Source organism: Cryobacterium sp. TmT2-59, from assembly GCF_004403545.1.
Lineage (GTDB): Bacteria > Actinomycetota > Actinomycetes > Actinomycetales > Microbacteriaceae > Cryobacterium > Cryobacterium shii.
In genome coordinates this window covers 1-47,710 of sequence record NZ_SOGM01000001.1, presented here as the reverse complement: position 1 = coordinate 47,710, position 47,710 = coordinate 1, and the positions used below count along the sequence as shown (strand labels likewise).

The 47,710-nt window shown below is 62.3% G+C and carries 37 protein-coding genes; 17 read left to right on the top strand and 20 right to left on the bottom strand.

Translation table 11 applies throughout. The annotated features are described in order from the left end of the window. Positions 1 to 173: 173 nt before the first annotated feature. From E3T24_RS00190 to E3T24_RS00150, 9 genes are all read right to left on the bottom strand, one after another. Entirely contained in the window at positions 174 to 713 is a 540-nt protein-coding gene (locus E3T24_RS00190; protein WP_166789137.1) for a hypothetical protein, read from the bottom strand. A gap of 14 nt (positions 714 to 727) precedes the next feature. Continuing rightward, positions 728 to 1,567, bottom strand: coding sequence for a hypothetical protein (locus E3T24_RS00185; protein ID WP_134434131.1), 840 nt, complete (start codon positions 1,565 to 1,567; stop codon positions 728 to 730). A gap of 305 nt (positions 1,568 to 1,872) precedes the next feature. Further along, on the bottom strand, positions 1,873 to 3,684 hold the full coding sequence (locus E3T24_RS00180) for a TraM recognition domain-containing protein (protein WP_134434130.1): 1,812 nt from the start codon (positions 3,682 to 3,684) through the stop codon (positions 1,873 to 1,875). A 27-nt stretch (positions 3,685 to 3,711) separates the two neighbouring features. After that, on the bottom strand, positions 3,712 to 4,671 hold the full coding sequence (dprA, locus tag E3T24_RS00175) for a DNA-processing protein DprA (RefSeq protein ID WP_241978573.1): 960 nt from the start codon (positions 4,669 to 4,671) through the stop codon (positions 3,712 to 3,714). Between the two features lie 89 nt (positions 4,672 to 4,760). Next, positions 4,761 to 6,305, bottom strand: coding sequence for an ATP-binding protein (locus E3T24_RS00170; protein WP_241978572.1), 1,545 nt, complete (start codon positions 6,303 to 6,305; stop codon positions 4,761 to 4,763). Continuing rightward, positions 6,248 to 6,688 (bottom strand): hypothetical protein, encoded by a 441-nt coding sequence (locus tag E3T24_RS00165; protein ID WP_134434127.1) that lies wholly within the window; start codon positions 6,686 to 6,688, stop codon positions 6,248 to 6,250. Before E3T24_RS00165 ends, E3T24_RS00170 begins: the two co-directional genes overlap by 58 nt. Before the next feature lie 44 nt (positions 6,689 to 6,732). Then, entirely contained in the window at positions 6,733 to 8,196 is a 1,464-nt protein-coding gene (locus tag E3T24_RS00160; protein WP_134434126.1) for an SCO6880 family protein, read from the bottom strand. A 23-nt stretch (positions 8,197 to 8,219) separates the two neighbouring features. Then, complete coding sequence (locus tag E3T24_RS00155; RefSeq protein ID WP_134434125.1) at positions 8,220 to 9,548, bottom strand: conjugal transfer protein TrbL; 1,329 nt, start codon at positions 9,546 to 9,548, stop codon at positions 8,220 to 8,222. Positions 9,549 to 9,578: 30 nt separating this feature from the next. Then, positions 9,579 to 9,848: a DUF6112 family protein gene (locus E3T24_RS00150; protein WP_134406187.1), complete on the bottom strand. Its 270-nt coding sequence runs from the start codon at positions 9,846 to 9,848 to the stop codon at positions 9,579 to 9,581. Between the two features lie 298 nt (positions 9,849 to 10,146). Here E3T24_RS00150 and E3T24_RS00145 point away from each other — a divergent pair, with 298 nt between their 5' ends. Further along, entirely contained in the window at positions 10,147 to 12,552 is a 2,406-nt protein-coding gene (locus E3T24_RS00145; RefSeq protein ID WP_134434124.1) for a hypothetical protein, read from the top strand. A 137-nt stretch (positions 12,553 to 12,689) separates the two neighbouring features. Here E3T24_RS00145 and E3T24_RS00140 read toward each other — a convergent pair whose 3' ends face one another. The 8 genes from E3T24_RS00140 to E3T24_RS00105 all read right to left on the bottom strand — a co-directional run bounded on the left by E3T24_RS00140 (position 12,690) and on the right by E3T24_RS00105 (position 19,249). Further along, positions 12,690 to 12,956 (bottom strand): DUF6112 family protein, encoded by a 267-nt coding sequence (locus E3T24_RS00140; protein WP_134434123.1) that lies wholly within the window; start codon positions 12,954 to 12,956, stop codon positions 12,690 to 12,692. Position 12,957: 1 nt separating this feature from the next. Beyond that, positions 12,958 to 14,130 carry a M23 family metallopeptidase gene (locus tag E3T24_RS00135; protein ID WP_134434122.1) on the bottom strand — a complete coding sequence of 391 codons (1,173 nt, stop codon included), beginning with the start codon at positions 14,128 to 14,130 and terminating at the stop codon, positions 12,958 to 12,960. A gap of 9 nt (positions 14,131 to 14,139) precedes the next feature. Then, complete coding sequence (locus tag E3T24_RS00130) at positions 14,140 to 14,793, bottom strand: hypothetical protein (RefSeq protein ID WP_134434121.1); 654 nt, start codon at positions 14,791 to 14,793, stop codon at positions 14,140 to 14,142. A 33-nt stretch (positions 14,794 to 14,826) separates the two neighbouring features. Continuing rightward, positions 14,827 to 15,906, bottom strand: coding sequence for a ParB N-terminal domain-containing protein (locus E3T24_RS00125; protein WP_134434120.1), 1,080 nt, complete (start codon positions 15,904 to 15,906; stop codon positions 14,827 to 14,829). Next, positions 15,903 to 16,733, bottom strand: a complete 831-nt coding sequence (locus tag E3T24_RS00120) for a hypothetical protein (protein ID WP_134434119.1) — start codon at positions 16,731 to 16,733, stop codon at positions 15,903 to 15,905. Before E3T24_RS00120 ends, E3T24_RS00125 begins: the two co-directional genes overlap by 4 nt. Before the next feature lie 57 nt (positions 16,734 to 16,790). Continuing rightward, positions 16,791 to 17,189: a hypothetical protein gene (locus tag E3T24_RS00115; protein ID WP_134434118.1), complete on the bottom strand. Its 399-nt coding sequence runs from the start codon at positions 17,187 to 17,189 to the stop codon at positions 16,791 to 16,793. Between the two features lie 93 nt (positions 17,190 to 17,282). Continuing rightward, positions 17,283 to 18,191, bottom strand: coding sequence for a bifunctional DNA primase/polymerase (locus E3T24_RS00110; protein ID WP_134434117.1), 909 nt, complete (start codon positions 18,189 to 18,191; stop codon positions 17,283 to 17,285). Beyond that, positions 18,191 to 19,249, bottom strand: coding sequence for an ArdC-like ssDNA-binding domain-containing protein (locus E3T24_RS00105; RefSeq protein ID WP_134434116.1), 1,059 nt, complete (start codon positions 19,247 to 19,249; stop codon positions 18,191 to 18,193). The genes E3T24_RS00110 and E3T24_RS00105 overlap by 1 nt, the downstream gene beginning before the upstream one ends. Before the next feature lie 260 nt (positions 19,250 to 19,509). On the opposite strand from E3T24_RS00105, the gene E3T24_RS00100 reads away from it, so the two are divergent. The 13 genes from E3T24_RS00100 to E3T24_RS00035 all read left to right on the top strand — a co-directional run bounded on the left by E3T24_RS00100 (position 19,510) and on the right by E3T24_RS00035 (position 39,140). Then, positions 19,510 to 19,980: a hypothetical protein gene (locus E3T24_RS00100; RefSeq protein ID WP_134434115.1), complete on the top strand. Its 471-nt coding sequence runs from the start codon at positions 19,510 to 19,512 to the stop codon at positions 19,978 to 19,980. 19 nt (positions 19,981 to 19,999) lie between these two features. Then, positions 20,000 to 20,464 (top strand): hypothetical protein, encoded by a 465-nt coding sequence (locus E3T24_RS00095; protein WP_134434114.1) that lies wholly within the window; start codon positions 20,000 to 20,002, stop codon positions 20,462 to 20,464. Beyond that, on the top strand, positions 20,461 to 21,477 hold the full coding sequence (locus tag E3T24_RS00090; RefSeq protein ID WP_134434113.1) for a DUF6545 domain-containing protein: 1,017 nt from the start codon (positions 20,461 to 20,463) through the stop codon (positions 21,475 to 21,477). The genes E3T24_RS00095 and E3T24_RS00090 overlap by 4 nt, the downstream gene beginning before the upstream one ends. 14 nt (positions 21,478 to 21,491) lie before the next feature. Beyond that, the gene (locus E3T24_RS00085; RefSeq protein WP_241978571.1) at positions 21,492 to 22,622 is read left to right on the top strand and encodes an alpha/beta hydrolase; all 1,131 of its coding nucleotides are present in this window, start codon (positions 21,492 to 21,494) and stop codon (positions 22,620 to 22,622) included. A gap of 496 nt (positions 22,623 to 23,118) precedes the next feature. Beyond that, positions 23,119 to 26,391 carry a helicase-related protein gene (locus tag E3T24_RS00075; protein WP_134434112.1) on the top strand — a complete coding sequence of 1,091 codons (3,273 nt, stop codon included), beginning with the start codon at positions 23,119 to 23,121 and terminating at the stop codon, positions 26,389 to 26,391. Continuing rightward, positions 26,384 to 27,049, top strand: a complete 666-nt coding sequence (locus E3T24_RS00070; protein WP_134434111.1) for a DUF4391 domain-containing protein — start codon at positions 26,384 to 26,386, stop codon at positions 27,047 to 27,049. The genes E3T24_RS00075 and E3T24_RS00070 overlap by 8 nt, the downstream gene beginning before the upstream one ends. Positions 27,050 to 27,067: 18 nt before the next feature. Then, a complete protein-coding gene (locus tag E3T24_RS00065) occupies positions 27,068 to 28,918 on the top strand; it encodes a site-specific DNA-methyltransferase (protein WP_241978570.1) in 1,851 nt (616 codons plus the stop codon). A gap of 5 nt (positions 28,919 to 28,923) precedes the next feature. After that, on the top strand, positions 28,924 to 32,040 hold the full coding sequence (locus E3T24_RS00060) for a DEAD/DEAH box helicase family protein (RefSeq protein ID WP_134434109.1): 3,117 nt from the start codon (positions 28,924 to 28,926) through the stop codon (positions 32,038 to 32,040). 8 nt (positions 32,041 to 32,048) lie between these two features. After that, positions 32,049 to 33,317 (top strand): hypothetical protein, encoded by a 1,269-nt coding sequence (locus E3T24_RS00055; protein WP_134434108.1) that lies wholly within the window; start codon positions 32,049 to 32,051, stop codon positions 33,315 to 33,317. Positions 33,318 to 33,408: 91 nt separating this feature from the next. After that, positions 33,409 to 36,957, top strand: a complete 3,549-nt coding sequence (gene mobF / locus E3T24_RS00050) for a MobF family relaxase (RefSeq protein ID WP_134434134.1) — start codon at positions 33,409 to 33,411, stop codon at positions 36,955 to 36,957. A gap of 114 nt (positions 36,958 to 37,071) precedes the next feature. Beyond that, on the top strand, positions 37,072 to 37,464 hold the full coding sequence (locus tag E3T24_RS00045) for a sulfate permease (RefSeq protein ID WP_134434107.1): 393 nt from the start codon (positions 37,072 to 37,074) through the stop codon (positions 37,462 to 37,464). A gap of 123 nt (positions 37,465 to 37,587) precedes the next feature. Then, positions 37,588 to 37,854 carry a hypothetical protein gene (locus tag E3T24_RS00040; RefSeq protein WP_134434106.1) on the top strand — a complete coding sequence of 89 codons (267 nt, stop codon included), beginning with the start codon at positions 37,588 to 37,590 and terminating at the stop codon, positions 37,852 to 37,854. An 8-nt stretch (positions 37,855 to 37,862) separates the two neighbouring features. Beyond that, a complete protein-coding gene (locus E3T24_RS00035) occupies positions 37,863 to 39,140 on the top strand; it encodes a hypothetical protein (protein WP_134434105.1) in 1,278 nt (425 codons plus the stop codon). A gap of 42 nt (positions 39,141 to 39,182) precedes the next feature. On the opposite strand, the gene E3T24_RS00030 is transcribed toward E3T24_RS00035, so the two are convergent. Both E3T24_RS00030 and E3T24_RS00025 read right to left on the bottom strand, forming a co-directional pair. Then, the gene (locus E3T24_RS00030; protein ID WP_134434104.1) at positions 39,183 to 40,100 is read right to left on the bottom strand and encodes a hypothetical protein; all 918 of its coding nucleotides are present in this window, start codon (positions 40,098 to 40,100) and stop codon (positions 39,183 to 39,185) included. Positions 40,101 to 40,201: 101 nt separating this feature from the next. Further along, a complete protein-coding gene (locus tag E3T24_RS00025) occupies positions 40,202 to 40,639 on the bottom strand; it encodes a GIY-YIG nuclease family protein (protein ID WP_134434103.1) in 438 nt (145 codons plus the stop codon). 491 nt (positions 40,640 to 41,130) lie between these two features. Here E3T24_RS00025 and E3T24_RS00020 point away from each other — a divergent pair, with 491 nt between their 5' ends. After that, on the top strand, positions 41,131 to 41,748 hold the full coding sequence (locus tag E3T24_RS00020; protein WP_198419660.1) for an SLATT domain-containing protein: 618 nt from the start codon (positions 41,131 to 41,133) through the stop codon (positions 41,746 to 41,748). Next, the gene (locus E3T24_RS00015) at positions 41,732 to 43,027 is read left to right on the top strand and encodes a hypothetical protein (RefSeq protein WP_198419659.1); all 1,296 of its coding nucleotides are present in this window, start codon (positions 41,732 to 41,734) and stop codon (positions 43,025 to 43,027) included. Before E3T24_RS00020 ends, E3T24_RS00015 begins: the two co-directional genes overlap by 17 nt. 10 nt (positions 43,028 to 43,037) lie before the next feature. Here the strand turns inward: E3T24_RS00015 and dnaE are convergent, their stop codons facing one another. Continuing rightward, complete coding sequence (gene dnaE / locus E3T24_RS00010; RefSeq protein ID WP_166789136.1) at positions 43,038 to 46,358, bottom strand: DNA polymerase III subunit alpha; 3,321 nt, start codon at positions 46,356 to 46,358, stop codon at positions 43,038 to 43,040. A 604-nt stretch (positions 46,359 to 46,962) separates the two neighbouring features. Between dnaE and E3T24_RS00005 the strand changes: the two genes are divergently transcribed. Then, positions 46,963 to 47,610, top strand: coding sequence for an MFS transporter (locus E3T24_RS00005; RefSeq protein WP_198419658.1), 648 nt, complete (start codon positions 46,963 to 46,965; stop codon positions 47,608 to 47,610). Positions 47,611 to 47,710: the final 100 nt, after the last annotated feature.

Below are 47,710 nucleotides of genomic sequence, written 5' to 3'. Positions count from 1 at the left end.
GCGATCAAAGATGGGCTGGGCATGGTGGATCGGTTCCTGGTTCTCGCCCTACGTCATGCGGCGGACTTGCTGTTAGCTGCTGGCCTCACCCAACCCTGACACGTAGGGTTGAGGCGGGGCAACTGGTTTGCCTACTGTGCGAATTGAAATACTGGGGTCGACTGAGCCGCTGCCTATTCGTGCCACGGCAGCTCTGCTAAGGACTTCTTGTTGAACTCTCTCATGATGGCAATGTCATCTATCCGCACGACCTCGATTATGCTCCGCAGAAGCCAAATCAGACGCACACTTGAATGCACGATGAAGAGGATCGCTAGCTCAAACAGCCACGGTGCAATGAATAGGAGGGCGGTTGGAACGAGGATCGACGCAAGCAACGAGAGTCCCGTGGCACTAAGACCAGAAGAACTCGTCGAGGCCCAATTGGCAGCAAGACTCTTGCCTCCGCTGATTCGCAGTTGGCGGAATCTGATTGAAGTCGCCGATAAGCCGAACACAACAACAACTCCAGCGAAACCAGCAACGATTGCCGCGCCGCCCAGGAGTCCTAGATATATCGATGCTTGCAGCCCGCGGTCAGCGTCGAGAAAGTCTTTCCAGACGTTGGGGACCTTACCCAGTCCAGTCGTGACCGCGTGAATAGTCACCAGTAGGGCACACACGGCATTGATCGCCCAAGGGTTGTCTACGACATTCATCCTGCGACCACTCATTGCTGGACCCTTCCCTAGAGCTTCTCTCTGAACCTACGGATGGCCTCCGACATCGCGCTCAGTATGACAGCGGGTAGCGGTTCCTCATCCTCGGAGTCGCCAATCTCCTCTGTCAGGGTGACACGGTCGAGAGTGAAGTCGATGCTGTCCTTCGCGAGGTGCCCACCCGGCTCGCCAACCAAGAGAGTCGCTTTGGCAGTCTTAAAAGCACCGGACTCAACGAGATCTCTGACACCTTCCGCAAGTGCTTCAGCGCCGGCTTCGTCTGGAATGCTATTCCCGTAGCTGACGATCATTTCAACGGACACACCGCCGGCTCCAAGATTCTGTACGCTCTGCATAGCCCGCCCCACCTCGCTTGTCGCGGGGCCGTTATGGAGGGCGTCCGGATCCACCTTCAGATGAATACGGGTCGCTCCCTGGGCCCGTGCCAGCCGCTCAAGCTGGTCGTGGCGGGCATACGGGCGGAGTTCCAGACGGTCGTCAGTGCCCACGAAGCCAGCTGCGTGGTTGAGCCACTCAGTGATTGCAGAGAAGGTGGGTCCGCTCGACGATCGGAGGACTGCTAAATAGTTAGTTCCACTGATTGGCAACAGATATGCGGGTTCAATCAGTGCTCCGATGACGCCGGTCGACGCCAGCGATGCGTGGACACCGTGGCTATCCCTGATGTCCGGCCAATCCGAACCGGGGCGCAGCTTGCCGATGTAGAGGTAGGACAACGCGGGTGATCTCTCCGCCCTCACTTCCCCCTCGTACTTCCGAGTTCGAATCTCTGTGCGTCGTATGTCTTCGTCGAGACCTGCGAGGTGGATGAATAGAGACTCCCAGAATCCGGCCTCGTATTCCTTCACGTTGTTCTTCTGATCCAGAACAATTGCGTCAAAGAAGTAAATTGTGCGTTGCTTGCCGTGCGACAAATGGTCCCCCCGAGTTGTGAGTTCAGTTTTGCATACGCCGACAGTCGCCCTAGTAGAAATGCCCGTTGATCAATACTTTGTCCCGCGTACGTGGGGTGCCGTGGATCGTAATTGGACCCCGGCGTACCGGCGGCACGCAGGTACATGGTGTCACCAGTTGGGACTGTGGCCAGCTCAGAGTCGGTCACCGTGCCGGTGAATGTCAGGTGGCGGGTAAAAGTGTCAAGAGTGCTCTGCCATCACTCGGTCTGGCTGACCGGGTGGTCCGCAGGCCGGTGATGAGTCGGCGCGCGCATCAACGCTTCGATGTCCGCCCGCTCCTCTCGCAGCTCCTTGGCGTCGGGGCGTGCGGTCCACATCCTCAGGCTGGCGACGACGGGCGGTGCAGCTCGGAGCATGATCAGGCCCGTGCCGAACGGGAGAGTGCGGATCGTGTCCGGCGGCATAATCGCGACGCGGCGGATCGAGCGTTGTGCTGAGCGTGAACCGCGATCGCCGATCGTCGTCGAGTCTGTCGACTCGTCGCGGTCGCCGATGAGCGTCGAGAGGTCCTGCAGATCTCGAGAATTGGATGCTCCGCCAAGCACGATCTTGACGATCGATGAGTCCCAAATGGTGCCGGCTGCGTTGTCGCTCCACTTCGTGCGTGCCTGCGCGAGTGACTGCAGCACCGGCATGGTTGTGATGCCGGTGCCTCCGCCCTCCGCCATCAGGGTAGGGAGGGAGGGGAGTGGCGCGAGGTTACCGATCTCGTCGAGGGCGAGCAGCAGGGGCGGGTCGAGTCTCGCACCCGCGCTTCGTGCGGCGATGCGGCGGGCGGTCTCGACGAGGTCCTCGACGAGCGCTGATACGAGTGCGGCGGAGTTGTTCGAGCCTGCGCCGGTTGCCAGAAGGTACAGAGTCCCGTTGCTCCGCAAGAATCCTTCCGGGTCGAACTCCTCGCCCTCGCTCGGTGAGACGGCATCCAGTACTCGGGGGTCAGCCAATGCACCCAACGAGAGGGAGACTCCCTGCCAGATGGAGTCGCGGGTCCTGGGATCGGCCTCGAGCATGGCTTGCAGGGAGTCGCCCCAGCCGGTCGCCGCTGCTGGGGTGCTCAGCAGGATGGAGACCGCATCGTGGGCTGCCGCAGGGTCGAGGGTCCAGCGGAAGAGCTCGGCTGGCGAGCACCCGTCGAGCGCCGCCGCATGGAGGAGGGATTGAAGGGCCGTGCGGGTCTTGGCCTCCCAAAACCCGCCACCATCTACGCCGCCTGCGGCCAGTCCGGTTCCGGCTGCCAGCCCCGCCGCGCGGATCATCGCCGTGAGCGGGTCCTCGCAGCCGCGGATCGGCGACCAACGAAGTCCCACCGGAATGCCCGGCGCAAGCTGCTGGGGATCGAACACCGCCACGGGCCCCAGTCGTTGCCGTGCGCGCAGCGTGGTGGTGAGGTTATCGGGGCGTGTGGAGGTGGTCACGACGGGGCCGGGCGCGTCGAGGATGGCGTTGATCACGATGTGCGCCCCCTTTCCCGAGCGCGGCGGGCCGATAACCAGGATCGAGTCCTCGACGCTCGCCCAGACAGTGGTGTTACGGGATCGGCCGATTCGATAACCGACCTCACTGGGGGCGGCGCTCGTGAGGGAAGGACGAAGGTGCGCCGCTCGCTTCAGGAGCGCCTGGTGCGATGCGGCTCGGGTTACTTCGGCGCGGGTTGCGATGCCGGGGATCCGGTGCGGGTCGACTTTGACTGCGCGGCCCGTGCCCCTGAACATCCGCCACAACCAGATGACCGCAGCCACTGCGAGACCGAGCAGCACGATCGACGTGAGCCAGTACGCGAACGGGTTCAGGCCTGGTGCTTGCAGGGCCGCCGACGGGTTGCCTGGGTTGAGGAGCACGGCGAGTCCGGCTTCGGGCCCGCCGGCTGGTTGGGCCCTTCTCGTCGCCCACGCTGCGACAGCACCCGAGGCGCGGAGCAGTAGGGCAAACGCGGACACACCGATCAGGATCCCGATGCCGAGGTTGGCCAGCTCGTCGCCGAGCGTGGCCTGCGATCGTGGCGTGCTCATCGATTCTTTCCGTTCCGGGGAGATCGGTTAGAACCGGAGATCCGGACCAGTCCGGCTGAACCGTCGCGTGGGCGAGTACGCGAACGTCCGGTCACCTGAGAAGCCGGCCGTGGAGTCCAGCAGGTCTGTGACATCCTGCGCGTCGATGACGAGGCTTGCGATTCCCTCCTGGACCAGCCGGTGGCATCCTGCGCTTGCCGGGCTCGTCACCGGTCCAGGAACGGCGCCGACCGGCCGACCAAGTGAGTGAGCCTGCCCGGCGACGTTCAGCGAGCCGGATCGATGTCCCGCCTCAACGATGACCGTTGCGGCAGAGAGGGCCGCCAGAATCCGGTTCCGTTGGAGGAAACGCCACCGAGTGGGGGTGGAGCCGGGCGGCAGCTCGCTCACGAGCAGTCCGCCGCTCTGTTCAATGCGCTCGAAGAGTTGCTCGTGGCCGACCGGGTAGCCCCGGTCGAGCCCTCCGGCGAGCACGGCGACCGTAGAACCGGGATGGGTGGCGGTGGCTGCTCGATGTGCTGATCCGTCGATGCCGTAGGCGCCTCCGGACAGGATTACGCGGCCCTGCGAGGCGAGGTCGGAGGCGAGTTCGGTCGCCACTTGGCTGCCATAGGCCGTCGCGGCTCGAGCGCCGACGATAGCGACTCGACCGGGGAGAGGAACCGAGAGTCGACTTGGGTCGCCCTTGAGCCAGAGCGCGATCGGGGCACTCGTGCTGAGCTGTTGCAGTTCGCCGGGCCAGTCGATGTCCTCCGGTGTCAGCAGTCTCAACTTGTGGCGCTCCATATCGGCCTGGATCCGTTCGATTTGACCAGGGTTGATTCGCGGGGCCAAACGTCGTCGCCACAGCTCACCCTCAGCGGGGTCGACGCCGTTCGGAAGTCGAACGCCTGAGGTGATGAGTCTCACTGTCTCCGCTGCGCCGAGCCTTGAGACCAATGTTCCCGTGATGAGGTCGCCCGGCTCGGACAGTGCCGCGAGGGTCATCCTCGCTTCTCGCTCTTCAATCATGCTCTCGGCCATTACAAGGCCTCCTCGCTCTGAATAAATGGTGCGCTCGGGGTCACGCATCTCGGTTACTGACCTGAGGTCATTCGGGCGGTCGTGTCGAAAGTCTCGAGCTCATCGGGGTGCAGCTGGTGCTGCACAACGAAGCTGCGATCCTTGATTCGCCAGAGGCCCTGTCCAGTGCCCAGTGCGGGGAGTAACTTCTGCTCGGTTCGGCTGAGCCCGAGTGCGCTTGCCGTGGATCCGAGCTGGTCCGGTTCCTGGCGGTAGACGATGCGAGTCTCCGCGTTCGCCAGCAGTGACGACGCGAGCGCGCGCATCGCGGATCCCGAGTCGCCGACGTTGTCGAGGTCGCTGAGCTTGTGGAAGACGAGCATGTTCGCAATACCGAAGTGCCGGGCCAGACGCCACTGGGCATCCATTCGTCGCAAGAGGGCCGGATACGCCATGAGCCGCCATGCCTCGTCGTAGATGACCCACCGCTGGCCGCCGGCCGGGTCGGCGAGCGCGGACTCCATCCATGCAGATGAGCAGGTCATCAGCACGGAGATAAGCGTGGAGTTCTCGGCCACGCGGGACAGATCGAGGGAGACCATGGGCAGGGAGGGGTCGAAGCGCACAGTGGACGGTCCGTCGAAGAGTCCGGCGAGGTCCCCGGCAACCAGGCGACGCAGCGCATGGCCGACGAGGCGTCCATCCTCCGCAAGCCGGCCCTCGTCGTCCTCGGGGTTCGGGGCGAGGATGCGATCCACCACCATCGGCAGGATCGGCACTTCTGCGCTCCGAACGGTATCCGCCAGTGCGAGGTCGATGGCCGCGTGCTCGAGCGGACTGAGGGTTCTATCAAGCACGGTCTCGGCGAGTGCGCCGATCAGGTCACGGCGCCGCGAGGCCAGCTGTGCCGACCACTCGGCATCCGATGCGGATGCCGCCCGGTGCCCCTCATCGAGCGGATTCAATCGGTTGCGTAGGCCATGGCCAAGGATGATTGCCTTGCCGCCGACGGCCTCGGCGACGGCGGTGTGCTCGCCCTTCGGGTCCCCAGGAACGTAGACGCGTCGGCCGAAGGGGAGTGAGCGTGTGTAGAGCGACTTCGCCAGCGAGGACTTGCCGGAGCCGACGATGCCGGCGAGGACGATGTTCGGAGCGGTGATCATCCCACGTTGGTAGAGCACCCAGGGGTCGTAGACGAAGGAGCCACCCGAATAGAGGTCCTGCCCGACGAAGACGCCAGCCGATCCGAGTCCGGCCTCAGCGAGAAATGGGTAGTGGCCGGAGAGCGTCGCGGAGGTGTCCTGGTGCTTGGGAAGCCGTAGGCGTCCGGGCATCCGCAGTTGTGCGGAACCCGAATCACCGGCGGCGGAAAGGTAGGCCCCCGATCGTGCCTCGTCGCGCTCGGCGAGCCATCGCGTGCGCGCCTCGAGATGCTTCGCCTTCTGAGCATCCGCTTCGATCTTCGCGGCAGCTCGCCGGCGAGCTCGACGGTCGCGGTGCACCTCGCCGTGCGGCTCGACCAGCGTCGTCGTGTGTAGCCGCTCATTCACCCCCGCATTGTTCACAATGCCACCCTGTGCCCTACGCGACTTGCTGACCGGTCGCGTGAGGCGACCCATGGGTCGGCAACGTCCGGATGCGCTCGAGCAGTCTGTATGGCTGACGCCCTGGACGCCGGGACGAGTTCTGATTCTGAATCGGCCGGATGCTGACGCAACAGCGATACGTAACCGAACGTCGTGCTGTACGTCAATGCGTAGGTCGAGCCGTCGCTCTCGATGGTTCTGTCGGTCGATCCAGCCGGGATGCCGTCGTAGACGTACCCGTTTTCGAGCGCGGCATCGGTTGTCTCCTCGCCGTAGTCCCATTGCTGCAGGTACTCGATTGCCACGGCAGCTCCGTTGCGGTCGATCATGCCGAGCACCTCATCGGCTTCGGCTCCCTGCAGGAACGTGACGCTGATCCATCGGGAGGCTGGTGTGTTCGGGTGTGTGTAGAACATGTCGGCTCCAATCGGGGATGCTTTGAAGGACAGGTGCGCACTGCTCACACGCTGCGACGCAGGGGCAGAGCCGCAGCGGTAAAGGCCTGGGCTTGCTGGCCAACAAGCCGTCGCGTTTCGCACGAGCTCTGGATGGCGGCTTGCTCAATCGACGCCACAGCGGCATCAAGCTCGTCGACGGTAGGCGCGGTCACGCACACGAGACCGGTCGCGCGCAGAACGCCGTGACCGGCCGTGAGGTCTGCCTCCTGATGCATCAGGTCCTCGTACTCCGCCGTAGCGCCGGCATCCTCTATCTGACCGATACGCCTGCGCTGGTGGGCGTCGCTGATGAGCTCGGTCTTCTTCTTGCGGAGGTCGCGCGCTGCCTGATCCGCGCGGACGGGCAGGTAGTGCAGAGATACGGTTCGAAGGATGCCGTTGGTGAAGACGAGAGGCAGCAGGAAGCCGGGGAATACCTGTGATCTGGGCCATTCGCTGATCCACAGCACCGCGTGGAAGGCTCTGTCGGTGCGGAGACGATCCCAGCTCTCGGCGACGGAGACCGGGCCGGCGGTGTCAAGTGCGCGGCCGATGTCGGGATGGCGTTCCAGGTCGACGCCGACGGCGGGGTCGTAAGCAGTCCGCAGGGTCATCGCGAGCTCGTCAGCGGTCAACCAACCGCCGACAGTGAGGTCCGCTGCTCGAAGAGCCTGGGTCAGGGCTGTCATTTCCTGGCGGAGCACCGTCGCCGCGCCGCGCATCCCACCGCCCTGCGTGCGGATTTGACGGGAAGCCGCAGTGAGGTCGAGGGAAAGCGCGATCGTCGTCGCGTGGCGTTCACCGGCAGGCCCGGCACGTTCGATGAGATCCCGGTAAGTGGATGCGGCCCAGCTGTCGTCGTTGATGCCGTGCCGCTCCCACCAATCGGCCAGGCCGGTGCCGGAATCAGGCAGGGTGCGCTCCGACACCTGCAGCCGCGCGATTCGCCCCGACTTGCACGCGCCGGCTAGCACCCGCCCCCACCCCGCCACTCTCCGATGCTGCTCGCCAGGGTCCAGCAGCGCGAATGCCGGGTGCGACACCGCCACGACCGCGGTAAGGGTCTTCGCATGCGGGTCGTGAATCATGACCGCCCCTGACTCGGGATCATTCCACTCGCGCAGCGCGGCCGCGTCGCCCGGAAGCGACAGGGTCCCGATCGGACGCGGGCGCACGATTTGGCGCCGATAGGTCAGCTGCTCATGGGCAGAACGCCATACCCACCGACTGACTATCGGCACCCATTCGACGATCTTTCGGCCGCCAATCGGAATACTGGCAATCACTACCGCGAAGCCCCAAATAGGGCTCGTCCACGCAACGCCGGCGGCGCCCGCCGTGTAGAGCGCGGTGACGATGGTGAGCGTCCCGATTGACAGGGCAACGAGTTGCGGAATTGAGAGACCGAGAAGGATGCCCCGCTTGGTCAGTCGTGAGAACTGCACCGGCGCGAGTTGGTACTCGGCGCGGTCCTTGTCGGTGTCCATGACTACACGTCCTTCTTTGCTGATCAGAGTGTTGGGGAGGCAGAGTCCGGTGCCGACGCGGGCGGCCTTGGTCGCGGTGGCCTGGGTGCCGGGGGAGAGGCGCTCGGCAGGGCCGACTCACCGGTGGACTGCATGTGAGCGTCTGCCGTTTGCCCGATCGCACTACCGACCTTCGGGCCAGCCTTAGCGGCGGCCGTGGCGACGGTCGCGCTCGCCGCGACACCCGCGGTGGCGACCCCTGCTCCTGCGCCCGCGCCGGCGGAGCCGCCCTCGGCAGATGTGCCCACGTTCGAGGCTGACGTGGGGCCAGGTCCACCGCCGGTCGGTGCGGTCTTCGGTGCCAGACCGCCTTGCGCCGTTGGCCCACTCCCGCCGTCGCCGCTCGGCCCAAGAATCTTCTTGGCGCCTTCCGCCATCGGTGTGTTCGGTACCGGGACGGGCCGGTTCATGGCCGACTTCGCCTCCTGCTCGGTCGACATGGCGTGATGAATATCGAGCCCAACAAAGCTCAGGAACTTGTACGTGATGTACGGAGCGAATGCGGCGATGAACATCAATACGATCCCCGCGATCGGATCGCTGACGGATGCCAGATCCGCGTCGATCGGTGCCGCGACCTGCGCGACCGCTACCAGAAAGATCACGACGAGCACTAGCTTCGACAGGATAAGGGCGATCACGAACGCAACCCATTTCGTGAACCAGCCCTTGGCGGCATCCCAGGTCGCGCCCGCCAGCGCTATCGGTCCAAAGACGATCGCCACTAGCAAGAGTGCCTTGCGGATCAGGAGCGAGAACCAGACGATCGCCGCGGCGCTGATCGCGAGTGCGGACAGGAAGATCGTCACGATCGCTCCGACGCCGGGGGCGCCGACGTTGAGTGCGGCGAGTCCCGCAGGTAGAAGAGCGATGCGGTTGCCCATGCCCTCCATCGTGTTGCCGCTCGCGTGGACGATCCCGATCGTCAACTGATCGGTGATCTCCAGGAGCAGTCCTGTGATGGTGATGATCACGAACGATCCGAGCACCGACTTGGCGGCACCGATCGCGGCTCGGGAAAGCGCCGTTGGGTCGCGGTGAACGAGCCCGGTGAGGAGTTGCAGGCAGAAGAACACCAGGGTGACGAAGACAGCAACGCCAAAGAGCACGTTGTAGACGTCGATGTATGCCGGATCGGTGAGGTCTACGAGTGTGGTCGTATCGAAGGCTGCCCAGACGGATTCGAAGAGCCAGGCAGCGGCGGCGCCCATCGTGTTCGCGAGCCACTCAAACGGCGCCGCGACCAGCGACGCGGCGCCTTCCCCGGCGGTGTCGCAGACCTCCGCGATCACCGGCACATCGCACACGCTCATCGGAGGACCCCGCTCACTTAGGAATCGGGGTCAGACGGCTTGGCCGACGTTCCAGAAAAAGTTGACCAGGGTGACTGACGCACCGGCGATGATCGCGGCGCCACACGATACGAGCACGCCGAGCTTGCCTCGGGATGCAAGGTGCGGGTTGGAGGAGTTGGCTCCGAAGCCCCAAACAATCGCCGAGATGATCAAGGCGAGCACGCTCAGGATGAGGCCGACGGTCATCACCGCACCGACGATGATTCGTAACTGTTCGATGCCGGGAAGCCCCGTGCCGTTCGGATTGATGTCGATCACAGTTGGCTCCCTCGGTCGTTTGATGCGTACGACAGACAGGAGCGCACGACATCCCCCGTGTACGCAGCTCGTCGAGTGCGGTTCGGCGGGCCTGGGGCGCCTGGGGCGAATCTCGATGGCATTAGCGGGGTGATCGCTGGTTAGTGGATTGAGTTGAGTCCGCAAGACCATTCAACTTGGCCATCTGGTCGCATATCTCATGCAAATTATGTCGCTGAGGCTGCGGACTGTTGGGCCGAGGCGAATCGCGGACGATTTGGACCGGGATGATTCACCGCTCTCAGGTACCGTTCAGATTATGGAAAACTTTGACCAAGCGTTTCTTGCGATGACGGCCTTGGTGCCGATAATTGAGCAGGCACGCACCGATGATTCAAACGAAGCCGATACGCGGTTCAGGATCATAAACACGCTGATCACGGATGTACTTCAGTGGCCAAGCTCCGCCGTTCAGAATGAACTGCACACGGAGAGCGGCTATATGGATTACTGCGTTGGAAGCGCGGGAGCCCAATTCGTCCTAGAAGCAAAAAGAGTCGGTGTCAACTTTGAATTACCGCATGGTGCGACATCCGCCGTGGTGTCTATCCCCGCACTCGTCTCCGGCTCAGCTGCCGGACGGAATTTGCAGAAAGCTCTCGAGCAGGCCTCCCGCTATGCCCAGGAAAGGGGCGTCCCAATTGCGTGCGCCTTCAACGGGTACCAGTTGGTCGTGTTCTTCGCTTCTCGAACTGATGGCTTGGCTCCATTGCAAGGACGAGCGCTGGTTTTTTCGAGCGTCGGAGCGCTCCTGGATGATCTCCTTGTACTTTGGAACAACCTGTCCCCGGACGGTGTTGCCAACCGAGTGCTGCACCAAACACTGCAATCTTCGGTGCCTTTTCCTCCCGACCCTTTGGCGTTCAGGCTCAATGATTACCCTGGCAGCCAACGCAGAAATGATCTTCAGACCGGACTCCAGATTCTTAGCGACCTCTTTCTAGGCGATTTGGAAGATCTTGAAGGTTTGCAAGAGGACTTCCTCCGCGAGTGCTACGCGGCGAGCGGGGCTCTCTCGCAATATGCCGAAGTTAGCAGGCAAATTTTGTCTACCCGGTATGAGTTATTGTCTGAGGCTGGTAGCGCCTCCGTTCATGAAGCCAGTGGTCGAAAAGGCGTGACGGCAGGGTTCACTGCCGATGTGATGCAGGCGGCGCTATCCAACAGGCCGGTCATTCTTCTCGGAGACGTTGGTTCCGGCAAGAGCACCTTCATCGAACGCCTCATTCACGTTGATGCCAAGGAAGTGCTCGGGGAGAGCATTAGCCTCTATGTCGATTTTGGAGCTTCCTCGACTCTGAAATCGCTTTCGGAACATGTCTTGGACGCTTGCGTCAATCAGCTCCGCGACAAGTACGAGACCAACGTTATGGGCTTGAAATTCGCGGAAAGAGCACTCAAGGATGAGCTTCGTCTGTTCGAGGAGTCCCCGGAGGGCTATCTCAAAGACATCGACAACGTGGCTTATCAGAAGGCGCGTATTCAGTTCCTACAGCGGGAGCTTGGAGATAGATCCAACTACCTACGCAAAGCCTTTGAATGGATTCGATCATCATGGCGCCGCCAGGTGGTCATATTCCTGGACAACGTTGACCAGCGCAGCAGCCAGGACCAGAACGAGGTCTTCCTCATTGCGAATGAACTCGCTCGCACCTGGCCTGCGACTGTTTTCGTCGCACTCCGTCCGGAGACTTTCTATACGTCGGAGAGAGAGGGGGCTATTTCCGGCTATCACCCGCGGGTTTTCACGATTTCGCCTCCGCGTACCGATGTGATGCTGCGGCTCCGCATCGATTTTGCTCTGAAGCAATTGCGCGATTCTGGGCGTCTGAATTCCTTTCCAGCGGGGATTCAAGTGGACAGCGAGACATTGGAGCTTTTTCTTGAGACGCTCTCCGACAACCTCAAAGCAAATGACCCGTTCGTCCGTTTGGTTGACAATTTGGCTGGGGGCAACATGCGCCTGGCTCTTCAATTCGTCACGGACTTCGTTGGCAGCGGCCACATCAACACCCAGAAAATCATAGAAGTGCAAAGGCGTTCTGGTCGGTACACCATTCCTGACCACGAGTTCCTACGGTCCATTATGTTCGGGGACAACAGGTACTACGACCCGGACTCATCACCGGTTCCGAATCTGTTCCGCCTTACCCGCCGGGACCCCAAGGAACATTTCGTTTTGCCTCTTTGTCTCGCACACATTCAGAAGGCTGGCGACCTTGATACCGAACACGGTTATGTTCCGGCAAGCGAGATTTACCGCTACTTACAGTCCCTAGGGTACGAGGCGCTAGAGGTCGCGGACTGCCTCGACTATGCTCTCCGCTTCCGACTCTTGGACTCGACTCGAAAGTACGGCAAAGCGGCGCCCGACGAAGTATTTCGCATCACGACCGTGGGCGCCTATAGCTACAAAACTCTCATCGACAAGTTCACCTACTTGGACGCCGTCTCGGTTGACATCTCGATCTTGGACGACGCCGTCCGGGTCAGTGTGCGCGATGCCTATGACCTTCGTCAAAGGGTTGACCGAGCTGAGATAATCCTTTCCTACCTAGATGAACAATGGGCATACGTCCCTAACAGTCCTGATTGGAACTGGGAATTCGCGTCAAGAGCTCTGAGGGCGGATATTTCCAAGGTGAGGAATCGCCTAACGTCGTGAATCTTCAAAATGTCCTGTATCGCCAGGAATAGCGGCCTTCTCGCGCCATCTCCTGCTCGCACTCCGGAGCAAGTAAGACAGAACACGGGGCAGCCGTAGAGGTCCCTTCGATTTCCCGGCGACCGGGAATCTGGCCGTCATAGCGTTGAGCCGACGTCGAGCAGGAAGTTGACCCAGGCGACGCCGCCACCCGCAAGGGCCGCTGCGCCGCATGCTACAAACAGTCCGACACGGGCCCGGGTGGCGGTCTGGAAATTCCCGTTCGCCGAGGCGAGAGCCCAGGTGACCCCGCTGATGATCATCATGAGCACAGCCATGATGAGCACGAATGTCAGCAGCGCGCCGACGATACTCTGCAATTCCGCAGCGCCGCCGACGGCGCCGAAGTCGGGGAAGATGTCCATCTCATTGCGCCTTTCCTGGTCTGCATCCGGCCGTGGCGACCTCTGCACCGGCAAGGCCGGTAGCGCGGTGCTTGTTGAGCCACTCCACAGCATTGACGGGTGTCTGGCCGGCCCCGCCCGGACGGATCTCGAGGTGAAGGTGCGGGCCGGTTGACTTGCCCGCGGAACCGACGTCTCCGATGTGTTGGCCCGCAGCCACGCTGTCGCCTGTCGCGACGTGGATGCCGTCGTCGTACATGTGGGCGTAGTACGAGGTGATGCGCTCGCCGTCAATCGTGTGGTCGATGGTGATCAGGCCGCCGTATGTGCCCCGCTGCCCGGCAAAGCTGACGATACCGTCGGCCGCCGCGAGGATCGGTGTGCCCGCAGGCGCCGCGAGGTCGCTGCCCGAGTGGAACGCCCGGGCGCCGCTGTAAGGATCGGTCCGCCACCCAAAGCTGTCCGTACTCGTATATGAGCCGGCGGGAAGCGGGAACACGACGCTCGCAGTTTCGGGCACGATCGGTGGGGCACCGGCAGGGCTCGCAGATTGCGCCCGAGTCAGCGCGGTGATAATCGACTCGGCGACGGGCCGAAAGTTTTGGTAGCGGTCCGGATAGGCGCTGACTTCGACGGCTTGCGCGGCCGCGCCCGGGTCGAGCAGTTGCCAGCCAGCGATGTCCAACAGCCCGCGTGGTGATCCTGCATTGGGGCCCGAGGGGCCGCCGAAGAACGCCCGTGCCTGATGTGCTGGGTCCATGAGCTCGGCGACCGTACCCCAACCCGATACCGGGCGCATCTGGAAAAGGCCCAGGGAATCGTGATCGGAGCCGACCCCGTCGTTCGGAAAGTCTGCGGACTCCGGATACGCGCCGGTGTTGGCGAGCATGCGAAGCGTCGACTCCGTGAGCGCGGCCATTATTGCGATGAGCACTCCATCGCGACCGACGCCGGCCGTCTGCGATCCGATAGTGATGATCGTTGCAGCGTGGGTCAGCTGCCGCGAGTTCAGGGTGAGCGAGCGGCCATCCCGAGTCTGGGCGGTGAGTGAGTCGGGGACGCTGCTCACGGCGAGCGATCCCGATACCGATCCGCACGAGATCGCAGCAGGATTCATAAGCGCGGCCACGCCGACCAAGCCGGCCAGCGGGCTGGCGAGCACAGCGACGAGGAGGAGCCCGATGACCTTCTTCATCGCACGGTCTCACTCCAGGGGTCGGTCGAGTTGGGAGAGCCGAAGAAGCCTGCACGACTCCTGGCCAGGGCACACCACGAAGAGAGTGAACGCCACCCTCCGCTCCGTGCGAATGACCTCCGTGTCCCACGTGCCCGCTCGATGGCGGGATCCCACTACCGTGAATGCCGCGGCACCCCGTGGAATCTGCCCCGATGCCGCTTGTTCCAGCGCGGTCGACCACGCATCTGGAACCACTATGGACTCGCGCTCGAACCACTGCCGAGTTCCGTACGCGCTGATCTGCCCCCACATCTCGGTGCTGGGAAGGTAGCCGCGAACATCCGACGCCACTGCGGCTGCTTCATCCGCATCGGCGACGTCGACCAGCACCTGCACCCACTCTGAGAGGTCACCTTCATGACGCGTGTCCCACGTGAACAGGGCAGCCGCGACGCTGCTGGCAAACAGCTCCGCGTTGGTGGTCACAAGAACCGGCCGCGGTTGATCGGGGAGCGATGTCGACGTCGATGATACGGATGCTTCAGGTGCCCGCCGCTCCGGCTGACTCGCATTCACCGGTCCGCGCAGCAGCCCGTACACGCCGATGGTGACGAGCAAGGCCAGGGCGATGCCGCTGCATACGATCGCGAGGACCAGACGGTGCCGGTGAATGAACTGCATTGGGACTCCTCAGGGTCAGCGTGATGAGGTCCGTCACCTGGAACTGGTAGCCGAGACCTGCGCCACACTGACGGAGTCGTCACGCAGCGAGCGCAGCCGCTCAGCGAAAGCAATTGTGCCGGCGAGGGTCTCTTCGACCTGTTCCCACTGCTCGTCGGTGAGTTCGGAAGCGATTTCGGCGTAGTCGTAGCGAAGCCACCACTCGCGCAGATCATTCCAGAGGTAGACGAACGAACGGGCGGGCAGCTTCGTAGTCGGGGAGCTCGCCGATCTGGCGTTCTTGGCCCGAGTAGCTGTCTTGGCGCGGGCGAGCGCTTCTTGAGCCAGCCGCTCGAGCTCGGTCTCCGTTGTTGTTCGCTGGGCGGCGTGAACCCGTGCAGCACCCACCAACGACGCTTGACGGATGCCCTCGGGCTGAGTGGTATCTGCAGCCATCCGCTCGAGTTCGGAGACGGCGAGCTGAGTACTCATTCGGCGATGGGCAGCCGTGACCGAGCCTCCACCGTGGATCAAATCAAGCTCGACGCTCGCACGGCTGCGGAGCGTCTCGTCGAGACTCTCGTCGGCCGCGATCTGCTGCAGGACACCGATCTTCTCGAGCGTCGTGTACGAGCGTCGCCCGGTGACCAGAAGCGCCGCCTGGGCGCGGGAATAGCCATCGAGAGACGTCAACGGTGCTGCCACGGTGGCAGCACCGGCTGACCTCGACTTTTCCTGCGCCGAGCCGAATCGTGATGCTTCTTGTCGGCGCTGCGCGTCCTCGGCCAAAAGCATCTTCACTTCTCGATACAACGTGGCCGCGTCGGTCGGGCTCAGCGACTCGTGGAGCGCGTTGTCGTCCTGCTCCGCGAGTAGCTGGGTAAGTCTGTCCGAGATGCCGGAACGAACCCAGACATTGAGCTTGCGAACCCCGAGCTGCCGAAGCGCGGCCAGGCGACGCGCGCCGCAGACCAGAGTGCCGTCGGGTGTCACCGTGATCGGCTGCAGGAGACCCTGCTTTTCGATCGATGCTGCGAGCGCGTCGATGTCGCCGAGGTCGGTGCGATGCCGCGATCCGATTCGGATGGAGTCGATCGACCGCTCCAGCTCGATGTGCCCCGGGGTGCTGGTCATACCCGCACTCCCGGGGCGTTTGCGACGATGTCTGAGACCAGGTCATCATCGCGGAGGAGGGCGCGAAGTGGCTCTCCAATGAGCAAACGAAGCAGGATGCCTCGGCCGGCCGCGGTGTGCGCCTGAAGCGGGTTGCCGCATCCCAAGAGCGCTCGGATCATCGCCATCCAAGCCTGCTGTGGAACGTCGAGGAGCGCGCGGGCTGCGTAGTCTCGCCGCAGAGTCTCGTAGGCGGAGGCGCGCGATGGCGCATCCGCAAGCCGACCGCAGATGTACTCAACGCCATCCCGAGCGCGGTCTGACGGCCAGTCGAGCAGGGTGAACAACAGAATCGCGTCCTCGACCGCGGACTGCACCTCGTCCAGCGGCGGCGTATAGGTCTGTTCGTCGACCGGATTGGTGCTGAACGCTGGGTGATAGTCCGGCAGGGGGTGCTCGCGATCACTGAAGCGTTCGGCGTCGTGGAAGCTCGAGACTTTAGGTCGGCGCGCCTGGTGTACCGAGCACAGGAGCCCCTGGGCGCGTTCCTCCGCGATGCAGGTCACTTGCACTGCTCGGGTGACGATGGCCCACGGGTCGTCGGCGCGCAGGGTCGACGGCGCCCGCATCGCATCGTACGCGGCTGCGGCCGCCTCCCACGGATCCAGATGGTGCTTGCGTGCCAGGCCCGCGTACCGCTTGGCAGCGAACTGCATGAGTTCGGATGCCTCCGGGTCCGTGCGCCAGCTGGCGCCGCCATCTGCTTGAAGTCTGGCGAGAACCTTTCGCAGGCCCTCAGAGTCACGGAATGCCGTCGAACCTTTATCCCGGTGTGCGGTCCATTTCATCACGGCACCTCCCCTCGGATTGGTGTGTGTTGCCGTGCTCAACAGGATGTTCATGGGTCACCGCCGTCCGAGCCCGTACCGGGAGAACGGGGGATGCTTGGGCAATGTCCCGAATTCGGAGAGGGGAGGTAGTCGGTCGGCGCGTTCACTTATCGCGCGACGAGTGGTGGCAGGTGTCCGCCGCACCCGCCTCGCGAGCTCGGCCTCGAAATCAATGCCGCGGCCGGCGATACGCCCGGTGCCGGTGCTCAGCAGATCCGAGGCGCGAACCCAGACGATGCCGGGATGGGAGGCCGGATTCTCCGGCAGGAAGCCCGTTCGGAGACCCGAGGTGCTGCCTCCTGGCGTCACTGCGCTCGGCGACGTCTCGGTGCGCACCGGATGCGGCGGGTGCATCTCCCCGCTGGCATCGACGCTTCCTGCACGTCGTGACTCTTCGAAGTTGTCTTCATCCATCGCTTTCTCACTCCCTCACGTCGGTTGTCTGAACAGCAGGAGTGACGAAGCGTTCCTGAAACCAGTTCCAGCCGTTTGACGGATGTTTCTTCACTACAGGCAAGGCGCGTCACCTCGTCTGCTTCCAGAAAGTGTCCGGTCGTACTCGTGCGTTCTCGGACTGCCGGTTGGGACTCCGGATGGCCCCGCAGCGGCCCGTCGGCTCGCGGAGCTGATCGTCGCGGTGATCTCGTGCTCTGGTAGACCGGCGGTTTGAGCGGCCGGTGCTAACACCGCTTCGACGGCCGCGGGGGTGAACCCCGCTTCGGTAAGTCGGCAGGCCGCCCAGAACAGCCCACTGTTCCGCTCGCCCTCCTGCAGCTTGCTCACCCATTGCGCGAATCGGCTCGGCTCGGGCGACGCGGCTTCCGCCGGTCGCGACGCGGCTTGAGCCGCCCGCGGGTCGATGAATCTGCGAAGGGCGCCGGCGTCGACCGGCCTGGCGCCCACACCGGACAGCGAGTCAAGGCGGTAGCTGACTCGCCCGTTTCGCGTCACCAGGATCGAGGGAGGCACGACGACATAACCGCCGGTCCCACGGAAGTCGATATGCGCGGTTGCAGCCTGCCAGCAGCGCTGGGGTCGGGTCGCGAGCGCAGGGAAGTAGACGTGCATTCCCTGGGACGGAGTGCGCACCCGGGCTATCTCACCGTCAATGAGTCCAGCGGTGCTGGCACGCGCGAAAGCGGTGAAGCCTGAGGCAGCATCCGTTACGTCGATGTCGATTACGTCGATGCCCGAACTGCTGCCCGTCGGCATCCCGATGTTCGCACGAGGCCATCGAACCCACCAAGCGCCTACCTGGTTGATGTCGCAGCTTGCGTCGTGGAAGCCCGCTGGGGTGAGAGGGTGCTTGCCGGCCACCGCGCAAGGGAAGACCGCAATGCCAGCTCGGGCGAAGGCGAGCGCGGCGGCCGGCAACGGTAGCCGGTTCGTGGCGAGGAGCACCTCGGTGATGCCCATCAGAGGCTCCGGGCGGAGAGTCGCCCCGCAGGCAGGTCGGGTGGGGCCGTCACGGCGGCGGTGAGGTTTGGGGTCGGTTTCGACCGATTGAACGCCAGAGAATCACCCGGTTCAATCTGGTCTGTCTGAAGTTGGTCGAGGATTACCATGGCCGTCCGACGCGCGCGTTCGCCCGTCTCCTGGACGACCTCTATTGCCGTTTTGTCCGCCACCGAGCTCGCCCAGGAGGACACGTACGGAATCGTGTAGTCGCTCGTATCCATCCCGTGTGCCGCGCCGATCATCAGTGCGACCGACTCGGCTTCGACCTCGCGGATCCCTCGATGCGACAGCGTTTCGTCGTCAGGTGCGTGCATGTGGATGTGTGCGAGTTCGTGCGCCAGAGTCTTCACGCGGGCCGCGGCATCCATATCGGCTCGCACCGAGACCGTTCGGCCCCCGAAATCTGTCCGTCCGTTCGCTCCGCCAAGCGCGGCGGCATTCGGTGCGGGCGAGAGGGTAAAGCCTGCGTCCTGGACGACTACAGCGAGCCCGTCCCAGAGACCTCTGGGCGCCTCGCCGCGGAGCAGAATCGGGGCGGGACGTTCAGGGATCGGCGACCCATCGGTCTGCGAGACATCCCACACGTATGCCGGCCGCACGCCGACCATCCGCTGGCGCACAACTTCACCGGAGCGAGGCCGCTCATTTCGGTTGAGCCTCCGCCACGATCCAGCGTCAGCGGGGGAGGCGGTTGCGAAGCGGGCCGTTAGAGGCGCGAGGATCATGTAGCCCTTTTGACCGGCCACTACGTGCCGCCCGAGCTCCTGCCACTGCTTGAATCCGGCGACGTAGCTTGGGAGCGCATTCTGGATGAGCCCGCGTTCGTACGCGGCGGCATGCTGTGCCCGGATCAGGAGCGCGTTGTTGAAGGACCGTGTTCGGAAGTGGGCGGCGAACTCGAGCGCGAGTTTCCAATCGTTCCCCGTGACCAGGGCCTCGACCGAGGCGACCAGCCGTTCGTGAAGCTCGGTGAGCTTCGCATCCCCGTCTTGTGGCGAGTGCGGTTTCGTTGACACATAGATCACCTTCCCGAGTGACTGCCACGCGCGTGCGGGCGTGGCTGACACAGAGGTGCGCCTCGCCGTGCCAGTTCGCTCGGCGAGATGGAACGGCATTGAGCATGCTCAATTTCCTATAGATGATTTTTTACCATCCGATTTGAGCATGCGCAACCCTTGAATTGACCATGCTCAACGAGTAAATTGAGCACTCTCAACGACCCGGGCATCCGTGAGTCGAAACGTGTTGCCCAGCCCGGGGGTGAAGGGTTATGCCGATGACCGAAATCGAGAGCAAGACCGCTGCGGAGGACCTCGCGAAGCGTCTGCGGCTACTGCTCGATGTCGCGGTCGCCGAGACGGGCAGTGAGCCGACGTTCACCCAGATTGCCGCGTTCCTGCAGGAGCGCGACCTGAACTTGTCGCGGTCGCGTTGGACATACATGGTGAACGGCCACCGTTACGTGCAAGACGGTCCACTCTTCGAGGGCCTCGCCGTGTTCTTCGACGTTGACCCCGAGTTCCTCGCTGGAGAAGCCGGCGTCGAGACCCCTGACAAGGTGAGCGCTCAACTCGATTTGGTGCGTGCCATGCGCGCGGCGCGCGTGAAGACATATGCAGCACGCACTCTCGGAGACATCTCTCCGAACGCGCTCCAAGCAATCAGCAGATTCCTGGATGCGGAAATCTCGCAGACATTGCCAGCAGAACGCGACCACGCCGAGGACCCTGGGGCCACACACACGTAGGAAGGGTGGTGACGAGGCAGTGAACAACGAAGTGAGCGCGTCGGCGGCATTCGACGGACTCTCACTCGGAGAGGCCTTCACTTTTGACCAGCTCATCGGCGCCGTTGAGCAGCGTCGGCAGCGTCGACTGCGCATAGTCGAACTTGCGGACCTCGGCGATCACGACGGCTTGTGCGCCGTTTGGCTCATGACGCCTGGCGAAGATTTGGTGCTTCACGCGCACAGTGAGTCAGCACTGCATCGGCAGCAGTTCGTGCTGCACGAACTGGCGCACATGATCCTCGGCCACGATTTCGGTGACGATCCCGACGCCCCAGAATTCCTGCTGCCCGACATCCCGCCGAATACCCGGCGACGGCTGCTCAGACGTCAAGATCTGGACACCATTGAGGAAGTCATGGCGGAGACGCTCGCCGATCGTTTCGCGGCAGCGATCCGAGGATCGGCAATGCACCGCTCTCGGTACTTGGAGATCTTCGGATGATTTCCCTCCTCGTCTCCGTCCTCATGTGGCTGCTCGTTGCGAGCTTGCTGATCCTGCGGCGGGGTCGTGCCGAGCGCAACATCACCTATGCCGCTCTGACGATCGCGCTCGCGATGACGCTGAACAACGACCCGGTCTATCGGGCGCTCGATCAGCTCGCTGGCGGTACCAACGCGGTGACCCTAGGGGCGGATGTTGCGTTGATGCTCGGCGTCTTCTTCCTTGGTCGGGCAGCGATGAAAGCCTCCGAGCATCAACCCTGGGCCGTCCGACTTGTGCTGAGCCGGTTCGTGCTCGTGGTCGCACTCATCGCCGCAGTCATTGCGTTCCTTCTCATCGATCGTGGCGGCACCACGACCAACTTCATGCTTGACCTCGGTGAGCAACCAGCCGCCGCCGCCTACTCGATGATCCAATTTACCTACTGTGGAATCGTTCTGACCGCTATGGCAGCACTCGCTGCTCGGCAGCTCCGAAGCAGCACGGGTGTCCAGCGGCTACCCCCTGCTTCTCTGCTTGTCGGAAGCATCTTTGGGGTCGTTCTCAGCGTTGTCGTCATCACCATGGACGTCGCCCATTTGGCCAGCAATCTGGAGTTGATGGCGGCCATCTCAGTCGCGTATGGGCCAATGCTTCTGCTAACGATCTTCTTCCTCTGCCTCGGGTTCGCCGGCCAGCCTGTCTCCCGTACCCTGCAGACGCGCGCTCGCGAAAGGCAGACCCGGACGCTTGTCGACGAGCTCCGACCAATCTGGGCCGAAGCAACGAGGGTGCGGCCGGGGATCAGCCATAACGAGCACGTTCCCTTCTACGCCGACAAGCCCGAGACATTTCTCCATCGCCAGGTCGTCGAGATCCGCGACGCGATGATTGACACGCGGGTGTCGTTTGAGGTGAGCGACCGGAACAGGCAACTCGTGGAGCGCGCCGAACGTCACCTGCTCGGAGCGGGATCGACCGACTCAGCACCCATCGCTGCACCGGCTCCAGCCAGTGACGGGCAACAGCGATGAGGGCCGGTTGGGCGGTGGCTGCAGCGGTGGCCGCCGTCGGCATGGCCCTCGGAGGGCTCGGACTGGTGATCGCGAGGCGATTGACCGCCCCCGCAGGTGGGCGAAGCTACGACCTCACCATTCGAGGCGTGGACAGCTCGGGGGAGCGTCCCATCGTCGTCCTCGACCGAACGCCGGCCACCGCAGCGCCCGGACTCTACTGCCTCATCCTCGAGAACGGCGGCTGGGCTCGGCTGTCGCACGACGTCGAGGACCGCGGGCCGGGACTCGTCGGCCGCGAGGTGCGGGGGGAGAAGGGGGAAGGTTTGGCTGCCGGCGAGCGAGCGTCCTGGAGTGGCATCTACTTCTCAGGTCCTCAGGATGCCGGCCTGGAGGCCAAAGATGTCGAAATACCGACGGGAGTAGGCCATGCACCCGCTTGGCTCATTACTCCTAGAGGCACCCTCTCGTCCACGTGGACAATCCATATCCACGGTCTCGGTAGTCCGCGCGCCGGAACGCTTCGTGGCGTTCAAGTCGCATCGGATGCCGAGTTAACGTCGCTCGTTGTGACATATCGGAACGACGGTGAGGGGCCCATCGTTGGGACGGGGAGGTCCGAGCTCGGCGCCGCTGAGGTCGATGATGTGCGCGCGGCTGTGCGCTTCGCTCGCGAGAACGGCGCACGCGACGTCATCCTCTTTGGGTGGTCGATGGGCGCGGCCATTGCACTACAGCTCGCCGTCGAGCACGAGTTCCGCGGCATCGTTGTGGGGCTCGTGCTCGAGTCGCCTGTCCTCGACTGGGTCTCGACGATTAGGTCCAACTGCGCGCGATCGGGGCTACCCGCATGGACCGGCGCACTCGCCATACCTTGGCTTGACGTCCGGCTATTGGCTCGAAATATTGGTCTCGCCAACCCCGTCGGTCTGCGTAGCTTTGATTGGATTGCGCGCGCCGGAGAGTTGACGGTGCCGACACTGATTCTTCACGGAACCCTCGACACGTCATCGCCGCTCGACGTCTCGACCCGCATCAGGGCGCTGCGTCCCGACATCGTTGACCTTGAGGCCTTCGAGGCAGATCACACCATGAGCTGGAACTCGGATCGCGAGCGCTGGCGAGCAGCCCTTCTATCTTGGCTGGCCCCACTGGTGGTGGCTTGAGGGATCGCACCGGCGAACGGCGCCCGCACAAACGCGGGCTATCGGCTGTTACAACTCGCGGGGCAGTTGCACCGTCTGCATCACGGACCACGCTGATCTTCGAGCAGTCATGGGCAACGGGGCCAAGCGGCCGGTCATAGAAGGGTGTCTGATCCATCACCGTGCACCACGCCCCAACACGGGGCCATTCGGGCCAGCAAACAGATTCCACGTGCATAATTCCAGCTAGACCAGCAAGAAAACCAGGCCACGCCCTGAGATCCCCCAGTGGACCGGGTGCGCTCCGGTAACATCGTGAACGTTGAACTACTAGGGTCCAGCGAAGCAGACGGGGGCGGCGTGCCGGAACCGTGGTCGTCCGCAGATGACATCGCCGGCCACCTCGGTGTGACTAAAGTCACCGTCTCTAGCAGGATCGCTGAGAAACACGTGCCCGCCGGCAAGATCGGCCGCGGCGCCGCCGACTCAGGCAGCAACGGGGCAGGGGACTGACAGCTTGCGCATCATTAACAACGTAACCGATCTGCTCGGAGACGACCTCAAAGCGGAGATCACGTCGGGTTCCAAAGTCCGCATCGCCGCATCCACATTCTCGATCTTTGCGTTCGAGGCTCTCCGTGAAGAACTTGAGCACGTCTCTGAACTGGAGTTCATTTTTACCTCGCCCTCGTTCGTGACCGAGAAGGTTACCGACAAGCTCCGTAAGGAACGACGCGAGTATTTCATCCCCCCAGGAAATGCTGAGTCGAGTTTGTACGGCAGCGAGTTCGAGATCAAGCTCCGCAACAAGCTCACCCAGCGCGCCATCGCTAAGGAATGCGCTGAATGGGTGCGCCGCAAGGTGACGTTTCGATCCAACGCAACAGGCAACCCGATGCAGCCCCTTGCCGCGGTCGACGACGGCGCGGCGTACTTCCCGATTCAAGGCTTCACAACGACTGATTTGGGCTATGAAAGTGGCCCGGCTGTCTCAAATGTAGTGACGAAATTTGAGGGGCCGGGCGAGACACAGCAGTTCCTCGACTTGTTCGACCAGATTTGGCACAACTCTAGCCAACTCCACGATGTCACCCAGGCTGTCTATGATCACATTTCCACCGTGTACGCCGAGAACTCACCTGCGCGTGTATATTTCCTGATCCTTTACAACGTGTTCGCGGAGTTCCTGGACGACATCAACGAAGATGTCCTCCCGAACGATCGAACAGGGTACCGAGACACCAAGGTTTGGCAGAGCCTCTACAACTTCCAGCGCGACGGCGCGACTGGCATCATCAACAAGTTGGAGACGTACAACGGATGCATCCTTGCCGACTCAGTGGGTCTCGGCAAGACGTTCACGGCGTTGGCGGTGATCAAGTACTACGAGCTGCGCAACAAGTCAGTACTGGTGCTTTGCCCGAAGAAACTGGCGGAGAACTGGACAAACTACAACGCCAACCTCACCACGAACATCTTTGCGTCCGACCGGTTCAACTATGACGTCCTCGCGCATACTGACCTCTCGCGAACCAAGGGCGAGTCGCTAGGCTTGCGGCTGGATCGGATCAATTGGGGCAACTACGACCTTGTCGTGATTGATGAGTCGCACAACTTCCGGAATGCCGACTATGCCGAGGAGAAGGAATCGCGCTATCAGCGGCTCATGAGGAAAGTCATGCGCGAGGGTGTGAAAACCAAAGTGCTGATGCTCTCGGCCACTCCGGTAAACAACCGGTTTAACGATCTGAAAAACCAGCTCCAACTCGCCTACGAGGGTGAGTCTGAGAACCTCGCTCAGCATCTAAATCTCTCTACGACCGTGGAGAAGGTCTTCTCTGACGCCCAGCGGGTGTTCAACGAGTGGTCCAAGCTGAATCTAGAACATCGAACGACGGATCGCATCCTTCAGATGCTCGACTTCGACTTCTTTGAACTGCTCGACGCAGTCACCATCGCCCGATCCCGTAGACACATTCAGGCGTTTTACGACACCACTGAGATTGGTGCGTTCCCGGAACGCCGAGCACCACTATCGATCCGAGAGCCACTCACTGACCTGGCGGATGTGCCGGGCTTCAACGTCATCTTTGAGCAGCTCCAGGCTCTCACGCTTGCCGTCTATACCCCAATGGCTTACGTGTTCCCGAGCAGGCGAGCCAAGTATGAAGACCTGTACAACGTGACCGCCGGCAGTGCCCGTTCCAACCTTGGCCAAGCGGGGCGCGAGCAGGGCCTGAAAAAGCTCATGACGGTCAACCTCCTCAAACGGCTGGAGAGTTCCGTCGAAGCTTTTCGGCTCACGCTCGAAAAGATCGAACGCACGGTTGATGAACGCTTTCAACGTCTATCAATTCACAACGGTCCCTTGACAGATGCCGTTGATTTGACCGATTTCGATCTTGACCTCGATGACGAAGACGATGCGAACATCGAGGCGATCTCGTTCGGCGAGAAGATCAAAATCGACCTCGACGACATCGACATCGTGTCCTGGCAACAGGACCTCTGGAACGACCGCGAGACCCTTCGAGAGCTGCTCGATGAGATGCGCAAGATCACTCCAGAGAACGACCGCAAACTGGCCAAGCTCAAACAGCTGATTGAGCGAAAGGCCGAGTACCCGATCAACGATGGCAATCGAAAGGTGCTGGTGTTTTCGGCGTTCGCCGACACCGCAAGGTACCTCTACCGAGAACTCGCTCCTATCCTTGCGGCAGCCGGACTGGAGACAGCAGTCATCACGGGTGGTAGCCACGGCGCCAAGACCACCGTCGGCACCGGGTTCGACTTCCAGCAGGTCATGGCGATGTTTTCGCCGCGCTCGAAGCAGCGGCACCTGACCATGCCGAACGAGAACCGAGAACTTGACGTGCTGATCGGCACCGATGTGATCAGTGAGGGTCAAAACCTCCAGGACTGCGACTACCTGATCAACTACGACATCCACTGGAACCCTGTTCGCATCATCCAGCGGTTCGGGCGCATTGACCGCATCGGCTCCCAGAATGCCCAAATTCAGCTCGTGAATTTCTGGCCCGATATTTCCCTCGATGAATACATCAACCTCAAGGAACGTGTGGAAAACCGCATGGTGATTGCTGACCTTGCAAGCACTGCCGACGACAACGTTCTCACCCTCGAAAACTCAGATGCTGCGTTCCGCAAAGAACAACTCCGCAGGCTCCAAGACGACGTCATCGAGCTGGAAGACGTCCGCACCGGCGTATCCATCACAGACCTCGGACTCAACGATTTCCGAATGGATCTGCTCGGCTACGTCAATGAATACGGTGACCTTGCTGCCGCACCCAAGGGGCTGCACGCCGTGGTGCCGGCCGACCCGAGCATAGGGCTCGAGCCAGGCGTGATTTTTGCACTACGAAACGTGAACGCTGATGAGAACTTGAACCGCGGCAACCGGCTTCACCCGCATTACCTCGTCTACCTTGACGATCAAGGCCGAGTTATTGCCGATCACACCGAAGCTAAACGCCTTCTTGATCTGCTCCGTGCTGGTTGCCGTCCGCACGAGAAACCAGTCACCGACGTAGTCCATGCCTTCAATGCAGCCACCGGCGAGGGCGCACAGATGGGTAAGTACTCTGAGCTGCTCACCAACGCGATCCACTCGATGATCGACGTCACTGAGGAACGTGACATCGACAGCCTTTTCACCGCAGGTCAAACCACAGCCCTCAGTCAAACAATCGCGGGGCTCGATGACTTCGAACTCACCGCGTTTGTCGTCATCGTTGACCCCGCCCAGGCAGTGGACGCCAATGGTTGATCTGTTGTACAGGTGGCCTCCCGCGGCCAAGTTCGGCAGCCGTGTGCCCAAAGAGAAGTTTTACGAGCGCGGCACTGTCAGTACCGCCGTGCGTGAGAAGTTCGTGTCCGAGGTCCAGCGCATCACCTGGGCCTACAAGCTTGCCGAGGCGACCGTCAACCTCCCCGGCGACTTGACTGTGCCGGAAATTCAGGTCTTCCAAATAGACACCAAAACCGGTGACGTTGCCGATCAGGTGCTGTCCGCAATCGACAAGGCCATCCAGTACCCGATCATCTTCGAGATCATCCGAGTAGCTGCGGGCAGATCGCACGTCCGAATGGTCGCAGCACACAAGCAGCTTGGCACGGGCGCGCCGAAGATCAGCGCCTATTACTCGACTGGTTGGCTCCCCGCTGACGCCGAGCGGCAGCCGCTCCCAACGGCGATCACCTTGCTGGCCCTATACGCGGCCATCTTGGATCCGCTGACGCCGATTTCGGTGCGACCGGGCGAGGAGATGTCAGAGGTGGCAGACAGGCTGTCAGTTGTGCGGAAGCTCGAACGCGAGATCACCGCACTCGAGCGGAAGATTCGCACTGAGCCTCAACTCAACCGCAAGGTTGAGCTGCGCCGCACCCTGAAAACTAAACAACAAGAACTCGATCAGCAGAGGTAACCAGTGGAGAAACTACGCATGACGTCGAAAGACCTGACCTACGCCAACATCGACAAGCTCGCCGAACTGTTCCCGACTGTCGTCACCGAGTCCGTCGACGCTGACGGCCACGTCACGGCGGCGGTCGACTTCGATCTATTGCGCCAGGAGCTCTCCGACCACGTCGTAGACGGGCCCCAGGAGCGCTACCGGCTCGACTGGCCCGGCAAGCGTGCCGCAGCCTTCGCCGCCAACGCACCCATTGCCAAGACCTTGCGGCCCATCCGCGAAGAGTCGGTCGACTTCGACGCCACCAAGAATTTATTCATTGAGGGTGACAATCTGGATGTACTCAAGCTGCTCCAGGAGTCTTACCTCGGGAAGGTCAAATTAATCTACATCGACCCGCCCTACAACACTGGGCGCGACTTCATTTACAACGACGATTTCGCGGAAACGACACGTGAATACCTCTTTCGGTCCGGGCAAGCAGACGAAGAAGGACAAAGGCTGGTTGGGCTGACCGACACCGATGGTAGATATCACTCTGACTGGCTGAGCATGATGTATCCCCGACTCAAGCTTGCGCGCAATCTGCTCCGGGACGACGGTGTGATCTTCATCTCGATCGACGATCACGAAGTCGACAATCTGCGCAAGCTCTGCGCGGAAGTGTTCGGAGCACAAAACTTCGTTGCCCAAATCATCTGGCAGAAGGTCTTCTCTCCAAAAAACTCAGCACAGTGGTTCTCAGAGGACCACGATTACATTCTGGTGTTCGCCCGAGACAAGTCTTCGTGGGTGCCCAACCCGCTCCCAAGGACCAAGGAGATGGACGCCCGATATAAGAATCCTGATGATGACCCTAGAGGACCATGGACCTCGTCTGACCTTGCCGCTCGCAATCCATACTCTGCGGGCTTGTATCCAATCACGACACCGAGTGGGCGAGTCATTGCAGGGCCACCCCGTGGGTCCTACTGGCGATTCGCTGAATCGAAGTTCAAGGCCATGGATGCCGATGGTCGCATTTGGTGGGGCGAGGCAGATGACAACATGCCGCGACTTAAGCGGTTCCTATCAGATATGTCGGGGGGACGCACCCCGCAGACGCTGTGGCCGTACTCTGAGGTAGGGCACACGCAGGAAGCCAAGAAGACGCTTCTCAAGTATGTGCCGTTTGAGCACACGGAAAATGTGCTCAACTCGGTGAAGCCAGTGCGGCTCATCCAGCGCATCCTTCAACTTGCCACGTCACCCGACAGGGACGATATCGTTCTCGACTTCTTCAACGGCAGCGGAACAACACCGCACGCTGTCCTCGCTCAGAACGCCGCAGATGGCGGGAACCGCCGATTCATCTCGGTGCAAATCTTCGAGCCGCTTACGACGCCTGAGCCTACGTTCAACTCGATTCTAGGAATGAGTCTTGAACGCATCAAGAACGTCGCTGCGGAACTCGCTGAGCAAATTCCCGTCCTAGACGTAGGATACCGATTGGCACGTGTGGACACCACGAACATGGCAGATGTGTTGCGCGCGCCTGATGAGACCCATCAGCTCGCGCTTGACTCACTTGAGGGCAGCGTAAAGCCAGACCGCGCTGGTGAGGATTTGTTGTTCCAAGTTCTCCTGGATTGGGGGCTTGAGCTGACAGCGCCCATCAGTGTCGAACACATTGAGCAGCAAGAGGTGTTCGTCGTGGAGGATGGCGCTCTGATCGCCTGCTTTGACGAGCAAGTCAGCCCAGCGGTTGTGCATTCGATCGCGAAGCGTCAGCCGCTGCGCGCTGTGTTCCGCGACTCCGGCTTCGCAACGGATGACGCTCGGATTAACGCGGAGCAGGTCTTCCGCGAGGTATCTCCGGCGACCGACGTGAAGGCGATCTGATCGGGATGAAGCTACAGTTCAAAGTCCAGCAGTATCAGACCCATGCTGTCGACTCGGTTGTTGAGGTCTTCGACGGGCAGCCCAAGCACGACGGCATCTCCTATCGAATCGACCCAGGCAAGGTGACGCCTGCCGCGAACCCGACGCTGTTCGAGACGAGCGTTACGCCCGACTCTGGTCTTCGGAACGCCGACATCGCACTCTCGTCTACCCAACTGCTGGAGAACGTTCATAAGGTCCAGCGGTCTCGCAACCTGCCGCTGTCGACGACGCTTATCGATAGCAAAGCTGCCCCGGGAACTCCGAACCTGGACGTTGAAATGGAGACCGGAACCGGAAAGACCTACGTCTACATCAAGACGATCTTGGAGCTTCACAAGCGGTATGGCTGGTCGAAGTACATCATCGTCGTGCCCTCGGTTGCAATCCGTGAGGGTATCAAGAAATCGTTTGACGTCACTTCAGAGCATTTCCAGCAGCTTTACGGGACCAAGCCGCGATCATTCATTTACAACTCTTCTCAGCTGCATGAGATCGAGCGCTTCAGCTCCGACGCCGGGGTACAAGTGATGATCATCAACATCCAGTCCTTTAACTCATCGGGCAAGGAGAACAGGCGCATTTTCGGGACGCCGCGTGTGAATAGCCGCGGCGTTACGGAAATGCTTGGTTTAGACGACTTCGGTTCTCGAAGGCCAATTGACATCATTAGGGCCAATCGACCGATCGTGATCATCGATGAGCCGCAGAAGATCGGCGCCGAGAAGTCGCTGGCCTCCTTAGCTGAGTTCAATGCGCTGATGATGCTTCGTTATTCGGCCACACACAAGGTCGAACACACGAAGGTGCACCGACTCGATGCACTGGATGCTTACAACCAGAAGCTGGTCAAGAAAATTGCGGTGCGAGGTATCACGGTCAAAGGTCTGGCCGGGACCACCGCATACCTCTACCTGGACGCTATTGAGATCGCCAAGGGCACGAAACCACGCGCCCGGATCGAGATCGAAGTGCAGACCCAGACTGGCATTAAACGTCAGGTCAAGCGCCTCGATGTAGGTGCGAACCTGCACGATGTATCGAACGGCATTGAGGCTTACAAAGGCTTGTTCATCACCGAGATCGACGCGAATCGTGACGTGATCGAGCTGAGTAACGGTGACGTCGCCAATGCCGGGCAGCTCGCCGACCGCGACGCCACGGAAGAGACGAAGCGGCGCATCCAGATTCGCGAAGTCATTCGCGCCCACCTCGATAAGGAACGTGCGCTGTTCAGCCAGGGCATCAAAGTACTCTCGCTGTTCTTCATTGACGAGGTCGCCAAATACCGTGACTACGGACGCGAAGATACCCTCGGCGAGTACGCCCGCATATTCGAGGAGGAGTTCGACACGATCCGCGATGAGGTTCTCGGCGAGCTGGCGATCGATGACGTGACCGAGGAGTTCCAGCAGTATTTGCGGCGCGATGAGGTCCGACGGGTGCACGAAGGATACTTCTCGATCGACAAGAAGTCCAAGCAACAGATCGACGGCACGGTCTCCGGCCGCGGTGACGAAAAGGGTCAGTCCACCGACACCGACGCATACGACCTGATCCTCAGAGACAAGGAACGACTGCTCTCGTTCAACGAGCCAGTCCGGTTCCTTTTTTCCCACTCGGCACTGCGGGAGGGATGGGACAACCCCAACGTGTTTGTCATGGGAATGCTCAAAAAGAGCGACAACACTGTCTCTCGACGCCAAGAAATCGGCCGCGGTCTACGCCTCGCCGTCGACCAGCACGGCATACGCATGGACAACCCCTCCACTGTGCATGACATCAACGAGCTGACGGTGGTTACCGACGAGTCGTACACCGATTTCGTTGCCGGGCTCCAGAAGGAGATTTCGGAGTCCCTAGCTGCGCGACCGCGCAAGGCCACCCCAGAGTATTTTGCGGGGAAGACCGTCGAGGATGTTGCTACCGGAACTACTCACACGATCACGTCAGACGAGGCAAAGCAACTCCAGTATTGGCTGACGGTTAACTCCTTTGTCGACTACGAGCAGCACCTCACCGACAAGTGGCTCGATCGGGCCGAATTACCTGAGATGCCCGAGTTGCCGGCCTCTCTGCAGCCGTACTTCTACCAGGTTGCCGAACTCGTTGACGCTCTACACATCGCGGCACCGAAGATCACCGACGACCGCAAGCCGAAGAAGATCCCACTCAACGAAGTCAACTTCGCCAAGAAGGAGTTCCAGGAGCTCTGGGGCCGGATCAATCACAGGGTGGTCTACCAAGTCGAGTTCGACTCAGAAGAGCTTGTCCGCAAGTCGATCGCGCACCTGGACAAGCACCTGAACGTCGCGACGATGCAGTATGTCGTCCAAGCTGGGCAGCAGCGAGAGAAGTTGGAGGCTGACGATCTCGCGAGCGGCTCGGGGTTCCTGGTGTCGACCACGCAGACCCACACCGAGACCAGAAGCGCGGGATCGCAGGTGAAGTACGACTTGCTCGGTGAGCTCACCGAGAAGACTCAGCTGACACGCCGGACGGTCGCCGCGATCTTGCGAGGCGTGGCGACGGGCACGTTCGGGAAGTTCCGGCTCAACCCGGAGCAATTCATCACAGAGGCGGCGCGATTAATCAACGAGCAGAAGGCGACTGTCATCGTTGAGCACCTGGCGTATGACACGCTGGAGGACCGGTTCGACTCGGCGATCTTCACCGAGAATCAAACCGCGCAGGACTTCAGCAAGGCGGGTGGCAAACTCAAGAAACACGTCTACGACTTCGTGGTGACGGACTCGAAGATTGAGCGCGCTTTCGTCACCGAGCTAGACACGAGTACCGAGGTCGCTGTCTACGCGAAGCTCCCACGCGGGTTCTTCATCCCGACCCCTGTCGGTGACTACAATCCCGACTGGGCAATCGCTTTCACAGAAGGTAGCGTCAAGCACGTCTATTTTGTCGCTGAAACCAAAGGCTCTCTATCGACACTTCAGCTTAAAGGTGTCGAGGGCGCCAAAATTGACTGTGCGCGCAAGTTCTTCGAGACCCTGAGTAACAACAACGAGGATGTTACCTACGACGTCGTCACTGACTACACCGAGCTGATGCAGCTCGTCACGGCATAGGTCGATCTGTGGCGCTATTCTCGGAGCACTTTCAGTGGCCATCGACCTCGGTCGTTTTTGAGTCGATCGGTGGTGGCGCACGCGACGGCACAGCCGAAGTTGTCGAACGTGGCGGGCGGTGGATACTCAAGTCGCCGCGTAGCTTCTCGTATGCGACAGGCCAGACGGGCGTACGAGTCCTCACGGCATCTCTTGACGGGACACCGACGCTCATCCGCGGAACAATCGTCGGGATCGACGGTGACCTCGGGTTGCGCGTCGATGAACTCAGGGTCGGATCAGCTGTGGATAATGCTCAATACACAACCGTGACGGCGACATTCGAGCACCTGGCGTCGGCCTGTTCCTACCGACACGAGGACGGAGCGGCTCGGAGCCCCTCGCAGGCCCTGCTGTTTCCCGAGGTCGACGGAGCGCCCCAGATGGAAGCGAAGCTACGCAGTGGAGGGAACTCGATCACTTTAGTTGCGCTGGAGCCGGTTCCGTTGGAGGACTTTGAGACTCAGCTCGCCGTCTTTCAGACGATGCTCACACTCGCGGCTGACCTGCCGTGCGGGCAACTCACGCTAGTGGCGACTGAGGCATCCGGGCAGACCGTGAGCGTCTTTGGGCGAGATAAGTACGCGCCGTTTGAGCGTACGCCGCGCACGCCGGTTGAATACTCGCTGAGACTCGCTGGTGACTGGATTCAGCACACGATCGAGCGTTGGTGGGCGGCATACAGTGAGTGGAAGCCTGTCCTCCAGATCCTCGCGGGGTTGCGGTACCAGCCTGGATATGTCGACGCGGACGTGATTCTCAGCTCTGCGGCAATTGAGTCAGTCGCTACGGCGCTTCAACAACAAGAAGCTCCGCGACTAAGTCCCGACGAATCTAGGCCGATTCTCGAAGCTCTGGAATCGTTGACGGGCCTGAACCACGCGCAGAAGGAGGTTGTGGCGCAGCTCAAGGGCGATCTCGGGAGAACCACATTCCGTTCGAAAGTGGAGCAGCTCATCCGACAAGTCGATGATGATGTCTGGCAGCGAGCACGGTTGTCCATCGAAGAATGGACGAAGCAGTTCCTCAAGGCTCGAAATACCATTGCCCACGCGGTTTCTAGCGGCATCTGGGATGACGGTGTCTTGCTGCGCGGCATTCGGGACGCCAACTGGATCGTGCTTACTCTCGTGATCTTGACGCACGTGGGCATTCCAGATGCGGCGATTGACCGTGCAGCAGAACGACTCGGTGCACGATACAGTTCGCGCTACCGCGATTTAGAGATCTTCACCTGAAGTTCCGTTCTTTCTGAGCCACCACGCCTCTTGCAGATCGAGGTGGCGCACCTTCGTTGCGATGGCGGAGGTGGGTGCGGTGACGGTTTCGATGCGGGTGATGAGTGCCGGGGACGGGTACAAGTATCTGCTTCGCACGGTCGCCGCTGGTGACGGGAAGCGGTCGCTGTCGACGCCGCTGACTCGCTACTACACGGCGGAGGGCACGCCGTCGGGTCGGTGGATGGGCGGTGGCCTCCGGAGTCTCGGCGGGGAGCTCATCGTCAAGGGCGACGTCGTCACGGAGGGGCAGCTGCAACTGCTGATCGGATTGGGCCGCGACCCGGTCACCGGCGAGCCCCTCGGGCGCGCGTATCCGATCTACGGGACCGCCGCGGCCCGAGTCTCGGACGGCCCCGGTGAGGGTGGGCTCGAGGTGGGCCCTGTCGGGCGAGCGTCGTCGACTGCGTCTCCCGCCGAGGTCCACGGGGGACGAGCCCGGCGGCGGGCTGTGGCCGGCTTCGATTTCACCTTCTCGATCCCGAAGTCGGCCAGCATCCTCTGGGGTATCGCAGACGCACCCACACAGGCGCGCATCGCGGAGGCCCACCACGCTGCCGTTGCCGAGGTGATCGCCTACATGGAACGTGAGGTCGCGGCGACGAGAACCGGTTCAACAGCAAAGGACGGCGCCGTTGCGCAAGTTGATGTGGCCGGCCTGATCGCCACGGCATTCGATCACGTCGACAGCCGGGCCGGCGACCCTCATCTGCACACGCATGTCGTGATCAGCAACAAGGTACAGACCGTGCTCGACGGCAAGTGGCGCTCACTTGATGGGCGGCCGATGCACGAGGCCGTGGTTGCGCTTTCCGAGATGCACGAGACCCTGTTCGCAGATGCACTCACGCGATCGCTCGGCGTGCATTGGGAAACGCGGGAGCGGGGGCGAGATCGCCACCCCGCATGGGCGATCAGCTTCGTTCCCGAAGCCCTCGTCGCGGAATTCTCCACGAGGTCCCGGCACATTGACGTCGAAACTGACCAGTTGATCGAGGCCTACGTGAACCGGTACGGTCGTCGTCCGAATCCGGTGACGATCATGAAGCTACGCGCTCAGGCCACCCTCTCCACGCGGCCCGCAAAGGAAGTGCGCTCGCTCGCCGAACTCACTGCGGCGTGGCGAGAACGCGCCGAGCGTGTGCTTGGTGATGATGTGGCGACGCTGGCGGGCGTCGCATCCGTGCACCCGCCTGTGTTGGTCCTACGCGCAGAGGACCTGCCTCGGGCGGCAATTGATGCACTCGGGTTGAGTGTCATGAAGGCGGTCAGCGAGAAGCGTTCTACCTGGCGGCACTGGAATCTCACGGCCGAGGCAGCCCGCCAAACGATGCAACACCGTTTCTGGTCAGCGTCCGATCGAGAGGCCATCATCGGGCTCGTCGTTGACGCCGCCGAGGTTGCATCGTTGCGGATCACCCCGCCCGAGCTCGCGTCTAGTCCGGCTGAATTCCAACGGGCTGATGGCAGGTCGGTCTTCCGCCCGAAGCACTCCATCGTGTTCAGCTCCACCGAGCTTCTCGATGCAGAGACGCGGCTGCTCGAGCGCGCCGCCGACGAGACCGGACCACGAGTCTCGGCGACAACACTACGTTCGGCCGCGCGCACGCAGTTGCCCGGTGGCGGAGTGCTCGCCGATGACCAGCTCGAGGCGCTCGCGTCAATTGCCGGCTCTGGACGAGTCATCGATGTCCTGGTTGGGCCGGCCGGTGCCGGCAAGACGACCGCGATGAACGCGCTCCGACGGGCCTGGGAAGCAGCTCATGGAGCGGGCTCAGTCGTCGGGCTCGCTCCCTCGGCCGCCGCCGCGCAGGTGCTGACGGAAGACCTCGGCATCACGACCGAGAACCTGGCGAAGTGGTGGCAGAACCACCTCGTAAACGGCGCGACATTCCACGCCGGTCAGCTCGTGATCATCGACGAGGCATCCTTGGCTGGCACCCTGTCCCTGGACCGGGTCAGCGCCCTCGCCGCGGATGCTGGCGCGAAAGTTCTCCTGGTCGGCGACTACGCCCAGCTCCAGTCGGTCGATGCTGGCGGCGCATTGTCTCTGCTGGTCCACGCTCGAGGAGATGCGCCCGAACTCATCGACGTGCACCGCTTCATCCACGTGTGGGAGAAGACGGCATCCCTCGGCCTGCGCCAGGGCAACCCCGAGTCGATCGACCTGTATATCGCTCATGATCGCGTGCGCGATGGCAGCACTGAAGCGATGGCGGATGCCGCGTACGAGGCCTGGCGGTCAGATACCCGAGCAGGCAAAGCCACAGTTCTGATCAGCGACTCGACCGAGGCGGTTGCGTCGCTGAACGTGCGAGCCCGCACCGAACTGATCCTGGAGGGTCGCGTCGATGCGCTGCGCGAAGTTGCGCTCCATGACGGAACCCAGGCGGCTGTCGGTGACACGATCATCACGCGCCGCAACGATCGCTCGCTTCGTTCAGCCCGAACCTGGGTGCGCAACGGTGACCGGTGGGCCGTAATCGGCGTCCACCGGAACGGCTCGATCGAAGTGCGACGGCACGGCCGCCGGTGGGGGAGCACCGTGCTGCTTCCCTCTGAGTATGTCGGGCGCCACGTCGAACTCGGCTACGCGATCACCTCGCACCGTGCGCAGGGAATCACGACCGACACGGCGCACGTCGTCGTCGCGTCTGGCATGACGCGAGAGAACCTCTACGTCGCGATGACACGAGGCCGCGAGGCGAATTCCGCCTACGTCGCCATCGACCGACCCGATGTCGCCCACGTTGGGCCACGCCCCGGCGAGGATGCTGACGCGACGGCACGCAGCACCCTCTACGGTGTTCTGCATCACGTCGGCGCCGAACTGTCCGCACACGAGACGATCGCGGCGGAGCAGGACGCATGGGGATCCATCGAACAACTCGCGGCGGAATACGAAACCATTGCGGCCGCAGCGCAGCACGACAGGTGGGCGTCGCTGGTGCGCGAGAGTGGCCTCCCGCCTGATCAGGCTGACCAGGTCGTCGACTCGGATGCCTTCGGTCCGTTCACTGCGGAGCTCCGGCGAGCCGAGGCCCACCATTTCGACCTTGCGAGCCTGTTTTCGCGTGTCGTTGCGGCACGCGGGTTCACGGATGCCCAGGACATCGCGGCCGTGCTTCGAGCCCGAGTCGCATCGGTAGTCGCTCGAGATACCGGAGCGGGTCGATCGCACAGGATGCCTCGCCTCGTCGCCGGGCTCTTCCCCAAGGCCATCGGGCCGATGGATGCTGCCATGCGCCAGGCCCTTGACGAGCGCAGTGAGCTGATCGAGTCGCGAGCGAGCGCCGTCCTCGACCGGGCGCTGCTCGCAGGGGAGACCTGGACTCGAGCCCTCGGGGATGCGCCGCGGGGATCGGCGGCCCTCGAGTGGCGACAGCACGCTTGTGCGGTCGCGGCCTATCGGGACCGCTACGGCGTTGTCAGCGCACGGGCGCTTGGGCCAGCACCGGAGGCGACGGCACAGAGGCTTGATGCAGCCCGCGCTCGTGTCGCGCTCGATGCAGCGCAGCGTCTCACCCAAGAACGCAACGCCTACGGGGCACCCAGACAGACTGTCACAGCGGGTCTTCCGCCCACCGGCATCGAGTTCTAGACTTTTCTCCTCGGCAATCTCTATTTCGCGCCACCGCTTGTTGCGATGGCATGACTCCCGTTCGACGGGCAGTCCTTCCAGGTTCTTGTTGCCGAACTCCTGAAAGGCTGCAGCATGTTCGGACTCATCTGGGCTGTGACCGCCCGTACCCACTACGCCGTGCGGCGGTTCATGCCCACCAATATCGTCCTTGACGCGATCCACACCCGGCGCGGTCTCAAGTGGGGCGTTCCGATGATGCTGCTCGCTGTCCCATACGCGTTCGCGTCGGTCTTCTGCGCCGGGCTAGTCGAAGCCGGCGGCTCGGGCTGGCTGAACGTGCTCGCGCTGCTGTTCATGTGGAACGCACTCAAGCTTCTTGTGGCCGGGCCCGTGACCCTGATCCGGCTGTTTCGGGTGCGTGGCCGTGAAGCTCAGGCTCGACGTCGAGCGACGTCGACCGTGCTCCGCAATGACGTCGGGCTCGAGCAATCGACGGAGCTGGTGCTTTCGTCGATGCGTGCCTGAGTCTGCACCAGCCTGTTGGTCGGGTCGGAGTCTCGGTCAGGTTCGCCCTTCCAATCATCGCTGGCGCACCTCTTACTTGCGGCAGGATTGACGCACACGACTACGTCGGCAGGAGGCTTCACTATGACGATCCCGCAGGAGCAGTTCGACGACCTGCTCAGTCGCACCGCGCTTGCCGCGCTCTTCTACTATCCGGAGATCGCGGTCGACGATGGCGACTACAGCGTCCAGAAGGACATTGAGTACTGTATGGTGCCCGTTGCCGGAATTCCAGATGAAGACGCCGAGAGGCTCCGGATCGCCGTTGGCCGCGTGATCACGAATCCAACGGCGCATCGTTCTGAACTTCTCGCCCTCGTCATCGAGCTGGCGCCGCCGCCCACTGAGTAGCAGCGAACATGAAGGGCCCATTCGACGAGAACACCGCGCCGCGGAAGGCGCTGGTGAGTCAGCCGCCTGACCACGATCACGTCATTGGCGAGGAGAGTCGCAATAGGCAGCCGGATCGACACGCTGAGACCAGGCGCACGTGGGTTGAGGCGAACCGCGACCGGGTTCGCGAGATGAATCGGCGCTGGCGGGCGGAGCACCTCGAGCGAGCACGCCAGCTCAATCGCGACTCGATGCGTCGAGCAACGGCACGCCAGCGACGCCAGGTCGAGCTGCGTGATAGCGGAAGAGAGCGTGCGAAACGCTGGCGAGAAGCGCACCCCGATCGCGTGCGCAAGTATCAGCAGCGGTGGGTGGAGGAGAACCGCGAGAAGGTCAGGGAGTACTACAACCGCTACTACGCCAACCACCGCGACGAGGTGAACGCCCGCGCCGCTGCCAGACGGGATGCCGACCCTGACCCTGACCGCACGAAGCAAGCTCACAAACGGTGGGCCGAGCGCAACAAGGAGCGCCGCGCCGAGGTGCAGCGCATCCGTCGTGCCGACCCCGAGATCTACCAGGCGGAGCTCGAAGCCAACGCTGCGGCGAAACGTCTCAAGCGCACGCTCAGTCGAGCAGGCCTTCCGCCGAGGCAACTTCACCTGGCTACCGCCGCTGAACGTCGGACCAACGAACGCGAAGCCGACGCGTATTTCCGTGACCCAACGCTGCCCGAGCATGTGCGGCAGTTCACTGTCTTCGCCGAATCGCTGACGGAACATATGCGCCAGAATGGTACCCGCACACGGGAGTTCGCCGAATCATACGTGGCGACCAGGACGCGCATGGGCCTCCCACCGGTCTCGGTTGAGAACATCGTGTACGCCCGAGCTGTCGAACGGGTTACAGAACGAATGCGCCGCGTCGACCTGCTGACCAGCCGCGACGTCGCCGCGGCCGTGCGTGCCGCGAAGGCAGTGGTTCCACGCGAAGAGCGGCAGGAGCAGTTCGACCGCCTCGTGAAAGCTGTCGTCACAAATGTCCACCGTAATAGTGAACGTTTTGTCGTTGATGCGGAGATGGAGAACCGGGCTAGGGCTCATCGGGGGAAACCGCGTGTGCCCGTCGAGTCGGTGGTTGTGCAGTTTGCGATGCAGGAGGTCATTGAGCGCATGCCGACGGAGAGGCTGACCGTCGACGATGCTCGAAAAGTTGCCCGGGTAGCGAGGTTACGTCTTGCCATGTCATCTGAACCCGGCCTGGGCGCGGTGATTGATCGAATTCAACGACGTCCACTCGGATAGCTCACCGGCGTTCCACCGCCACCGCTACAAGCTTTATGGGCCTCAAAGACCGGTTCGGAACACCGCTTCGCCGAGGAAATTAGCACCGGTTAGAGTCCCGGCGGTCGCGTCAAAAACGAACAGAGCGATGTCGGCCACGTCGGCGAACTGCCGTGCTTCGTCGGTGAAACCAGCGGCAGAGAAGAAAAGTGCCCGGCGCTTCGCTACGGCAGCCCCTCCGGCCAGCTCACGGACCCCGGTGACCTCTGTTAGGTCAGCGCCGCTATCTACACGCGACACATAGTTCGTCGATTGAGCGTTAGTGCCGGTGGTCGGGTCCATGCTCCGAGCGTCACCGGCGCCGAGGAATCGCATCCATGACGCGGCGAGTTCTGCCGCTCCCGCACCGGAGGCACCGTACGGCTGTGGGAGTGGTGCTGGTCCCTTTGGGTCGAACGCTTCACCGGATTCACCAGGGAGGTACTCGTAGGCCGTAGCCTGGCGTTCTTCGATGCCACCGAACGCGGTCCGGCAGGCGACCTCCGCCAGCCAATCAAGTCGGGCGATTCGCTTGCGCACGACGGAATCCAAGATCCCTCGGCCAAGGAAATAAGTGAGACCCCACACGATCACGAGTGCGAGCGGAAGGAACAGCCAGCGGGCGTGAGCAGGTCGAGCATCCATCGGCATGCCGGACAGCCACATCCACAGGCTGACGATCGAAGCTACGAGTAGAAGGAACGTGGCCCAAGTGACGATACGGTACATGGTGCGCGTCGGTACGGGGCCACCGATTTGAAGAATCGATGGGGTCGTCCTGGCATAGACGTTTTCACCGATCTCCTGTGGCGAATCCCAAATCCAGGGGTATTGGCGGCCAGTTGCACGGCCCAGACTGAGAGCTAGGTCGTACATCCGTTCTTCACCGTGGCGAGGCCCGCGCAAAGGTTCCAGCTCGACTGCTTCGGTGGTGGTGGTCATGCTCAGAGAGTATCGGCGCCACTGATGGTGCAGTGGGACCGACCCGCGGACCGAGACCGTGACTTGGCCACCGTGCAATATCCTGCATTGCCGGCTCAAACTCAAACACTGAACGTCCCGCTAACGTTGGACCGCACGCGGGCCTCCCGTGCGAGTAGCGCCCGAAGAGCTTTCAACTGGCGTCGGCTGGTCGGCGCCTTGTGAATGTTGATGGGCGGGTCCCAATGTTGAATGACCTGCGTCTCGATGTCTTTGAGCGCAAACCCTGGAATCTCGGGCTTCTCCCAGATGGCGAGTTCAAGATTCTGGGCCATCCAGACCGTGAGGTCTAGGTCTCCATTTCCGACGAGGCCGTAGCTGGCGAAGTCGGCGGGTTTCAGGGGGTTCCTCGCCTGCGCTTGCAGGTGCAGTTCGGTGCGCAGGAGGGCAGCAAAAGAGCGGCGCACGGTCGATGATCCGGTGGCGGGCTTCCGGGCGGCACTTGCGTTGAAATGGGTGAACACCTCGCGCGCGAGAAGATCATCTTCGGACTTGCCCACGTAGAGGGGCCCACTGTCCACGGTGGATGTAACACCTAGTGTCGTCCAAACAGATGCATCGCCGTAGATCGCATAGAGGCCGGGTTTCGGCGGGACAAGGATCGGAGCGTCAGCTATATGGAGCTTGTTGCGAGACAAGCTAGCGATTGCCGCGTCAAATATTGTGTCTGGTTCCATATGATCAGCTTGGTCGCTCTGCTCCTGGGTGTTTCATTACAAATGGCATGGGCAACAATTCCAGCAGAAGTAGCAGAAGTATATGCGAGACGTCATGTCCCAATGGGTGTGAGACTCCTCTGACTAATCTGATCGGTTGAGATTCGCCTTCGGCGCATCTCCGACTCACGATTAGCACAGGCAGGTCAGGGGTGTCGGAGGTCTCCTCTAGTTTGAAATCAGAGTAGGCGCGGTACTTCCGTCAGCAGGTAATGCCGCCGGCGCGATCGAGAATCCCTCGGTCCGTCCCGTCGCTCATGGGGGGAAGTTCACAGATGACCGAAAACAGTAGCGTCACCGACGTTCCGCGCGATCGAGACTTATTGCTTGCGCAAATACGCGAAATCTATGGGAGGGCGGCGTACACCCACAAGACGCACGAAAAGCAGGCCGATATTTGCTTTGGGCTCGACCGACGGCAGAGGTGCATCAAAGTGGCCCTGACCGCAATTAGTTCGGGCGCCTTTCTCGTCTCGTTGTTCGGCGTCGTTCTAGACCGTCAGTGGGCCGCTCTGGCCACATCCTTCATTGCGGTGCTGGTCTCTGCGGCAAGCCTGAGCGACAAGACCTTTCAGCATGGTGAAGGCATGCAACAACACCGTGAGGCGGCAGCGAAGTTCTGGAACATACGTGAGTCTTACTTTTCGCTGATTGTCGACCTGACAGCGCAGTCGGTATCCGTCGAGCAAGGACGAGAGACGCGCGACCGCCTGCAGGCCATAGCGCAGGAGGCCGCAGCAGACGCGCCGCGCACGACGCCTGAAGCATACGCGCGAGCGCAGAAGGCGCTGAAGTTCAACGCGGAACTTACTTTTTCCGGGAGCGAGATCGACCACCTACTCCCCGCTGAACTTCGATTTGAGAGAGAAGTACCCGTTGTCTCAGGTAAGTGAAATTTTCGACGGACTGCTCGACAACCTCCGTGTCGACAACAGCGGAACGCTGGCGATGCGTCGGGACCAAATCACGAAGGTTCTCAACAGGGAGTTTCGGTACTTGGACGATTCGACGAACCATAAGTTGATGGTCGGCTCCTATGGTCGATGGACGGCCATCAAAGGCATCTCCGACCTCGACTTGCTGTTCATTTTGCCTCCGGCGATTCGGGGCGACTACAACAGTGATGGCGACGCCTCCCGGATCCTTTCACGGACGAGGGAGGCCATCCAGGCCCGCTATCCCGGCACGTCGGTGACGGTGGACCGGCTCGTCGTCGTGGTGGAGTTCGCCAACTTCATGTTCGAAGTGCAGCCGGTGTTTGTGAACGACGACGAGTCCTTCTCCTACCCGGACACGTATGCCGACGGATGGAAGATTACGAAACCACGTGAGGAGATCAGTGCCATGCGGTCGGAGAACCTGTCGACAAAGGGCAATCTCCGTCAGCTGTGTAAGCTCGCCCGGGCTTGGAAGAACAAACACGGGGTAGCGCTGGGTGGCTTGCTCATCGACACTCTGGCCTACAACTTCATGACCACCAATCCCGATTACCGTTCGATAGCAATGAGTAGCTATGACGAGATGGTCCGGGACTTCTTCCTTTTCCTGGCCGAGCAGCCAGACCAGGAACGCTACCTTGCGTTGGGCAGCCGTCAGCATGTCCGCGTCAAGAAGAAGTTCCAGCGCAAGGCGAAGAAGGCATACGACCTCAGCGTTGAGGCGATTGAAGCGGAGGGGCAAAAGAACGTGTCCAAGAAATGGCGGGCCGTTTTCGGGAATTCGGTGCCGATCGTGGATGTGCTCAAGTCCCTGAGCGCAGGGGCTTCCCCCGACGAAACTGAGGAGTTCATCGAGGATCAGTATTACCTCGATGTGCGCTACGACGTAACGATCGATTGCACAGTCACGCAGGACGGTTTCCGGCCGCACTCATTAAGAGACACCGTGCGGCTGTCGCGTCTACTGCCCGCAAAGAAAGAGCTCACGTTCAAGATCATTGGATCAGATGTACCGGAGCCCTTCGACGTGCGCTGGAAGGTGCTCAACCGCGGTCCGGAGGCGGAGCGCCGCAAGAGTGTCCGCGGCCAGATCATCGAATCCAGTCACGGGCGCGACCGCCGAGAAGTCACGAGCTTCCGTGGAAGGCACTTGGTGGAGTGTTATATCGTGAGGAACGGCGTGGTGGTGGCTCGTGATGACATCGAGGTGCCAATCTCGTCCGCTTTCAATTGAGTCCGGAACCTCACGCCCTCTGCCTCCACATCTGAATGACGTTGTCCGCGGCCTCCTCCTCGACCACAACCCGTTCCCGTTCCCGTTCCCGTTCCACGGCCTGACGGGCCCGGACTTTCCCTGCCACGTCGAGCAGGTCCCACATCTGCTCGCCGGTCACTGAAACCCCGCGGGCGCCGGTGCGCCGGGTTCGGCCGCGGATGAGGGCGTAGTGGGTGCGGAACACGGGTGCCCCGATCTGCGCTTGGGCATCGTGGAAGAACACCACATTGGATACGGGCCCACTGCCGTCGTCGAGGGACAGGAAGACGACGCGTTTGCCGCTTCGCATCGGGGGTGTGTGGGTGGCGCGGCGGACCCCGGCGACCAAGACTTCGGTGCCGCCTGGCAAGTTGACCAGTCCCGAGGCGGGGGTGACTCCGAGTTCTTTGAAGAGGGGGTAGAACCGGGTCATTTGGTGCTGGCTGACGGCGAGGCCGAGGTCTCGGAGTTCCACGTCTGTTTGGGTGCGGCCGCGGAGGTCGAGGGCGGTGACTGCCCGGTAGAAGTCGGGCAGTGGCAGTTCGATGTCGAAGGCGAGTTGGTCGGGGCCGACGGGGAGGGCTTTGCCGCCCAGGCCTTGGATGTGGGCGAGCAGGTCGCCGCGGCGGGCCCGGTCGTAGCCGATGAACGAGTCCAGGGCGCCGACCCGGGCCAACGCTTCGAACGTGCGGCGGCGCGGCCGCACCCGGTCCCGGAAGTCCTGCAGGGATGAGAACGGTTGATGCTCGGCGATGCGCTGCCGCTCGAGCGCGCTGGATCCGGCGAGTTCCGGCAGGGCGAGTCGGATGGCGAGTTGCCCGTCTCCCAGTTGCTCGACCCGGTAGTCCAGTGCGGATTTTTGGACGTCGAGGCCGAGGACGGGGACGCCGAGGTTGCGGGCTTCGGCGACGATGAGATCTTTGGGCCACATGCCGGGGTCGTGGGTGAGGAGCCCGGCGAAGAACGTTGCCGGGTGATGCGTTTTCAGCCACGCGCTCTCATAGGTCGTGCGGGCGAACGCGGCCCCGTGTGCTTTGGCGAATCCGAAGCTGCCGAACCCGGACAGCACCTTCCACGCTCGGTCGACGACGGGCGCCGGGAACCCGCGGGTGGCGGCCTGTTCCCGCACGTATGTTTCGATCTCGGCGAGGTCGCCGGATTTGCCGAGGTGCCGGCGGAACACGTCGGCCTTGCCCATCCCGCAGCCGGTCAGCTCGTCGAAGAGTCGCATCACTTGTTCGTGGAAGACGACGACGCCGTTGGTTTCGGCGAGGAAGGGTTTGAACCGCGGATGCATGTGGTCGGGTGCGACTTCCCCGTGACGCGCCTTCAGATACTGCAGGGGCATGTTCGCCTGCATGGGGCCGGGGCGGAACAAGCTGATCTCCACGGTCAGGTCATTGAACACTGCCGGTTGGAGCTTCCCGATCAGCTCCATCTGCCCGGGCGACTCGAGCTGGAAGACGCCGAGGGTGCGGGTGGTGCGGAGCATTTCGTAGGTGGGTTCGTCGTCAAGGGGCACGCGGTCCAGGTCGATGGTCTCGCCGGTGAGGCGCCGGTGCTCCTCGATCGCGTAGGCCATCGCGCTCTGCATGCGGACGCCGAGGATGTCGAGCTTGATCAGTCCCATCGGGTCCATGTCGTGCTTGTCGAACTGGGACATCGGCAGCCCCATCCCGGAGCGTTGCACCGGGGTGCGGTCGAGGAGAGATGTGTCGGAGAGGATGACGCCGCAGGGGTGGACGCTGATGTGGCGGGGGAGCCGGTCGAGCTTCGCGGTCAGGTCCACGAGCTGGTCCAGCTGCTGCGACTCGCGGACCTGCACGGCGAGGTCTGCGAGTTCGGGTTTCTCCTCGAGGGCGCGGCGGAAGTCGCGGGCGTTGAATCGCCACATCTGCTTCGCGATGGCCGCGACCTGGTCCTCGGGCATGCCGAGGGCGAGCCCGGCGTCCCGGACGGCGCCTCGCCCCCGGTAGGCGTTGGTCATCGACATCAGTGACACCCGGTCGGCGCCGAAGACCTGGAACACTTCCCGGTAGATGTCGTGGCGGCGCGCGGATTCGACGTCGATATCAATGTCGGGGAGGGTCTGGCGTTCGGGGGAGAGGAACCGCTCCCAGATGAGGCCGTTCTCGATCGGCTCGACCGACGAGGTGCGGAGCGCGTAATTAAGGACGGAGCCAACACCGGACCCCCGGGCTTGCACTCGGACGCCCATGCCCCGGATCAGGTCGGCAACCCGGGCCACGGTCAAGAAATACGCGGCGAACCCGAGGTGCTCGACCGTCTCCATCTCATGTGCGAGTTCCTCGTGTGCGGCGTGTGCGAGGGTGGTGCCGGCGTAGCGGTCGTCGATGCCGTGCCGGGCCCGCCGCCACAGTTCAGCGACCGGGTCGCCAACGACACCGATGATCGACGCTTCCGGCATCCGGGGTGTGCCGAGTCCGATGTCTGCGGCCGGGTCGAGGGCGCACCGATCCGCCAACTCCTTTGTGGTTCGCAGGAGTTGGTCGAGGGCGCCGGGGTTCCGGGCGCCGGCGTCAACAACCATCCGCGCGACCCGGCGCATGTGCTGTGCGTCTTTCAGCCAGGCTTGCCCGTTCGCCTGCGGTTCCTCGAGTTGAGTGAGCGGGGTGAGGAGGCGGGTGGCGTCGGCGAGGTCCGCGGTCGTCGCGTCGCCCGGCTCGCCGTAGCGGACGGCGTTGGAGAGGATGGCTGGGGTGCCGGTGTCCTCGGCGAGGCCGAGCATCCGGGTGGCCGCGGCCACGGACCCGCGTTGCCCGGTCGGTGCGAGGTGGCAGACGACTTCGAGGGTGACGGAGCCGATCGGCATGACGCGGAGCCACGCGCGCAACCCCGCGACCGATTCGGCATTGTCTCGGCGTTCTACCGCGAGCCCCACATCAGAGAGCGGCCCGAGGAGCACGGTCAGGGTGCGGCCCTCCGCCCAGGTGGCGAGCCGGCGGCGGTCAATGCTCGGCACCCGGCCTGCCTCGTGCGCGGAACTCACGGCCCGGCAGAGCGCTCCATAGCCGCGGCCATCCGCGCCGTGGGCGAGTAGGGTCACCCGGCCAAGTGGCCGGTGCTCATCATCGTGGACGGCCAGGTCCGCGCCGAGGCCCGGCCGGATCCCGGCGGCCGCGCACGCCCGGACGTGTTTGACCGCCCCGTACAGCCCGTCCCGGTCGGTCAGGCCGAGGAAGTCAGCGCCGGCCGCGGCCGCCTGGTCGACGAGGGCCTCGGGCATGGTCACGCCGTAGTGCGGGGAGTACGCGGAGGCGACGTGGAGGTGCGGGAAGCTCTGTTCCATCCGTACCTCCAACCCCTGCAATCGAACGTTCATTCGATATGGGGAGTGTAGGTCCGGGCTCTGACACTGACAAGGTCTACCTACGACAGGCGGAGGTCGCTGACAGATTCTCTGAGTGGAGTTGGCCCATCCGCCGGGGTTAAGGCGGATGGTCGTTTGGCAGGTGTTGACGAAGTTGGCAAGCCTGCCATCGACCACTGGCACCGGCGATCGAGCCGCTGGTCGGGATGGGCACGGGATGGCTAGCGCTCGTTGGGACACCTCGCTCCCGCGTGTCGACTGACGGTGCAATTCGCGGCCTCGCCGAGGACATCAAGACCCCCGCCATTCTCTCCAAGGCCGTCCGCTATGGCGATGCGGGGGACCCGGCGACCGCGGACCTCGCCGAGTCGACCCGGCTCCCTAAACCGCTCGCCCAGCCCGAGGAACTCCTGCACAAATCGCCTCTATCTCAAACACGAGTGTACGTGATACGTTTGAAATCAAACATACATGTACGACTTAAGAGAGAGCACGCATGGCGCACCCGACCCGAACTCATAATCCCGTCCCTTCCTCAGCAGCGCCGGGCGAGCGGCCGTCCCGCGCGCGATGGCTGGCGCTAGTGTTGCTGGCCGCGGCGCAGTTCATGCTCATCCTCGATGTCACCGTTCTGAATGTGGCACTGCCTCAGCTGGGTGCCGAGCTCGGCCTCGAGCGTGCGCTCTCCGGGTGGGCCATTACCGCATACGTCATTCCGTTTGGCGGGCTACTGCTCTTCGGAGGAAGGCTCGCTGACCTCTTCGGCTCGCGGCGCATGTTCCTGATCGGGTTGACATTGTTCACCGCAGCGTCGTTCTTCGCGGGGTTCGCCGACAACGCTTCATCGCTGTTCGCTACGCGTGCCGTGCAAGGCGTCGGTGCCGCACTGCTCTCCCCGGCGGCGCTGGCAACCGTGACTAGCCGCTTCACGGGTGCCGACCGCCACCGAGCTCTCGCGGCCTGGGGCGCCGTCGGTGCCGTCGGTGCTGCCGTAGGCGTGCTGATCGGCGGAATCTTAACGGATGGTCCGGGCTGGCGATGGATCTTCTTCATCAACGTGCCCGTTGGAGTTGTCGTCGCGGTGCTACTGCCATTCGTTGTCCGTGCGGTGCCGGTTCTCCGCAGGGGCCGTGGCCTCGATATCCTCGGTGCCTTCCTTGTCACCAGCGCAAGCGGGAGCCTGATCTATGGAATCACCAGCATCGGCGACGGTGCTCGCCCCGCTAGATGAGTGAGTCCTAATCGATTGTCGGTAGCGGTACACGTCTAGTCAGATCGGACTGGCCCGGCGTGGACGCTGTTAATCGAAGGCGGAGGGTGTTAAACCCTGT

Bases quoted from the DNA above. Each gene is read 5' to 3' on its own strand.
- E3T24_RS00115 (WP_134434118.1), bottom strand. From the start codon at position 17,189: ATGGATGAAGACAACTTCGAAGAGTCACGACGTGCAGGAAGCGTCGAT.
- mobF (WP_134434134.1), top strand. From the start codon at position 33,409: ATGCGGGTGATGAGTGCCGGGGACGGGTACAAGTATCTGCTTCGCACG.
- E3T24_RS00020 (WP_198419660.1), top strand. From the start codon at position 41,131: ATGACCGAAAACAGTAGCGTCACCGACGTTCCGCGCGATCGAGACTTA.
- E3T24_RS00030 (WP_134434104.1), bottom strand. From the start codon at position 40,100: ATGACCACCACCACCGAAGCAGTCGAGCTGGAACCTTTGCGCGGGCCT.
- dnaE (WP_166789136.1), bottom strand. From the start codon at position 46,358: ATGGAACAGAGCTTCCCGCACCTCCACGTCGCCTCCGCGTACTCCCCG.
- E3T24_RS00145 (WP_134434124.1), top strand. From the start codon at position 10,147: ATGGAAAACTTTGACCAAGCGTTTCTTGCGATGACGGCCTTGGTGCCG.
- E3T24_RS00125 (WP_134434120.1), bottom strand. From the start codon at position 15,906: ATGACCAGCACCCCGGGGCACATCGAGCTGGAGCGGTCGATCGACTCC.
- E3T24_RS00110 (WP_134434117.1), bottom strand. From the start codon at position 18,191: ATGGGCATCACCGAGGTGCTCCTCGCCACGAACCGGCTACCGTTGCCG.
- E3T24_RS00040 (WP_134434106.1), top strand. From the start codon at position 37,588: ATGACGATCCCGCAGGAGCAGTTCGACGACCTGCTCAGTCGCACCGCG.
- E3T24_RS00045 (WP_134434107.1), top strand. From the start codon at position 37,072: ATGTTCGGACTCATCTGGGCTGTGACCGCCCGTACCCACTACGCCGTG.
- E3T24_RS00170 (WP_241978572.1), bottom strand. From the start codon at position 6,305: ATGGGTCGCCTCACGCGACCGGTCAGCAAGTCGCGTAGGGCACAGGGT.
- E3T24_RS00160 (WP_134434126.1), bottom strand. From the start codon at position 8,196: ATGGACACCGACAAGGACCGCGCCGAGTACCAACTCGCGCCGGTGCAG.
- E3T24_RS00135 (WP_134434122.1), bottom strand. From the start codon at position 14,130: ATGAAGAAGGTCATCGGGCTCCTCCTCGTCGCTGTGCTCGCCAGCCCG.
- E3T24_RS00120 (WP_134434119.1), bottom strand. From the start codon at position 16,733: ATGAAATGGACCGCACACCGGGATAAAGGTTCGACGGCATTCCGTGAC.
- E3T24_RS00155 (WP_134434125.1), bottom strand. From the start codon at position 9,548: ATGAGCGTGTGCGATGTGCCGGTGATCGCGGAGGTCTGCGACACCGCC.
- dprA (WP_241978573.1), bottom strand. From the start codon at position 4,671: ATGACCCTCGCGGCACTGTCCGAGCCGGGCGACCTCATCACGGGAACA.
- E3T24_RS00060 (WP_134434109.1), top strand. From the start codon at position 28,924: ATGAAGCTACAGTTCAAAGTCCAGCAGTATCAGACCCATGCTGTCGAC.
- E3T24_RS00100 (WP_134434115.1), top strand. From the start codon at position 19,510: ATGACCGAAATCGAGAGCAAGACCGCTGCGGAGGACCTCGCGAAGCGT.
- E3T24_RS00070 (WP_134434111.1), top strand. From the start codon at position 26,384: ATGGTTGATCTGTTGTACAGGTGGCCTCCCGCGGCCAAGTTCGGCAGC.
- E3T24_RS00190 (WP_166789137.1), bottom strand. From the start codon at position 713: ATGAGTGGTCGCAGGATGAATGTCGTAGACAACCCTTGGGCGATCAAT.
- E3T24_RS00180 (WP_134434130.1), bottom strand. From the start codon at position 3,684: ATGAGCACGCCACGATCGCAGGCCACGCTCGGCGACGAGCTGGCCAAC.
- E3T24_RS00090 (WP_134434113.1), top strand. From the start codon at position 20,461: ATGATTTCCCTCCTCGTCTCCGTCCTCATGTGGCTGCTCGTTGCGAGC.
- E3T24_RS00065 (WP_241978570.1), top strand. From the start codon at position 27,068: ATGACGTCGAAAGACCTGACCTACGCCAACATCGACAAGCTCGCCGAA.
- E3T24_RS00165 (WP_134434127.1), bottom strand. From the start codon at position 6,688: ATGTTCTACACACACCCGAACACACCAGCCTCCCGATGGATCAGCGTC.
- E3T24_RS00130 (WP_134434121.1), bottom strand. From the start codon at position 14,793: ATGCAGTTCATTCACCGGCACCGTCTGGTCCTCGCGATCGTATGCAGC.
- E3T24_RS00035 (WP_134434105.1), top strand. From the start codon at position 37,863: ATGAAGGGCCCATTCGACGAGAACACCGCGCCGCGGAAGGCGCTGGTG.
- E3T24_RS00140 (WP_134434123.1), bottom strand. From the start codon at position 12,956: ATGGACATCTTCCCCGACTTCGGCGCCGTCGGCGGCGCTGCGGAATTG.